Raw genomic sequence first — 57,183 nt, forward strand, 5'->3', positions numbered from 1 at the left:
GGTGAAGCCGCCGCCGACGACGAGGACATCGGCGCGCGTCGAGCCGTCGAGCGCCGGATAGCGCGGGCGCTCGCCGACGGAGTCTTCGTACCAGGACCGGCCCGGCGAGATCGGGGATTGGTAGGGCTCAGACATTCAGGAGCAGGAACTCGCGCTCCCACGGGCTGATGACTTGCATGAAGGTCTCGTGCTCGCCGCGCTTGATGCCGGCATAGGTGCCGACGAATTCTTTCGACAGCACCTCCTGGAACGCCTCCTCGGCCTCGAAGGCGGCGACCGCCTCGAGGAGGCCGCGCGGCAGCGAGATCACGCCGTCCTCGTTGACGGTGCGGTCGGTCGGCTGGTCCGGCTCCACCGCGTTGACCATGCCGAGCCAGCCGCAGGCGAGCGAAGCCGCGAGCGCGAGATAGGGGTTGGCGTCGGACGAGGGCAGGCGGTTCTCGACGCGCCGCGCGGCGGCGTCCGACGCCGGCACGCGGAAGGCCGTGGTGCGGTTGTCGAAGCCCCAGGCGTTGTTGGTCGGCGCCGACATGCCGTAGGTGAGGCGGCGATAGGAGTTGACGTAAGGCGCCATCATCACGAGCGCTGCCGGCACGTAGCGCTGCATGCCCCCGAGGAAGTGGTAGAACAGCGGCGACGGCGAGCCGTCTTCGCCTGAGAAGACGTTGCGCCCGGTCGCGAGATCCACCACCGACTGGTGGATGTGCATGGCCGAGCCGGGCTGGCCCTGGATGGGCTTGGCCATGAAGGTCGCGTAGATGTCGTGCTTCAGCGCCGCCTCGCGGATCGTGCGCTTGAACATGAAGACCTGGTCGGCCAGCTCCACCGGGTTGCCGTGCCGCAGGTTGATCTCGAGCTGCGCCGCGCCGTCCTCGTGGATCAGCGTGTCGATCTCGAGGCCCTGCCCGTCGGAGAAGTGGTAGATGTCGTCGATCAGCTCGTCGAACTCGTTGATGCCGCCGATCGAATAGGCCTGCCCGCCCTGAATCTGGCGCCCCGAGCGGCCGATCGGCGGCGTCAGCGGATAGTCGGGGTCGACGTTCTTGGAGACGAGATAGAACTCGATCTCGGGCGCCACGACCGGGCGCCAGCCGCGGTCCTCGTAGAGCTTCACGACGCGCTTGAGCACGTTGCGCGGGGTGTAACCGACCGCCTCGCCGGCCGTGTCCACGAGATCGCAGATCACCTGCGCCGTCGGGTCGGTTTCCCAGGGCACGGCCGACAGCGTCGAGAGGTCCGGCACGAGCTTCAGGTCGCCGTCGTTCGGCGAGTAACGGAACGAGCCGGTCTCCTCCGGATACTCGCCCGAGATCGTGTGCATGAAGAGCGCGGAAGGCAGCGCCAGCGACGTGTTGCCGGTGAACTTCTTGGCCGGCATCATCTTGCCGCGCGCGACGCCCGCAAGGTCGGGCGTGATGCATTCGAGATCCTCGATCCCGCGCACGCGCAGCCATTCGGCGGCTTCCGCCATGGAGCGCACGCCGCGCCGGGAATCGAGGAAGCCGGAGCGGTCGGCGGCCGCGGCCGGCACCGTCTTGGCGATCCGAGGCCGCTCGGCCGGCGCGGCGGACACCTTGCCGATCGTCCTCCCCTCCGGTGCACCGCGCCGCTTCGGCTTGTCGCGCTTGATCTTCGACAAGGCGCCGGCATCGTGCTTGGGCGGTCGGGTACGGTCCTGCATGCGGTCCTGCTGGCAAGGGGCAGATGAGGGAAGCATAGCCGGTTGCCGAGAAAGCCGAAAGCCTCCGGCGGCAGGGCGCCGGAGGCTCGTCTGGCCGACCGTGCGGCGTCTCAGACGCGACCGGCGAGCACCACCGGGATCATCAGGTCGCCCCAGCTTCCGTCGCCGCCGTGATGGCGGGCCGAGCGGACGAGCTCGATCGAGACGCCGGCCTCGACGGCGCGCATCACGGACTGGTTGAGGCGGTGCAGGTCGTTAGCGAGGATGCGGATGGCGTTCTGCGCGTCCTCCGACAGCGTGCTCGCCTGCGCCTCGGCGCGCTCGCGGACATGGGTGCGGGGACGATCGATCGGGCTGATGTTGCTCATGGTGCTTCTCCTGTTTTCGCGCTGGGACGAGGGGTCATTCGGCGGCGTGACGGAACTGCGCGGCTTCGGTCGAGCCGTGCATGGCGGTGGTCGAGGACGCGCCGCCGCCGATCACCGTGGCGAGCGCGTCGAAGTAGCCGGTGCCGACCTCGCGCTGGTGGCGCGTCGCGGTGTAGCCGTTGGCTTCCGCCGCGAACTCGGCCTCCTGCAGCTCGGAATAGGCGGCCATCTGCCGGTCGCGGTAGCCGCGCGCCAGCTCGAACATGCCGAAGTTCAGCTGGTGGAAGCCGGCGAGCGTGATGAACTGGAACTTGTAGCCCATGGCGCCGAGCTCGCGCTGGAATTTCGCGATCGTCGCCTCGTCGAGGTTCTTGCGCCAGTTGAACGAGGGCGAGCAGTTGTAGGCCAGCATCTGGTCGGGGTGCTCGCGCCGCACGGCTTCGGCAAAGCGCCGCGCCTCCCCGAGATCGGGCTTGGAGGTCTCGCACCAGATGAGGTCGGCGTGCGGCGCATAGGCGATGGCGCGCGCGATGCAGGGCTCCAGCCCGTTCCTCACATGGAAGAAGCCCTCCGGCGTGCGGCCCCGGTCGTGATCGACGAACGGCCGGTCGCGCTCGTCGATGTCGGAGGTGAGAAGCGTCGCGGCTTCGGCGTCGGTGCGCGCGATGACGAGCGTGGGCGTGCCCATCGTGTCGGCGGCGAGCCGCGCGGCGGTGAGATTGCGGATGTGCGCCGCCGTCGGGATCAGCACCTTGCCGCCGAGATGGCCGCACTTCTTCTCGGACGCCAGCTGGTCCTCGAAGTGCACGCCGGCCGCCCCCGCCTCGATGAAGGCCTTTGTGATCTCGAAGGCGTTGAGCGGCCCGCCGAAGCCGGCCTCGGCGTCGGCGACGATCGGCGCGAACCACGTGTCGACCGAATGGCGGCCTTCCGCCGTCTCGATCTGGTCGGCGCGCTGCAGCGTGCGGTTGATGCGGCGGCAGAGCTCGGGCGCGGCGTTGGCGGGATAGAGCGACTGGTCGGGATACATCGCGCCGGCCGTGTTGGCGTCGGCCGCCACCTGCCAGCCCGACAGGTAGATCGCCTTCAGCCCGGCGCGGACCTGTTGCATCGCCTGGTTGCCGGTCATCGCGCCCAGCGCGTTGACGAAGTCCTCCTCGTGGAGAAGCTTCCAGAGCCGGTTGGCGCCGTTCTCGGCCAGCGTGTGGCGGATCGCGACCGAGCCGCGCAGCCGCTCGACATCGGCCACCGTATAGGCGCGTTCCACACCGTCGAAGCGGCCCTCGGGGGCGCTGGGAACGAGCGTGTAAAAATCGGTCATCGCGGTGGCTCCTGTGTCCTGTCCGTCCTGGCCCGCCGACTGGATGCGGCGTCCGTGGAAAGAAATTGACAAGCCTGGTCTTTGAAGGCGACCCTGATCTGCCGGGATGACCTCGCAATTCGTGTCGGGTTGTCGCGATCCCGACAAGCCGGCTGGTCGGTTTGTAAAATTCAGTCAAGGAACCGATATGGCCGACAACAAGGTCTTTGCCGGACCCAAGGTGCGGCGCCTGCGCAACCAGCTTGGCCTGACGCAGACGGCGATGGCCGGCACGCTCGGCATCTCGCCCTCCTATCTCAACCTCATCGAGCGCGATCAGCGGCCGCTCACGGTCCAGCTTCTCCTGAAGATGGCGCAGGCCTTCTCGCTCGATCTCGGGGAATGGCAGGGCGGCGACCGCGAGAAGGTGGTGGCCGACCTCCGGCGCATCTTCGCCGACCCGCTGATCGCGGGCGAACTGCCGGGCGAGGGTGAGCTCGTCGAGCTCGCCGACGCCGCGCCCAACGTCGCGGCGGCCTTCGCCAAGCTTCACCGGGCTTATGGCGAGACGCAAGCGCGGCTGTCCGACCTGTCGGCCGCGATGGGTCGCGGCGAGGGAGCGGGGCTCCGGCTGTCCCGCCTGCCGCTCGACGAGGTGCGCGAGGTGCTGGAAAGCCGCCCGCACCATCATGCCGCGCTGGAGGGCGCGGCCGAGCGCCTTCGCACCGAGGTCGGGCCCGTCAGCGAGGACCTCGGCGGCGCGCTGCGGCGCTGGCTGCGCAAGCGTCACGACATTGCGGTGCGTGTCCTGCCGGTCGAGGTGATGCCGCTCTGGCGGCGGCGCTACGACCGCCATTCGCGGCGCCTGTTCCTGTCGGAGCGCCTCGACGCCGCGGGCCGCCTGCGCGAGACCGCGGCGGAGGCCGTGCGCCTCGCCTTCGGCGACGCCGTGGCGGCCGAGGTCGCGAGCTTCGGCTTCTCCAGCGACGAGGCGCAGCGCATCGCGGTGCGCGAACTGACCCGCTACGCCGCGCTCGCCCTCGTCATGCCCTACGGCGCGTTCCGCGATGCGGCCGTGTCGGTCGGCTACGACGTCGAACGGCTGGCCGCCCGCTTCGGCGCGAGCTTCACCGATGCCGCGGAACGGCTGACCTCTCTCCAGCGCCGCACGGCACCGGGGCCGCCCTTCTTCTTCCTAGAAGCCGACCCGGTGGGCCATGTCCTCAGGCGGGCCGGCGCGCGGGGCTTTCCGGCGGCGCTCTTCGGCGGCGCCTGCGCACGGCTTCCGCATGTGCGGGCCGGCGATGCAGTCTTGGCCGAGCGCGCCGAGTTGCCGGACGGCACGACGTGGCTTCTGGTCGCCAAGGAAGAGGCGGGCCTTGCCGGCGACTTTCCCGATCCCGGCCGGCGCACGCGCGTTCTCCTCGGCTGCGAATGGGAGGCGGCGGCTGAGACGGTCTATGCGCGCGCGCTCGGAACGGCGCGCGCCGTCGGCATCGGCCCGGCCTGCCGGACCTGCGAGCGCGAGGCCTGCGCGTCGCGCGCCGAGCCCCCGCTGACGCGCCCGCTCGCGCTCGACGAATGGGTTTCAGGTCTGACCCCTTACGATTTCCGTTGAAACGCGCGCTGAAAGGGCGCCATGCAAACGGCGAACGGCCGCGCGGCCGTGCCAGTATCGGACACGATCATGACAGACACGTCGTCGAACAAGGCCGGCCCCCAGCAGACCGGCAAGACGCAAGGGCTCGAGGACACGATGAGCCGCCAGGGCGCGGCGGCCCGCGTCGTGCAGGGCCTCGTCGACAAGGCCGAGGCGCTGAACCTGAAATATGCCGCGAACGGCAATCCGCCGGTCTATCCGACCGACGAGTTTCCCTGGGCGCGCGAGGTCGAGGGCGAATGGCGCCTGATCCGCGCCGAGCTCGACAGGATCCTCGTGCGCAAGGGCGACCTGCCGGCCTTCCACGAGATCTCGTCCGAGGTCCGCTCGATCTCGTCGGACCAGAACTGGAAGACGTTCTTCCTGTGCGGCTACGGCATCAAGTCCGAGGAGGCGATCCGCCAGTGCCCCGAGACCTGGCGCATCCTGCAGAAGATCCCGGGCCTCAAGTCGGCGATGTTCTCGATCTTCGAGCCGGGCAAACACCTGCCGCCGCACCGCGGTCCCTATAACGGCGTCCTGCGCTTCCATCTCGGGCTGATCGTGCCCGACCAGCCGGACAAGATCGGCATCCGCATCGCCGACGACACGCGCCACTGGCGCGAAGGCGAGGCGCTGATCTTCGACGACGCCTACGAGCACGAGGCCTGGAACCACTCGGACTCGGTGCGCGTGGTGCTGTTCGTCGACTTCGAGAAGCCGCTGCGGTTTCCGGCCAGCGTCACCAACAAGGCGGTGCTGAACCTTGCCGTCTTCACGCCCTTCATCCGCGAGGGCTACAAGGCCCACAAGGCCTGGGAAAAGATGTTCTACGGCGAGGGGCGCAAGCACCGATGAACGCGGCCCGCCCGCCGGTCGCGGCCGACTGGCGTCGGATGGCGCCGGGCGATACGGCCGCCGTCGTGGCGCTCGCCGACCGGGTGCACCCGACGTTCCACGAGGACGAGGCCGTCTTCCGCGATCGCCTCGTGCTGTTTCCGGACGGCTCGCTGGTGCTGCCGGCGCCGGGCGGCGGGCTCGCGGCCTATGCGATCGCCTATCCCGTGCGCCGCTTCGCCCCGCCGCCGCTCGACACCGTGCTCGGCCGCCTGCCGCAGGACGCCGACGCGCTTTATATCCACGACGTCGCGGTGGCGCCGGAATGGCGCGGGCGAGGGCTTGCCGAGCCCGCGATCGCGCGGCTTCTTGCGCTCTCCGAGCCCTTCGGAGCGGCGGTTCTCGTGTCGGTCTATGGCACCCCGCCCTTCTGGGCGCGGCACGGCTTCCGGCCCGTCGAGGACGCAGCGCTGGCGCCCAAGCTCGCGAGCTACGGCGAGGACGCCGTGTTCATGCAGCGCGAGACTATGAAGGAAACATGAAAGTCGGTCGCCGGCCCTAGGCAAATCACGGCGCTTTCGCAATATTGCCTTGCAATACAGATCGATGCGAAAGGTGCCCGTCCGATGCGATTGACCCCCTTCCTGCTGGCCGGCGTGCTCGCCGGTCTCGGCACTCATGCGGCCTTCGCGCAGGACAAGGTGCTCAACGTCTTCAACTGGTCGGACTACATCGACACCTCGATCATCGACGACTTCACCAAGGAAACCGGGATCCGGGTCGTCTACGACACCTACGATTCCAACGAGATCCTGGAAACGCGCCTCTTGGCCGGCGGCAGCGGCTACGACGTCGTGGTGCCCTCGGCCGAGTACCTGTCGCGCCAGATCGACGCGGGCGTCTTCCAGAAGCTCGACATGGCTAAGTTGCCGAACCTGAAGAACATGTGGCCGGTGGTCACCGAGCGCGTGGCGGCCTACGATCCCGGCAACGCCCACTCGGTCAACTACATGTGGGGCACGACGGGCATCGGCTACAACGCCGCCAAGGTAAAGGAGCTGGCGCCGGACGCGCCGCTCGATTCCTGGGCCCTCGTCTTCGATCCGAAGTTCGCCGAGCCCCTGTCGAAGTGCGGCATCGACATGCTCGACGCGCCGGGCGAGATCCTGCCGGCGGCGCTGCAGTATCTCGGGCTCGACCCGAACGCGACCGACGCGGATTCGCTCGGCAAGGCGCAGGAACTCCTGATGAGCGTGCGCCCCTTCATCCGCAAGTTCCACTCCTCGGAATACATCAACGGCCTCGCCAACGGCGACATCTGCGTGGCGGTCGGCTTCTCCGGCGACGTCTTCCAGGCGCGCGACCGCGCGGCGGAGGCCGGGCGCGGCGTCGAGATCGGCTATTCGATCCCGAAGGAAGGCGCGATGATGTGGTTCGACCAGATGGCGATCCCCGCCGATGCGCCGCATGTCGAGGAAGCGCACGTCTTCATCAACTACATGATGCGCCCCGAGGTGATCGCGAAGGCGACGGACTTCGTGTCCTATGCCAACGGCAATCTCGCCTCGCAACCGCTGATCAAGAAGGAGATCCTCGACGATCCGGCGATCTACCCGGACGAGGCGACGCTCCAGAAGCTCTTCATCAAGCGCCCCTACGACTCGCGCGCCCAGCGCCTGGCGACCCGCGCCTTCACCACGGTGAAGACCGGCCGCTGACGGCTGAAACGGCCGGGCGCTCCCCTAGCGCCCGGTGACCGGCAACCGCGACACGAAGGACGGGCATGGCGGCCGCACAGAAATCCCTCGGCAATATCCGACGCAATTTCGATCCCTGGAACGATCCCGCCGCCAAGCCCCTCATCGAGTTCGACCATGTCACCAAGCGGTTCGCCGACTCGGTGGCGGTCGACGATCTGTCGCTCGGCATCTACACCCGCGAGTTCTTTGCGCTGCTCGGGCCGTCGGGCTGCGGCAAGTCCACGCTCCTGCGCATGCTGGCGGGCTTCGAAGAGCCGACGAGCGGCGACATCCGCTTAGGGGGAACGAGCCTCAAGGGCGTGCCGCCCTATCGCCGCCCCCTGAACATGATGTTCCAGTCCTATGCGCTCTTCCCGCACATGAGCGTCGAGAAGAACATTGCCTTCGGCCTGAAACAGGACGGCATGGCGCGATCGGAGATCGACGCGCGCGTCGACGAGATGCTGAAGCTCGTGAAGCTCGAGCCGTTCCGGCGCCGCAAGCCCAGCCAGTTGTCGGGCGGCCAGCAGCAGCGCGTGGCGCTCGCCCGTTCGCTCGCCAAGCGGCCGAAGGTGCTGCTTCTCGACGAGCCGCTCGGCGCGCTCGACAAGAAGCTGCGCGAGGAGACCCAGTTCGAGCTGATGGACCTCCAGCAGGAGCTCGGCCTCACCTTCGTGATCGTCACCCACGACCAGGAGGAGGCGATGACCATGGCCGACCGCATGGCCGTGATGCGGGCCGGCCGGATCTGCCAGGTCGCTCCGCCCGCCGTCGTCTACGAGGCGCCGACCTCGCGCTATGTCGCCGATTTCGTCGGCAACGTCTCGCTGATCGAGGCGGAGGTGGAGAGCGCCGCCGGCGGGCTGGCGATCCTGCGATCCGCGTCCGGGCGCATCGAGACCGAGACGGCGGTTCCGCTCGCGCCGGGGCAGACGGTCGCCTTCGCGATCCGCCCGGAAAAGGTGCGCCTGTCGCGCCGCGCGCCGGAAGCGGGCAGCGCCAACACGCTGACCGGCACGGTGTGGGACATCGGCTATCTCGGCGACGTGACGCTGTTCAACATCAAGCTCACCGACGGCACGCTGGTGCGCTCCACCGTGATCAACGCGGCGCGCGTCGCGTCCGAGCAGATCGCCTGGGAGGAAGAGGTCACGCTCTCCTTCGCGCGCGACGCCGGCGTCGTGCTGGCGGAGTAGGGCGGATGGCCGAGCGCTCGAAGACCGGCGGCGGATGGTGGCGGGGCGCCGTGATCGGCATCCCCTATCTCTGGCTGCTGGCGCTGTTTCTCGTTCCCTTCGCGATCGTCCTGAAGATCTCGCTGTCGACGACGACGATCGCGATGCCGCCTTACGAGCCGGCCTTCGCACTCGAGAACTGGCCGGACTTTCTGGCCAACCTGAAGCGTCTCACCGTCGACAACTATTTCTGGCTTGCCGACGACCCGCTCTACCTCGACGCCTACCTCTCGTCGCTGCGCATCGCCGCGATCTCGACGGTTCTGGCGCTTCTCGTCGCCTACCCGCTCGCCTATGCCATGTCGCGGGCGTCCTCGACGACGCGCCAGATCCTCGTGATGCTGGTGATCCTGCCGTTCTGGACGAGCTTCCTGATCCGCGTCTACGCCTGGATCGGCATCCTGCGCAGCGAGGGCTACCTCAACCAGGTGCTGCTCTGGAGCGGCCTCGTCTCCTCGCCGCTCGAGATCCTCAACACCGAGACGGCCGTCTTCATCGGCATCGTCTATTCCTACCTGCCCTTCATGGTGCTGCCGATCTACGCCAGCCTCGAGCGACTGGACGGGCGGCTGCTCGAGGCCGCGAGCGATCTCGGCTGCACGCCGCTGCGCGCCTTCTGGCAGGTGACGTTCCCGCTCTCGCTGCCGGGCGTCCTTGCCGGGGCTTTCCTCGTCTTCATCCCGGCGGTCGGCGAGTTCGTGATCCCCGATCTTCTCGGCGGCTCGCGGACGCTGATGATCGGCAAGACGCTCTGGGACGAGTTCTTCACCAACCGCGACTGGCCGGTGGCCTCGGCGGTGGCGGTGCTGCTGCTTCTCGTCCTCGTGATCCCGATCATGCTGTTCCAGCGCGTGCAGGCGAGGGTGAACTGATGGGCCGCGGCCTCTCGCTCTTCAACGTCGTGTCGCTGGTCGTGGGCTTCGCCTTCCTCTACCTGCCGATCCTGCTTCTCGTCGTCTACTCGTTCAACGCCTCGCAGCTTGTCACCGTTTGGGGCGGGTTCTCGACGCGCTGGTACACGGCACTGGCCGGAAACCGCCTGTTCCTCGACGCCGCCTTCGTGACGCTCCGGGTCGGCATCGTGTCGGCGACGCTGGCGACGATCCTCGGCACGCTTGCCGCGCTCGCGCTCGTGCGCCACAAGCGCTTTCGCGGGCGGCTCCTGTTCTCCGGCATGGTGTTCGCGCCGCTCGTGATGCCCGAGGTGATCACCGGCCTGTCGCTCCTCCTCCTCTTCGTCGCCATTGACTTCGACCGCGGCTTCTGGACGGTGACGATCGCCCATACGACGCTGACGATGTGCTTCGTGGCGGTGGTGGTGCAGTCGCGGCTGGTTTCGTTCGACCTGTCGCTGGAGGAGGCGGCGCAGGACCTCGGCTGCCCGCCGTGGAAGGCGTTCTTCCTCATCACCCTGCCGGTGATCTGGCCGGCGGTCGCCGCCGGCTGGATGCTGGCCTTCACCCTGTCGCTCGACGACCTCGTGATCGCGAGCTTCACCTCGGGGCCGGGAGCGACGACGCTGCCGATGCGCATCTACAGCCAGGTGCGCCTCGGCGTGACGCCCGAGATCAACGCGATCTCGACGATCCTGATCGCGGTGGTGGCGGTCGGCGTCGTGATCGCCTCGCTGCTGACGAAGCGCCAGGAGGTCCGGCGGCTGCGCGACGAGCGCTTGGCCGCCGGCGCCTGATCAGCCCTTGCAGCCGCAGCTGTCCGCGTGCGCCTTCTCGATCGCCGAGAAGGTGGCTTCCAGCGCGGCCGGCAGAGGGTGGGAGGGCGCCGCGGCCGCCGCCATCAGATAGTCGAGCGCCTCGAGGTCGGAGAGGGCGCGCACGACGTCGGCGCGCTGCAGCGGATCGGCAGCGGGCTGCGCGAGACGCTGGCGAAGCGCTGCGAGAAGCGCGAGCGAGGGCCGGGCGTCGGACGCGCTCGGCCCCGGCGCCGGGATCGCCCCGGTCTGCATCGGGTCGGTGCCGGCGACCGCCGGGCCGCCGAGGACGCCCGCCGTCTCGGCGCGGCTCGACAGGTCGCGGATCACCCGCGCGATGTCGCTTTCGCTGGCCAGCGCTTCGCTCGCCTTCAGCGGCGGCAGGTCGGGATCGGAACTGCCCTCCGACACGCCGACGTCCTGACGCGTCGCCACGCGCATCACGGGGCCGTAGACCTCGCTCGCCTGGAAGCCGACGCTGGAGCGCAGGTTGCTGGCGACGAGAGCCTCGCCCGGCCGGTCGCTCGGCGCGAACCGGGGCAGGGGCGCCGGGCGGAGCGCCGTCCGCGCGGCGTCGAGGCTGACGCGAGCCGCCTCGCGCTGGATCTCCACGAGGGCGGCGAGCCGGTCGGGCGACTGGCCGATGCGCGCGGCCTGCGCCCGCAGCGTCGTGAGATAGGCGTCGATGCCGCTGCACAGGAACGGCGTTTCCTTCTGCGACAGGAAATCGCCGAGATCCTCGCGGATGCGCGTGGCGATCCAGCGCGCATTGGCGTCGAGCGGGCCGACGGTCCGGCCCCTGGCCTTGGCAAGATCGGCCGCCGTGCGCAGCGCCGCGGCGTTGCCGCCCGGCTGGGCCCGGCCGGCAGGCGGGAAGATCAGGAGGCCCGGAAGCGTCGCGTCGGACGCGCCGGGCTCGGCGCCGAGGGCGCCCTTGAGGGCGGCAAACTCGTTCTCGCGAATGGCGGCGAAGCGGGCGTGGAAGGCGTCGGCGCAGGCGGCGGGCGACGCGCGACGCGTTGTATGAGAGGGCGTCCCGGTGACGCTCCCGGTCTCCTTCGCGTCCCCGACGACGAGAACCGACGAGGCGGCGGCAGGGCCTCCCGGGAGGGCCGCGGTCGCGACGAGGGCGAGGAACAGCGAGCGGACCGCAGCGGTGCGGCGGTGGGTCGTCGTGGCCATGGGCGTCCGGCTCCCGGGCAAGGGTGGCACCCCGCCCGCCGGATTCAGATCGGCGCCTCGGGCGCGTCCACGGTCATGACCGGGCGGGGCCATTCTCCCTGGATCGTAAACGGAATGGGTTGAGAGGAGGTGAACGCGCCGCCGGCGCCCGACGCCTCGACCACCGACGATTGCGTCGTGCCGAAGAGGTTCAGGCGTCGCGTGTAGGCGTCGAGGACGCCGCGCGCCTCGCTCTTGCCCGCGGTCGTCGTCATCGACAGGGCGTCGAGGCGCATGCGCGTGCCGAAACCTTCGAGCGAGGCGGTGAGGGTCTGGAACCCTTGCGCCGCGGATGTGGCGCCCGCCTCGATCTCGTGTCGGCCGGGCGCCCGCATCAACTCGTTCGCCAAGCCGCGCATCCGCCCGTCCGAAACGCTCAAGGTGAGGGTCGAGCGACCGTTGGCCAGAAGGTCGCCCCAACTGGCGGCCGGACCGCGGAACGAGACGGCGAGATCGCCCGAACCGGCCGAGACGGGCAGGGGGACGCCGGACAGGGCGTCGAGCTCGGCCATGCTGACGGCCGAGAGGCGAAGACTGGCGTCGACGCTCGGATGGCCGTTCGTCGAGGCAAACCGAAGGCGCAGCCCGCCGCGCCCGCCGAGCGCCGCCATGTCGCCGATGTCGAGCGTGCCGGACCCGCCGACCACCTTGATGGCGGCCGCAAGCTCGCTCGCCGCCACGGGACCGAGCTGGGCGCGTTCGGCCGACAGGCGCAGATCGATGTCGAGGTCGCGCCCGAGCGCGAAGCGCATCGGTCGCTGTAGATCGAGAACGTTGCGCGGGATCGGGGCGATCGCCTGGAAGGCGCGCCCGAGATCGAGGTCGGAAAACGCGAGGGTTCCCGACAGCGAGCGCCGTCCCGCCGTGCCCGACAGATCGGCCTCCAGCGCGCCGCGCGCCTGGTTGCCGCCGAGGTCGAGCTGGACCGCGCCGAAGTTCAGCCGCTCGCCCGACAGCTCGACCCGCGTTTCCAGCGCGAGCGCGCCGAGATCGGGCACCGACGGCTCGCCGAGCCAGCGCGCCGCCCGCGACAGGGAGGGGGTGGCCAGGCGCACGAGACCGGACAGCTGCAGCGGCGTCCGGCCGGAACCCTCGCCCGAGAAGCTGACCTCGCCGGAGGGGCCGGACAGGACGAGCCGAAGCGGGCTCGTCTCGCCGTCGAAGAAGGGAACGGGACGGTCGAGCTGCCCCTGGACCTTGGCCGGCTGGCCGTTCCACACGAAGGAGCCGGACAGGTTCGCGGGCGCGCCGTCGCCGTTCCAGCGGAAGTCGATGTCGGCGCTGGACACGGGACTGTCCATCCCCGGCAGGCGGACCAGCCCGTCGCGCAGCCGCAGTTCGTTGACGCCCTGGAAGCGCGCGAGGAGAGCCCGCATCGCCTCGCGCCCGTTCCCGGGCGCCGTCGGCGGGGTCACGGTGCCGCCCGACGGAGCACCGGCGGGCGCCGGAGCGGGAACCGCCAGCATCGCCGGATCGACGGGGCCGAGTTCCGGCCGCACCATCGTCACGCGTCGGATCTCGGCGCGCCCGGCAAGGGCGTCGAGGAGGTTGAAGTCGGCTTCCAGTCGGTCGACGTCGAGCTGCAGCGCTGCGCCGTCCGCCGTGGTGACGGCGCGCACGTCGGACAGGATCACGCTCGGACGCGGCAGGAGCGAGAATTCCGCCGAGCCCGCCACCGAGACGGGCGCACCGACCAGCTGGCCGAGACGGGCCTCGATTTCGGCCTGCGCGGCGGGCAGGGTGAGGGGAAAGGTCGAAAAGGCCGCGACGAGGCCGCCACCCAGCACCAGCGCCGCCACGCCGCCGATCGCCAGCGAGCGCCGGACCCCGCGTCGGCGCGGGCTCGCATCCGTCGGGACACGAGGTGACGGATCGCGCGCTGGGGTCAAGAACGGCCTTTCGGATGGCGGAATCGGGCGATCGGCCGGGAAGGAAGGCCGACGGATCGAGCCTTGTGTCGCACCGAATTGTGCCGGAGCCAAGGCGTTGGCGCGTCCGGCTTGCCCGAACCTTGTCAGTCGGCGCGCGTCCGGCCGTCTCGCGCAAGGCTCCGGGTGAGAACGACGACGGGCAGGATGCCGGTCGCGACGATGAGGAGGCTGGCGATCGCCCCGTCCTCGAAGGCGGCGCGCGAGGCCTGCGCGTAGACGAAGGTGGCGAGCGTGTCGAAGTCGAAGGGCCGCAGGAGGATCGTCGCCGAAAGCTCCTTGGCGGCTTCCACGAAGACGAGGAGCATGGCGGTGAGGAGCGCCGGCCGCATCAAGGGGAGGAGAACGCGCCGCAGCGTGCCGCCCGGTCCGTGCCCGAGCGCGCGCGAGGCCATGTCGAGATGCGGCGACAGGCGCGCGAAGCCGTTGTCGAGCGAGCCGTGCCCCATCGCCATGAAACGTGCCGTGCAGGCGAAGACGATGGCAAAGCCGGAGCCGGAGAGGAGAAGTCCGGTCGAGACGCCGAACGCGGCGCGAAGGGCGGCGTCCAGCGCATTGTCGAAGGCGGCGAAGGGGACGAGGATGCCCATGGCGAGGATCGTACCGGGCACCGCGTAGCCGAAGGCGGCCAGGCGCGACAGGACGCGCAGCGGGCGGGCGTTGGTGAGGCGGATGCCGTAGGCGACGAGAAAGCCGATCGCGACCGTCAGGAGCGCGGTCGAACCGGCGACGACGATCGTGTTCTGCAAGGCCCGCCAGAGCTGGGGATCGGCGAAATCCTCTGGGCGCCGGAAGGCGTAGCCGCCGAGGATGGCGAGCGGCACGCCGAAACCCGAGGCGATCGGCAGGAGGCAGGCCGCGGCGGCCGCCCAGCCCTTCCAGCCGGCGAGGCGCTCGGCGCCGGCGCGCACGGTGTCGGATCGCCCGGCGGTGAAGCGCTGACGCCGCCGCGCGAAGCGCTCGACCCACAGGAGAAGGAGGATGAAGGCGAGCATCAGAAGCGCGATCTGCGTCGCCCCGGCGAGATCCCCCCGGTTCAGCCAGGTCGCGTAGACCGCGAAGGTCAGCGTCTGGACGCCGAGGAATTCGACTGCGCCGATGTCGTTGACGGTCTCCATGAGGACCAGCGCGACGCCGACCGCGATCGCCGGGCGTGCCATCGGCAGGAGCACGGTGGCGAGGATGCGCAGGCGACCGGCGCCGAGCGTGCGCGCGACGTCGGCCGCCTTTCGCCCCTGCATCAGGAAGACGAGCCGCACCGTCAGGAAGACATAGGGGTAAAGGACGCTGGACAGGACGAGGACGGCCCCGCCGGCCGAGCGGATGTCGGGGAACCAGTAGTCGGAGCGCGCCGTCCAGCCGAACAGCGCCCGGAGGCCGGACTGGACCGGCCCGACATAATGCAGGAGCTCGTTGAAGCAGTAGGCCGCGATATAGGTCGGCACGGCGAGCGGCAGCACCAGCGCCCAGGCGAAGACGCGCTGGCCGGGGAAGCGGAAGCTCGTGACCAGCCAGGCGGTGAGCGTGCCGACGACCGCGGTCGCGACGCCGACGCCCGCCATCAGCGCCAGCGTCGTGCCGGTGGCGCGCGGCAGGACGGTGCGGGCGAGGTGCGACCAGTTCGCGGTGCCGCCGGTGAGCGCGATCGCCGCGAGCGACAGGACGGGAAGCGCGACCAGGAGCCCGACCGCGAGCGCCGCGGCCAGGAACAGGCGTTCCGAGCCGACGCTCGCCCGCCGCGCCGGCACGACGCCCGCGCTGCCCAACCGCAATTCGCTCAAAGCCGACCCTCGTGCGTCCCCTCGTGCGTCCATGCGTCGGCGCGGGCGGCCCTTCCAGCCGCCCGCGCCGCGATCCTTGCGGGAGGAGGGGTCAGGACTTCGGGCCGTTGTCGAAGCCGACCTCGTCGACGAGCTCCGAGGCCTTGGCGCGGTTGGCCGCGATGTCGCTGAGCGACAGCGTGTCGGGCTTCAGTTCGCCGAAGCTCTTCACCGTTTCCGACAGGGCGACGCCCGGCTTCAGCGGGTACTCGTAGTTCACCTCGGCGTAGATGCGCTGGGCTTCGTCGGTGGCGAGGAATTCCATGAACTTCACCGCGTTGTCACGGTTCGGCGCGTTCTTGGCGAGGCCCATGCCGGAGATGTTGACGTGGGTGCCGCCGTTCTCGAAGGTCGGCAGGACGACCTTGATGGCGTTCGCCCACTCCTTCTGCTCCGGCTCCTTCTCGTTGTTCCGCATCAGGCCGACGTAATAGGTGTTGCCGATGGCGATGTCGCACTGGCCGGCCGCGATGTTGCGCGCCTGGTCGCGGTCGCCGCCCTCGGGCGCGGAAGCGAGGTTGTCGCGCAGGCCCGTCAGCCAGGTCCGCGTCGCCGCCTCGCCGTGATGAGCGAGATAGGCCGCGATCAGCGCGACGTTATACTGGTGCTGGCCCGAGCGGATGCAGATCTTGCCCTTCCACTTCGGGTCGGCGAGGCTCTCGTAGGTGATCGCCTCGTCGCCGACGCGCTCCTTCGAGGCGTAGACGACACGGGCGCGCGACGTGACGCCCGACCATTCCTTGCCCGCGTCGCGGAAGGCGGCGGGAATGTCTTTCTCGATCACCGCGTCCTCGAGCGGCTGCAGCACGCCGGCCTGCTTGGTGGCGTCGAGGCGGCCGATGTCGACCGTCAGCACGACGTCGGCCGGCGAATTCGCGCCCTCGGCCTTGATGCGCTCCTCGAGCCCCTTCTCGATGAAGATCGTCGCCGTGGTGAGGCCGGTCTCCTTGGTGAAGGCGTCGAGCAGCGGCTGGATCAGAGCCGGCTGGCGCGAGGAATAGATGTTGACGTCGGCCGCCTGCGCCGCGGCCGGCGCGGACAGGGCGAGGGCGCAGACGCCCAGTCCGAAAGCGGCTCGGCTCGGAAGAAGCTTGGTCATATCGGGTCCTCGGGGCATCGCCGACGCCAAGTGTCGGCCGCAGATGGGGAAGGCAGCGCCGGAACGGCCCCGCCGGGCGGTCCGCGAAACTTGCGTCTCGCAGTCCGGTTTCGGATGCCCCACTCGAAGGATGGAATCAAGTAGAAAGGGCAGTAACGTTCCGTTCAACTGCAAGATTGGAATCGTTCCAATAGCAAATCGGCGACGCTAATGCTTGCGAAGCATTATGCGTCAGTCGGCCAGCACGCGCTGCGCGGGAAAGACGATCTCGACCAGCGTTCCCTCGCCGGGCGTCGAGGCGATGGAGAACTGCGCGCGGTTCGCCTCGGCCATCGCCTTGGTCAGCGGCAGGCCGAGGCCCGTGCCTTCGCCCCGCTCGTCGCGGCCGGCATTCACCTGCTGGAACGGGGTCAGCGCGATCTCGATCTCTCGCTCGGTCATGCCGATCCCCGAGTCGCGGAAGCGCAGCGCCACCTCGCCGGTCGATCCGTAATGGGTCGAGGCGACGATCTGGCCGCCCGCCGGCGTGAAGCGCACGGCGTTGGCGATGAGGTTGAGCGCGATCTGGCGGACCGAGCGTCGGTCGGCGACGACGCTCGGCACGCTCGCGGGCAGCACCGAGCGGACGATCACGCGCTCGCGGTTGGCCTGCGGCTGCATCAGCGACACGACCTCTGCGACCACCTCGTTGAGCGACACCGCCTCGAAGGCGAGGTCGACCTTGCCGGCCTCGATCTTGGAGATGTCGAGGAGGTCGTTGACGAGATCGAGCACGTGGTGGCCCGAGCGCTTGATGTCGCCGAGATACTCGAGATAGCGCTCGTGGCCGATCGGGCCGAAGCATTCCGAGGCCATGACGTCGGCAAAGCCGATGATGGCGTTCAGCGGCGTCCGCAACTCGTGGCTGATATTGGCGAGGAAGCGGCTCTTGTGGAGGCTGGCGTCCTCGGCGAGGCGACGCGCCTCGATGAGATCCGATTCGGCGCTCTTCCACTGCGCGATGTCGCGGATCACCACGCACCAGCCGCGGCCCTGGCTGAGACGGCCGAGCGTCATGAAGAGCGGGATCGTGCGGTCGCCGCCCGCCACCCGCGCCTCGACCTCGCGCCCGTCGTTGAGAATCGCGGCCAGCCCGTTGTCGCGCAAGGTGCCGATGTAGTCGGTGAGGACGCGGCGGCTGTCGGGCGCCAGCAACTCCTGCAGCGGCAGGCCGACATAGGCCTCGGGCCGCAGGCCGAACAGCGCTTCGGCGGCACCGTTCATCTTGCGCAGCCGCTCGCCCTCGTCGAGGAGGAGAATGCCGTCGGTGGCCGTGTCGAGGACCGCCTGAAGCTCCTCCACCTCGCCCTGAAGGTCGAGAAGGATCGGCGTCATGTCCTCCTCCGGCTCGGCCTCGGCCGGCGGGAACGACATGAGAAGGCAGGACCGCCCGGCGACGCTGATGCGCTGAAGATGAAGGCGCGCACGCTCGAACGAGCCGTCGGCGCACTGGATCAGCGCCGTCTCGTCCTCGAAGCCGGAGCCCGACGTCTGCACGAGATGGTCGAGGCCGCCGGCGGCTTCCAGCGCGTCGAGATCCTCGTAGCGGGTCAGCGTGAAGAAGCGCCGGTTTGCAAAGATCAGCCGCTCTTGCATCTGCACGAGCACCGCCAGCGGCAGTGCGTCGAGCATGTCCTCGAGTTCCTGGACCGGCAGGAGCAGCGTCGAGCCGTCGTCCGGCGCAGCCTCGGAGGACGCGATCTCGACCGGCGCGGGGAGGGGCGCCTGCGCGTCGGCGAGGGCCTCCTGCGCGCGATGGCCGAGCTTCGCCCCAATCGCCTTGAAGGCCGCGACCTCGGCATTCGAGAGATTCGCCTCGCGGCGGCGTCGCTCGGCAACCGTCTCGATGGCGGGGGGCGGAGGCGCCGTGCGGCGCCCGAAGGCCGTCGCGGCTTGCGCCTCCGCCGTGTCGTCATCGGCAGGCGGGGCCGCCGAGGAGACGTCGATGCGGGCGCTGCGTTCGGGGAGAGCGAGCGCGAGGCCGATCGCCGCCGGATCGCTCTCATGCTCGGACGGCCGCACCACGCCGAAGCCGCGAAAACCCAGGAACTCGCGATCGCGGCTGTAGAGCGGCAGCCCCGCGAGATCGATCGGCGCGCGGCGGTCGGTGCCCTCCAGCGGCCACAGGATCGTGCGGCCCGACCACGTGTCGCGCCGCTGCAGGAGGCGCTCGATCTCGCCGGTCTCGTCGAAGCCGAAGACGCGCGCGACATCGGCGAACGGCCGGCCGATCACGTCCGCGGCGCGGGGCCCGACGATCGCCGCGAACTCCGGCGAGAGTTGCGAGAAGCAGGTCTCCGCATCGGTCTGCCAGACGAAGCGGACGGGTTCGGCGTCGAGGACGGCGCGGAAGGGCTCGGCGCTGGGGACGGCCGGGGCAAGCTCGGGCCTCTCGTCGGGAAGATCGGGAAGGTCGGGAAGGTCGGGCATGTCGCCCGGAGCGCTCGCCTCGGCCTCGGCGAGCGGCGGCACGACGGCTTCGCGCGCATCGTCATCCGCGTCGAGGACCGGCTCTGCGGGGGCGGCCTCCTCGGCTTCCGCCTCGGCCGGCGCTTCGACCTCGGCCGGCGTGGCGACTGTCTCCGTATCCTCCGCGGCGTCGGGTGCCCGGGCGGCGACGCCGGTCTCGCCCGGCATGTCGATATGGATCAGCACCAGCCCGTCGCCGACGCGGGTGAAGGACAGGGCGCCGGCCTCGTCTTCGACCACGAGGCGGTCCTCGTCGGCCTGCAGGAACTCCCGGCCCTGGACGGCGAGCAGCGAATGTTCGTCCTCCGGCAGGCGATCGGTCGCTGCCAGGATGCCGTTCGGCCCGACCACGCAGGCCAGCGCATTCGTCAGCCCGGCGTCGACGAGGATTTCGCGTGCGTGTTCGCCCGGCGACGCGACGACGTCGTGGCCGAGCTTGACCGACAGCAGCGCCAGATGCGCGCCGCCGGCGGAGATCGCCTCGAGCCGCGCCAGCAGCGCCTTGCCGAGACCGCTGCCCTCCGGCGGGCGCAGGAGAAGCTGGGTGCGGCCCTTGCCCGCGAAGGCCTCGCGCGCCGAGCGGACTTGGCGCATCACGTCGGCGCTCGGTGCTTCCATCCCACCCAACAGCCGGCGGCCGGCGGCGTTCATCCACAGGACCTGACCCAGCCCGGCATCCAGGACGGCCACGGCCGAGCCGGCGAGTGTCGCGGCGCGGACGGACTTCAGGGACATGATGTCGAGGACGGACGGAATGGCCTTGCGCTCCTGCGGGCGGTCGATCGGTTACCGCTTCGTTAATAAGGCCACGGGAAGATCAAATCCAGAACCGCGCGCCTTCGCGACGGCTGAAAGGCCGGGCAGGGTTAACATGGCTGTGTGAATGCCGTGCCGGCCCTGTTCCAACCCCGCGCACGCCCCTAGTTTGTCGTTTGCGGGCTTTGGATCCGCCATCATCCGGTCGAGGAGAATGCCGTCATGTCCGATACCGAGAACTTCAACTCCGGCGATCCGGCGCGCGACGCCTTCGACAACGCCAAGCGCGCCCAGGCCGCCATGGGCATCGACCCGTCGAAGATGGGCGAGGCCTTCCGCACGATGACGCAGACGTCGATCGAGCAGTCGAAGGAAGCCTATGCGCGGATGAAGTCCGCCGCCGACCAAGCGACGCAGACGCTGGAAGCGACCGTCGAGAACGCCCATTCGGGCTCGCTGAACCTGACGAAGCGCGCGATCGAGGGCATGCGGGCGCAGGCCGAGATGAACTTCCAGCATTTCGAGAAGCTCGCCTCCGCCAAGTCGATGGCCGAGTTCGTCGAACTGCAGACGAGCTTCATGCGCCGCCAGATGGAACTCTTCGCCGATCAGGCCAAGGAGATGCAGTCGCTGTCGCAGAACGTCGCGCAGGACGTGATCCGCCCGGGCCGCGAGGCGGCGCAGAAGGCCACCGGCCAGGACAATTTCTGACATGAGATCGCCTCGGGCGCCGATCGCGCGCCCGAGGCTTGCCTTTGCCGCAAAAGTTTTCTATTGCGGGCGCATCGGTATGCGGTTGTAGCTCAGTTGGTTAGAGCGTCGGATTGTGGCTCCGAAGGTCGGTGGTTCGAACCCACTCAACCGTACCACCGTTTCTCCCTTCAGTTGATGGTCGTCCCGCGCCGCGCCGTCGTGCGCTGCCTCTGACCCTCATGCGGTCGCGCTTAGGGCTTGTCCAAATCGCAAGGCGCCCGAATTGTGCGTGCGATCGGCGCCCACGCGCCGGACGGAGGCCCCATGCCCAATTCCTTGTCCGCGACCGAGGCCGGCGTGCCGCCGGGTGCGGCGCGCGAGCCTATTCTCTCGGTGCGCCATCTCTCGAAGTCCTATCGCTCGGGCGCCAAGGTGCTCGACGACATCAACCTGTCGATCGAGCCCGGCGAGATCTTCGCGCTGCTCGGGCCCAACGGCGCCGGAAAGACGACGCTGATCAGCATCATCTGCGGCATCGTGAACCCTGGCGAGGGCGAGGTCCGGGTCGGCGGCCACGACATCGTGCGCGACTATCGGCGCACGCGCTCGCTGATCGGCCTCGTGCCGCAGGAGCTGACCACCGACGCGTTCGAGACCGTGTGGGCGACGGTGAGCTTCAGCCGCGGCCTCTTCGGCCTCGCGCCCGATCCCGCCCATATCGAGAAGGTGCTGCGCCAGCTGTCGCTCTGGGACAAGCGCGATGCCAAGATCATGACCCTGTCCGGCGGCATGAAGCGGCGCGTGCTGATCGCCAAGGCGTTGAGCCACGAGCCGCGCGTCCTCTTCCTCGACGAGCCGACGGCGGGCGTCGACGTGCGCCTGCGCCAGGACATGTGGCAGGTGGTGCGGGGCCTGCGCGACGGCGGCGTCACCGTGATCCTGACGACGCACTACATCGAGGAGGCCGAGGAGATGGCCGACCGGATCGGCGTGATCCGGGGCGGGCGCATCGTCCTCGTCGAGGAGAAGGCCGCGCTGATGCGAAAGCTCGGCCGCAAGGAGATGGTGCTGACGCTGCAGGCGCCGCTCGCCGCCGTTCCCCCGGCGCTGGCCGCCTACGATCTCTCGCTTTCGGGCGAGGGGACGGAACTCACCTATGTCTACGACAGCCAGTCGGAGCGGCCGGGCATCAGCCGGCTTCTGGAGGACCTGTCGACGGCGGGCGTGCGCCTGCGCGACGTGACGACCCGCCAGAGCACGCTGGAAGACATCTTCGTCAGCCTGGTCGAGGCCCGCCCATGAACCTCCATGCGATCCGCTCGATCTATCTCTTCGAGATGGCGCGCGCCTGGCGCACGCTCCTCCAGAGCATCGTCGCGCCGGTGATCTCGACCTCGCTCTACTTCGTGGTGTTCGGCTCGGCGATCGGCTCGCGCATGGACGCGATCGAGGGCGTCTCCTACGGCGCCTTCATCGTGCCCGGCCTTATCATGCTCTCGCTTTTGACGCAGAGCATCTCCAACGCCTCGTTCGGCATCTACTTCCCGAAGTTCACCGGTACGATCTACGAGATCCTGTCGGCGCCTGTCTCGGCGATCGAGATCACCATTGCCTATGTCGGGGCGGCGGCGACGAAGTCGGTGATTCTCGGGCTCATCATCCTCGCCACGGCCGCGCTCTTCGTGCCGCTCAAGATCGAGCATCCCGGCTTCATGCTGGCCTTCCTGGTGCTGACGGCCGTGACCTTCAGCCTCCTCGGCTTCATCATCGGCATCTGGGCGGAAGGGTTCGAGAAGCTGCAGATCGTGCCGCTCCTGATCGTCACGCCGCTGACCTTCCTCGGCGGCAGCTTCTACTCGATCTCGATGCTGCCGCCGGTCTGGCAGACGGTGACGCTGTTCAACCCGGTGGTCTATCTGGTCAGCGGCTTCCGCTGGAGCTTCTACGGCACGTCCGACGTCGGCGTCGGCTGGAGCCTCGCGGCGACGCTCGGCTTCATGGTCCTGTGCGTCGCCGGGATCTGGTGGATCTTCCGCACGGGGTGGCGCATCCGCGCCTGACCCCGGCGGGTGGCGTCGCCGTCAGATCGACGAGACGCCGAGCTGCTTGAGGAGCCCGAGATTGTCGAGCAGCGCCCAGTGCTCGACGAGCTTGTCGCCCTGGAAGCGGAAGAGGTCCATCACGCCGATGTCGATCGGCTTGCCGGTCGGCTCCAGCCCCATCAGCTCGCCGCCGTGCGTGCCCTGCACGCGCAGATGGATCAGCACGAGGTCGCCCTCGGCGACGGCGTGGCTAATGGGCAGCTTCATGTCGGGAATGCCGGGGTTCAGGACATCGGCGAGCTTGCGCACCCCCTCGATCCCGCGCACCTCGAAGGGCAGGCCGGGATCGTGGCGCACGAAATCGTCGGCGATGTGGGCCACCCACCAGGCATCGTCATGCGCCAGGAACGCCTTGAAGTAGTCCCTGGCCAGCTGCTTGTTCTCTTCCGGCGTCGCCATGTGTCGTCCTCCCGAGACGGCTCTGTGATGTCAAAGGCTGGGTGCGGTCGCCGCGAAGGCGGGGCGATCGGCGACCTTGGCGCGCAGGTCTTCGAGCCGCGGATAGGCCTCGACCCAGGGCTCGCCGGGAAAGCGCAGGGCGAGGTAGTCGAGGGCGACCACGCTCGCGATCACCGCGATCGACGGCGTGCCGCCGTCGTAGTCCGGCGGATCGCTCTCCAGCTGGCGCATCCCCTCGACGATCGCGCGCCGGCGCTTGAGGCCGACGCGGTGCTCGCCGAAATTCGGGTCGACCTGCATCCGGTTGGTGACGATGTTGGCCATGGCGTCGACGACGCCCATCGCGCGGCCTGCCAGACTGATCGTCCGATCCAGGGTGCCGGGCAGCAGCGAGGGCTCCGGCACCTTGCGCTCCAGCCAGAGGACCACGAGCAGGCTTTCGGTGATCGGCAGGCCTTCGTCGGTCTCGAGCGTCGGCACGCGCGCCGCGCTGTTCAGGGCGAGAAGGCCCGGATCGTCGCTCCACGGATTGACGATCTCGGTGCCCGAGAGGTCGAACCCCTTTTCGCCGAGCGCGATGCGGGCGATCCGGGCATAGGGCGACGTCGTATTGGTGAGGATGCGCATCAGGCGGCCTCGGCGGCCAGCGAGTCGGCAGCCTCGTGGGGAATCGCGCTGTAGCCGAAGCGCGGGAAGTGGACGTGGACGAGCCCGACCAGCTCGTTCTCATGGCGGATCACGATCTCGTCCCGGTCGGCGGTGACGAGGATGCCGTGGATCGGATCATTGGCATCGTCGGACCGGATCGCAACCGCGTCGCCCGCCTTCAGGCCGCTCGGGTCGTCAAGATCGACGCCTTCGAGCGCGACGGGTTCGGCGGCGCGGGCGATCGCCAGCGCCTCGTCGGCGCCGAGCGGGCTGCGCGTGCCGTGGCCGAGCGCTGCGACGCGCTCCATCCAGGCGAGGGTCGCGGGATCGAAGGGCAGGAGACGATCCGCCTCCTCGCCCGCATGTGTGCGCACGAACCAAAGCGGGTGATAGGCGGAGAGGTCGGCGGCCGATACCGCGTCGCCGATCAGGAAGGGACGGCCGTCGCGCAGCATGTCGGCCAGATGCGTCATCTGGGCGGCGACACGCTGGCGGTTGAGGCCGAGGTCGCGCAGCGAGGCGGCTTTCGAGAAGTCATGCCGCATGAAGGCGATGCGGTCCTCGATGAACTCGGGCGGCACGCCGTCGCCGATGATCGAGGTCGCGATCGAAGCGGCGGGGATGAAGGTCGTCGTGTCGGCCCACCAGGACAGGACGGCGGCCAGGCCCGTCTGCCCACCGGGATAGAGCGTCGGTTCGGGGTAGCGGCGTTCGAGCTCGCGGAAGATGAGGAGCGTGTCGCAGTAGACGTCGGCGCCGATCTGCAGCACCGGCGAGCGGCGATAGCCCGCCGTCAGCGGCACGGTGTCGGGCCGCGGCGGCCAGATCGGCGTCTCCACCGAGCGCCAGGCCAGCCCCTTGTGCCCGAAGGCGAGACGGACCTTCTCGCCGAACGGGGACAGGTCGTAGTGATGCAGGATCGGCTGGTCCATGGCGACGTTCCTCCCGAGAACGCGTTTCGAAGATGACGGGGCCTCAGACGAGGCAGCGCCGGAAGATGGCCTCGGCCTGCCCGACCGTCATCTTGCGGGCCGAGGGGCAGGCGATCACGGTGTGGTCGTTGGCGGTGGCCGGGTCGAAGTCGCGAGCGGCGATGCCGGCATAGAGGCCCGGCACCGCGCGCTGCGCCATCTCGCGCACACGCTCCTCGGGCAACTGCTCGCGCGTGAAATGCTCGGGGAAGCCGATGTCGCGGTAGAGCGAGCGGATCGCCTCCGCGCAGGCTTCGATCATCTCGGGCCGCGACAGGCCGGCGGTCTCGACCTCCAAGGCTTCCGCGAGCGGCTTCACCTTGTGGGGCAGGACGGCGAGGTTGAAGGCCGTCACATGCGGCAGGAGAACGCCGACGCCATAGGGATGGGGCAGGTCGAGATGGCCCTCGAGCGGCAGCGACAGGGCGTGGCCGTGGCCGAGCCGGGCGTTGCCGCAGGCGATGTTGGCCATGCAGGAGGCCACGAGATTGTCCTCGCGAGCGCGCTCGTCGTCGGAATTGATCGAGGCGCGCAGCGACCCGTACTGGAGGCGCACGGCCGCGATCGCCAGCGCATCGGTGATCGGCGAGCCGATGGCGCTGAAATAGGCCTCGACGGCATGGGTCAGCGCGTCGACCGCCGGCAGCGCCGCCACGCGCATCGGCAGCGAGCGCAGCGTCACGGGATCGAGGATCGCCGCATCCGGGAAGCTGAGCGGTCCGCCGCCGAGAAGCTTCAGGTGGCGCTCCTCGTCCTTGACGATGGTCCACTGCGAGACCTCGGAGCCCGAGCCGGCCGTGGTCGGCACCATGATCATCGGAAGCGCGCGCTTGTCGAAGCGGCCGACGCCGGTGCACTCGGCCATCGGCTTGTCGTTGGTCGCCACGATCGCGATGCCCTTGCCAGTGCACATCACCGAGCCGCCGCCGATGCACACGACCCCGTCGATGCCCTCGCGCCGGACGCGCGCGCCCTCCGTGTCGATATGCGAGCAGCGCGCATCGATGCCGCAGTCGTCGAAGCGGGCGGTGGTGATGCCGGCCGCTTCCAGCGCTGCGATCGCCTCCGCGTGGAACGGCTGCTGCGAGATCACCGGGTCCGACACGACGAGGACGCGGCTCATCGTCAGCTCGCGCGCGAGCGCCCCGATCGTGGCGAGCGAGCCCTGGCCGGCGACGACGCGCGTCGGCATGTAGAAATGGCTGATCAACGACGTTTCCTCCCGAAGCGCCGAGGCGGGTCTGGCCGCCGGTCGGATCGAAGATGGCGCGGCGGCCGAGGGCCGCGCCAATAGGGCTTTTGTGGAGCCGCTATCGCCGCACCCTATGGCGCGCGATCAGCCGTGCTTGATGATCGTGGTGCGGATCGTCGAGATGTCGTGGAGGGCCGCAAAGCCCTTCTCGCGCCCGTGGCCGGACTTCTTCATACCGCCGAAGGGCAGCTCGATGCCGCCGCCCGCGCCGAAAGCGTTGATGTAGACCTGCCCCGCCTTGATGCCGCGCGAGACGCGAACGGCGCGGTTGCCGTCGTGCGACCAGACGGCGGCCATCAGGCCGTAGTCCGTGCCGTTGGCAAGGCGCACGGCGTCCGCCTCGTCCTCGAAGGGGAGAACGGACAGCACCGGGCCGAAGACCTCCTTGTTCGCCAGCTCGTTGCCGCGCGGCACCGGGCCGTAGATGCGCGGCGCCACGAAGAAGCCGCCGTCCGGCACGCCGGCGGCGATCGTGCCGCTGGCGAGCACCGGGACCGAACCCTCCTCGGCACGAGCGAAGAAGCCCTCGATGCGCTTCTTCTGGGTGGCGTTGATCACCGGACCGAGGTCGCGGTCCATCTCGGGCGTGCCGGCGACGAGCTTGCCGAACCGATCGGCGAGCGCGGTGACGACCCGCTCGTAGGCGGCCTTCTCGACGAGGACGCGCGAGCCGGCCGAGCAGGTCTGCCCGGCGTTCTGCACCATGGTGTTGGCGATCACGCTTGCGGCCGTGTCGAGGTCGGCGTCGCCGAACACGACATGCGGGCTCTTGCCGCCGAGCTCGAGCGTGCAGCCGATGTGGTTGCGCGCGGCCGCCGTCTGGATCAGCGTACCGACCTCGGGCGAGCCGGTGAAGGAGATGAAGTCGATGTCGGGATGGCCGGAGAGCGCCGCGCCGGCCTCCTCGCCGAGCCCCGGCACCACGGCGATGGCCCCTTCGGGAAAGCCCACCTCGGCCATGAGTTCGGCAAGGCGCAGCGGAGTGAGGCAGGCGTCCTCGGCCGGTTTGACGACGCAGGCATTGCCCATCGCGAGCGCCGGGCCGACCGTGCGCCCGAACATCTGCGCAGGGTAGTTCCAGGGAATGACGTGGGCGGTGACGCCGAAGGGGACGCGCTCGGTGGTGACGAAATAGCCCGGCAGGAAGGGGATCGTCTCGCCGTGAACCTTGTCGGCCGCGCCGCCGTAGAACTCGAAATAGCGGGCCGTGGCGACCATGTCCGCCCGCGCCTGCTTCATCGGCTTGCCGGTGTCGCGCGCCTCGAGGCGGGCGAGGTCTTCGGCGTTGGCCTCGATCGCGAGGGCGAGCTTCGTTAGGAGCCGGCCGCGCTCGGTCGCCGACATCCGGCCCCAGGCTCCGCCTTCGGCCGCCTTGCGCGCCGCCTTAACCGCGCGGTCGACATCCTCCGCGCCGCCGGCGGCGATCTCGGCGAAGACGACGCCTTCGGCCGGCGCGACCACGGGGAGGGTGCGCCCGTTCGCAGGCTTATGCCAGCGGTTGTCGATGAAGACGCCCTTGGCGGCCTCGGGGGCTTTGGTGTGAGCGTTCATGAAGGTCTCCTCGCCACGGCGCGACAGGGGAGGCGGATGCATCCGGCAGCGAGCGCTCTCGCTCCAGCCACCCTCCTCGAACGCGTCCGCCCGTTCGGTGTCGCAGGAGGATATCGGCCGCGGCGGGCACGCTGCCCAACACAGTTTTGCGCGACCTCGCATAGGCTTCCCCTATGCCCGGCCCGGTGTGGCGGCTAGCTGCTGACCCGCATCTGCGCGCCGCTCCATTCGCCCGAGCGGACGAGGTCGCGCAGCGTCTGCCGGCACAGCTTCTCCACAGCCTGCACGGCGTGCGACAGCGGTCGGTCGATCGGCTCGACGAGGTGGACCGTGCGCAGGAAGGCCGGCTCGAACGGCCAAGCCCGGATCGCCCCGCCCTCGGTCTCGCGACGGATCGCGTGGGCGGGAAGCACGGAATAGCCGAGACCCTTCTCGACCAGCGACTTGATCGCGCCGTAGGCGTCGATCTCGATGGCGGCGGCGAGACGCGTTCCCTCGGTGGCCGCCCGTTCGTCGAGAAGGTCCCGAAGCCCGTGGCCGGGGCTCGGCAGGATCAGCGGCAGGCCTGCCAGCAGCGAGTCCGGAACAGGCGACCCCGAGGGGGGAAGCGCCGCCGTGTCGGGGTCGGCTGCCGGGCCGAAGAGGTGGAGCGCCTCCGACAGGAGGCCGATGGAGCGCAGGCCTCGATCCTCGACGAAGGCGTAGAGAAGGCCGAGATCGACGCGGCCGAGCCGCAGCCAGTCGAGGACGTATCCGCTCATCGCCTCGGCGATGCGCAGCTTGACCTTCGGCAGGCGTTCCTGCGCGGCCAGAACGAGCGGAACGCCGAGCACCTGCGCGATCGAGGAGGGAAGACCCAGCCGCACCTCGCCCGCCGGCTCGGCGCCGCTGCCGCGGATCTCGCGCTCGGCCTCCTCGAACTGCGCGACGATGGCGCGCGCATTGCGCAGGAGGATCTCGCCCGCTTCCGTCGGCTGCACGCCCTGTGCGGTGCGGAAGAGGAGCGGCACGCCGAGATCGGCTTCCATGTTGCGCACATGAAGGCTCAGCGAGGGCTGCGCGATGTTGAGACGCCCCGAGGCGCGCGAGATCGAGCCGCTTTCCACGATGGCGACGAAGTATCGAAGCTGCCTGACGTCCACGCGCGAATCCTCCTGAATTGAGGATAGCCGCTCGCCCGATCGCCGTCACCGCAGGGGAATGCCGCACGCAAAAAAGGGCCGCCGCACCAAGGTGCGGCGGCCTTTACGTTCGGACGAAGACTTAGTTCGCGGGGGCGACGGAGTCGTCACCTGCGCTGGTGCCCGGGACAGGAACCGACGAGTCACGCGGAACTGGCGTTGCATCCCGCGGGACGACGACCGTGCTGGCGGCCTCGGCGTCGATCGCCGAGCCGATGCCCGACGTGTTGCCCGGGACCGGGATCGAGCTGGTGGCGGCGTCGGTCGAGGCCGGCGGCGCATCGCGCGTCGTCGTCACCTTCGAAGCCTGGTCGGCCGGAATGACGCTGTCGAGGCCAGCGCTGGTGCCCGGCACCGGGACCGACGAAGAATTCTGCGGGGTGTCGACCGACGGAGCGGACTGCGCGAGCGCAGCCCCGCTCGTCAGGGCGAGGGCGGACACGGCGGCGAGGATGGTGAGTTTCATGGAGCGATCCTTTCGTTTGCCGAATAAGCAAATGGGAGGGCTCCGCGTTCCCATCGCGTGCGAGATTATTTCAAAAATATGGCGCGCGGCGCTCTCCGAGGTTCCGCAGCGTCAGATTTCCTCGTCGTCATAGCGATCCGAGAGCGGGCCGCGGCCACTTCCAAGCCAAGCGAATGCGACCGTCAGGTACGCGCGAGACGGGTGGGATGCCCGGCCGAATCGTGCCATCGTGCGCCCGCGCCGGCCGGGAGGAGACAGGCCGCGCGCGTGTCCGTCAGCGCCGCCGCACCGCCCGTTCGCGGTGGCGGCAGCCGGCGGCCGCCGCTTCGCAGGGGAGGACGACACGCTATGAAGACCATCAAGGGACCAGGCATCTTTCTGGCGCAGTTCGCCGGGGACGAGGCGCCCTTCAATTCCTTCGACGCGATCTGCGGCTGGGCCGCCGGGCACGGCTACAAGGGCGTGCAGATCCCGACCTGGGACGCCCGCCTCTTCGATCTCGAGCGCGCGTCGCAATCCAAGGACTACTGCGACGAGATCGCCGGTGTCGCCGCCCGCCATGGTCTCGCGATCACCGAGCTGTCCACCCACCTCCAGGGCCAGCTCGTCGCCGTCCACCCGGCCTACGACGAGGCCTTCGACGGCTTCGCAGCGCCCCATGTGCGCGGCAATCCGAAGGCCCGGCAGGAATGGGCGACCGACCAGGTGAAGCGGGCGCTGACCGCCTCGCGCCATCTCGGCCTCCGGGCGCACGCGACCTTTTCCGGCGCGCTCGCCTGGCCCTTCGTCTACCCCTGGCCGCAGCGGCCGGCCGGCCTCGTCGAGACCGCGTTCGACGAACTGGCGCGCCGCTGGACGCCGATCCTCGACCATGCGGAGACCGAGGGCGTCGACATCGCCTACGAGATCCATCCCGGCGAGGACCTCCACGACGGCGCGTCCTACGAGATGTTCCTGGAGCGCACGGGCAACCACGCCCGCGCCAACCTTCTCTACGATCCCTCGCATTTCGTCCTGCAGGGGCTCGACTACCTCGCCTATATCGACATCTACCACGAGCGCATCCGCGCTTTTCACGCCAAGGACGCCGAGTTTAACCCGACCGGGCGCCAGGGCGTCTACGGCGGCTTCCAGTCCTGGACCGACCGGGCCGGCCGCTTCCGCTCGCTCGGCGACGGGCAGGTCGACTTCTCCGGCGTCTTCTCCAAGCTTACGCAATACGGCTTCGACGGCTGGGCGGTGCTGGAATGGGAATGCGCGCTGAAGCATCCCGAGCAGGGCGCGGCCGAGGGGGCGCCCTTCATCGCCGCCCATATCATCCGCGTGACCGAGCGCGCCTTCGACGATTTTGCCGCCGGCGGCACCGACGACGCCGCGAACCGTCGCATGCTCGGCCTCGACGCTTAAGGAGACGCAACATGGCCATCGAGGCAGGCAAGGGAACCGAAGGCGGCGCGCGGCGCATCCGGCTCGGCATGGTGGGCGGCGGGCAGGGGGCCTTCATCGGCGCCGTCCACCGCATCGCGGCGCGGCTCGACGACCGCTACGAACTCGTCGCAGGGGCCCTGTCGTCGGACCCGGAACGCGCCCGCGCGTCGGGGGCCGACCTCGGGCTCGCCCCGGACCGCTCCTACGCAAGCTTTTCCGAGATGGCGAGCGCCGAGGCCGCACGCGACGACGGCATCGAGGCGGTCTCGATCGTCACGCCCAACCACATGCACGCGCCGGCGGCCAAGGCCTTCCTCGAAGCTGGCATCCACGTCATCTGCGACAAGCCGCTGTCGGTCTCGGTCGCGGAGGCCGAGGCGCTCGTGGCGCTCCAGGCGACGAGCGGGCGCATCTTCGCGCTCACCCACAACTACACCGGCTACCCGCTGATCCGGCAGGCGCGGGCGATGGTCGAGGCGGGCGAACTCGGAGAGATCCGGCTCGTGCAGATGGAGTACGCGCAGGACTGGCTGTCCGAGCGCGCCGAGGCGACGGGCTCCAAGCAGGCCGAGTGGCGCACCGATCCGGCGCGCTCGGGCGCCGGCGGCTGCATCGGCGACATCGGCACGCATGCCTACAATCTCGGGGCCTTCGTATCGGGCCTGAAGACGCGCGAACTTCTGGCGGAGCTCACGACCTTCGTCGAGGGCCGGGCGCTCGACGACGACGTGCGCGTGCTCCTGCGCTACGAGGGCGGCGCCAAAGGCGTCCTCTGGGCGAGCCAGGTCGCGGTCGGCAACGAGAACGCACTGCGGCTGCAGGTCTACGGCACCAGGGGCGGGCTGGAATGGTGCCAGGAGAACCCGAACCAGCTGTGGTTCTCGCGCCTCGGGCAGCCGAAGCAGCTCCTCACCCGCAACGGCGCGGGCTCGCTGCCCGCCGCCGCGCGCATGACGCGCGTGCCGCCGGGCCATCCCGAAGGCTATCTCGAGGGCTTCGCCAACATCTATTCCGAGGTGGCCGAGGCGATCCTCGCCGCGCGCGCCGGCGGCGCGCCGGACACCGCCGTCATCTTTCCCACCGTCGCGGACGGGCTCGCCGGCATGCGCTTCATCGAAGCGGCCGTGGCCTCCTCGCGCGGCGGCAACGTCTGGACGCGGGTCGGCTGAGCCGGAGCGTTGACGGTTGTGTGAACACGCGCGAGGCGATTGATTTCGTCCGACAAATCGACAAGCTAGACTGACAATCGAGGAGACGACGGAATCGGGCCCGGGAGAGGCCTCCGTCGGTTCGGGGAGGGAACAGCGATGGTCGGTCCCAGCGCGGGAGCCGATCGCGGCGCGCGCGTCGCGATCGCGGCCGAGGGCATTTCGAAGTCCTTCGGGCCGGTGGAGGTGCTGAGCGACATCCGCTTCGACCTGCGGGCCGGCGAAGTGCACGCCATCATCGGCGAGAACGGCGCCGGCAAGTCCACCCTGATGAAGATCCTCGCCGGGCATCTCCAGCCGACCGGGGGGCAACTCGTCCTGAAGGGCGAGCCCGTGCGCCTGTCCGGGCCGGTGGAGGCCGAGCGGCGCGGCGTCGTTCTGGTCCATCAGGAAATCCTGCTCGCGCCCGACCTGACGGTCGCCCAGAATATCCATCTCGGCCGCGAGGTGCGCCGCGGGCTGACGCTCGACGACCGCGCGATGAACGCCTCGGCCAGGGCCGCGCTGGAAGGCCTCGGCGCGGTGATCGACCCGCGCGTGCGCGTCGGCTCGCTGTCGATCGCGCAACGCCAGCTCGTCCAGATCGCCCGCGCCCTTCTCGTGCCGCACGAGGTGGTGATCTTCGACGAACCGACCGCCTCGCTCACCCCGCACGAGACGGAGGCGCTTCTCGAGGTGATCGCGGACATTCGCGCCCGCGGCGTCGGCGTCCTCTACATCTCGCACCGCCTGCCGGAGGTGAAGCGTCTCGCCGACCGCGTCACGGTCCTGCGCGACGGGCGGCGGGTCGGCACCTTCGATGCCGCGGACCTCGAGCCGGCCGACATGGCGCGCCTGATGGTCGGGCGCGACGTCTCGAAGCTCTATCCCGACCGCGCGGCGCACCGCAGCGGCGCGCCGGTGCTGGCCGCCGAGAACATGCGCGTGCCGGGTTACGTCCGCTCGGGTGGGTTCGAGGTCGCGAAGGGCGAGATCCTCGGCTTTGCCGGGCTGGTCGGCGCCGGGCGCACCGAGCTTCTGGAGGGCGTCCTAGGCCTCAGGCCCGCCGAGGGCACGGTGCGCCTCGACGGCAAGCCGGTGCGCTTTCGCGACGCGCGCGAGAGCATGGAAGCGGGGATCGTCTACCTCAGCGAGGACCGCAAGGGTAAAGGGCTGCTGCTCGGTCAGTCCCTTCGCACCAACCTGACGCTGGCCGCGCTCGACCGCTTCGCCAGCGGCCCGCTGCTCCAGCCGGCGCGCGAGGACGAGGCGCTGACCACGGCGATCCGCGACTTCGACATCCGAACGCGCCGACGCGACCTTCTCGCCGGGCAACTGTCCGGCGGCAACCAGCAGAAGCTGCTGCTCGCCAAGATGATGCTGCTCGACCCGCGCGTCGTCGTTGTCGACGAGCCGACCCGCGGCATCGACATCGGCACCAAGGAACAGATCTACCGCTTCCTTGCGGGGCTGGCGGCCGAGGGCCGCGCGGTGATCGTGATCTCGTCGGAAATGCCGGAGCTCATCGGCCTGTGCGACCGCATCGTCGTGATGCGCGAGGGGGCGGTCGCGGGCGAGGTCGCTGGCGAGGGGATGACCGAGCGCAACATCGTGATGCTGGCGACGGGCGCCGGCGAGAAACAGGCCGCGCTGGCGGTCGAGGGAGCCGAACCCGCATGACCGACGCCACTTCGCCAGCCCAGGCGCCGGGCCCCCGCCGCGAGATCGACCTGCGGGCGGTCGCGCCCTTCGTCGCCTTGGCCGCGCTCCTCGTCTTCGGCGCGCTGATCAATCCGAACTTCCTCGGGATCGACAACCTCTCCAACGTCGTGACCCGCTCGGCCTTCATCGCCATCATCGCGGTGGGCGCGACCTTCGTGATCTCGGCCGGCGGGCTCGACCTGTCGGTCGGCTCCATGGCCGCCTTCGTCGCCGGGACGATGATCCTGTTCCTGAACGCGGCGCCGGTCGAGGGCGCCGTGCCGACGATCGCGCTCGGCATGGCGATGGCGCTCGGCGTCGGGGCGCTCTGCGGCCTCGCCAACGGCCTGATGACGACGCTCGGCCGCATCGAGCCGTTCATCGTCACGCTCGGCACGATGGGCATCTTCCGCGCCCTCACCATCTGGCTCGCCGAGGGCGGATCGATCGCCATGCGCTCGCAGGAGCTGCGCGCCGCCTACCGGCCGGTCTATTTCGGCAATGTCATCGGCGTGCCTGTGCCGGTGATCGCGTTTCTCGTGGTCGCCGCGCTCGGCGCCTTCGTCCTCTACCGCACGCGCTTCGGCCGACACGTCATGGCGGTCGGCTCCAGCGAGGACGTCGCGCGCTATTCCGGCATCCGCGTCAACCGCGTGCGCACGGTCACCTACGTCATCCAGGGCCTGTGCGTGGCGGTCGCCGTCCTCGTCTACGTTCCGCGCCTCGGCGCCGCGACGGCGACGACGGGCCTCCTGTGGGAGCTGCAGGCGATTACCGCCGTCGTTATCGGCGGCACGGCGCTGCGCGGCGGCGTCGGGCGGGTCTGGGGCACGATCTGCGGGGCGCTGATCCTCGAGCTCGTCGGCAACATCATGGTCCTGTCGGACCTCGTCAGCGAATACCTCATCGGCGCGGTTCAGGGGGCGATCATCATCCTCGCGATGCTGATCCAGCGCTCCCTGTCGCGCCGATGAACGAGGCGGGCGGCGCCCTGTCCGGGGCGCGCCGCCCTCCGGCAGTAAAAAGCTCCGGCATTCGGGAGGAACCCACATGAAACGCATCGTCGCCGGCCTCGCGGCCCTCGCCGTCCTGTCCACCGCCGGTCTCGCGCTCGCGCAGGACAAGAAGCTCACCATGGCCGTGTCGATCCCGGCTGCCGACCACGGCTGGACGGGCGGCGTCGTCTACCACGCCGAGCGCGAGGCGAAGCTCCTCGAGGAGCGCTATCCCGGTCTCGACGTCGTAGTGAAGACCTCGCCCGACGGCGCCGCGCAGGCGAACGCTCTGGAGGACCTGACCGCGCAGGGCATCAACGCGCTTGTCACCCTGCCGCACAATTCCGACGAGCTGACCGACCCGATCCGGCAGGTGAAGGAGAAGGGCGTCTTCGTCACGGTGGTCGACCGGGCACTCTCGGATCCCTCGATCCAGGACCTCTATGTCGCCGGCGACAACCACGGCCTCGGCCGCGTGGCGGGCGAGTACATGAAGGAGCGCATGGCGGACGGCGGCGACATCGTCATCATCCGCGGTCTGCCGATCGTCATCGACGAGGAACGCCAGAAGGGCTTCGACGAAGGGATCGCGGGCTCCAAGATCAACGTCCTCGACCGTCAGTTCGGCAACTGGTCGCGCGACGACGCCTTCAAGGTGATGCAGGACTACCTCGCCAAGTACCCCAAGATCGACGCGGTCTGGGCGCAGGACGACGACATGGTCGTCGGCATCCTCGAGGCGATCGCCCAGAGCAACCGCTCCGACATCCAGTTCGTGGTCGGCGGCGCCGGCATGAAGGACATGATCAAGAAGGTGCAGGACGGCGACAAGATGGTGCCCGTCGACGTGCTCTATCCGCCCGCGATGATCGCGACCGCGATGGACCTGACGGCCGCCGGCCTCTTCGACCAGAACCCCGTGCGCGGCAACTACGTGCTCGACGCGACGCTCGTCACCAAGGACAACGCGCAGGAGTTCTACTACCCCGACTCGCCGTTCTGATCCGGCTCTAGGGGCGGCGGGAACTCCGCCCCGTCTCCTCTTGCGCGGCGCGCTGGAAATCCGGCGCGCCGCGGTCTACCTGTCGGGACGTGCCCCTGTTCCGCCTCCCGCCAACGAAGTCCTCGCCATGCTGACGATGAAGGGCAAGTACGGCCTGAAGGCCATGCTGCATCTTGCCGAACTGCCCGAAGGCCAGCGCGCGCTTTCCGAGGAGATCGCAAGGGCGCACAACATCTCCAAGAAGTTCCTCGACACCATCCTCGGCGAGCTGCGCGTGGCCGGCATGATCCATGCCCGCAAGGGCCGGGGCGGCGGCTACATTCTCGCCCGACCGCCGTCCGAGATTCGGGTCGGCCATGTCCTGCGCGTCCTCGACGGGCCGCTCGCGCCCATCCCCTGCGCCAGCCGCACCGCCTATCGCCGCTGCGACGACTGCCGGGACGAGCGCTCCTGCGCCGTCCGGCGGATCATGCTGGAGGTCCGCAACGCCATTTCCGCCGTGCTCGACGAGCGCACGCTGGCGGAAGCGGCGGGCGCACCGGAGAGCCTCGAGGCCGAGTTCCGCGAGCTGGCGCTCGGCGCCTGAAGCAACGAACGGCGGATCGGCTTTCCGCCTCAGTCGATAAAAAGAGTATGTTGTGCGTGTCGGGCGGCGAAGCCGGGCCTTACCTTCCCCGTCGACTTCGATGCGGCAGAAAAGGCTCGCGACCCATGACCGAGACGCTGATCGTCCCCGGCCTCAACGGCTCGCCCGCCGGCCACTGGCAGCGCCACTGGCTGGAGATCGACCCGCAGGCGGTGCTGGTGGAGCAGGAGGACTGGGCACGGCCGGTGCTGGTGGACTGGCTGCACCAACTGGAGGCGGCGCTGATGGCGAGCCGTCCCGGCGTCATCCTCGTCGCCCATAGTCTGGGCTGCGCGCTGGTCGCCGCGCTGGCCGGCCGTCCGGCCGCCTCCCATGTCGGCGGCGCGCTTCTCGTCGCACCGGCCGATGTCGCCAGCCTGTCGCAGACCGTGCCGACGGCGGCTTCCTTCGCGCAGAGCGCGCAGGCGCGCCTGCCCTTTGCCTCGATCCTCGTCGCCAGCCGCAACGATCCCTACATGCGCTTCGAGGGCGCCGAGCGTTGCGCCGCCACCTGGGGCTCCGCGCTCTACGATCTCGGCGCGGCGGGACACGTCAACATCGCAAGCGGCTTCGGTCCCTGGCCCGATGCGCTGACGCTGGCCGACGGGCTGCGCGGACGGCCGGCGCGGCAGACGAGGCTCGCTCGCGGCGGCGCCTCGCACACGTTCGGCGTGCGATTGGGTGCCCCACGGTTGCACGATTCCGGCCTCGGGCTCGGTTGAACGTTCGTTCAGGGGTTTCCTTCCGCTGCCGGCGCACCATCTAGAGTTTCGAAGAGCGCCTCCGGCGATGTCAGAGCCGGAATGAAACCACCTCATGAGACCGCGGGGCCAGCCTTTCGAGGTTTCCGGTCGGACGGACAGGCATCGGAATGCACGGTGATTTGCAGGCTGGGTCGCGGAAGGTCGTGCTCGTCGTCGACGACGAGCCGCTGGTGCGGCTGAATGCGGTCGACATGTTCGAGGAGATGGGATTCGAGGTGCTGGAAGCCTCCGACGGGGCTTCGGCTCTTCGGGTTCTGGAACGTCGGCCGGAGGTAGCCCTCCTGTTCAGCGACTGCCGCATGCCCGGCATGTCCGGTCCCGAACTCGCACAGGCCGTGGCCGAGCGCTATCCGCACGTGCGCATCGTGCTCGTCTCGGGCTACGTCAACGTCCAGAAGCTCGACTGGCCGCTGCTGCCCAAGCCCTACGATGCCAACTCCCTTCGCAAGGTGGCAGGCGACATCGCACCCGCGAACTGATCGCACGCGCGAACCGGCGGCAGGCGGCGCTTCCGCGGTTCTGCCTCCCGGCGTTCGCGCACAGGCCCGGAGCGGCTTCGGCCGCCGCCGGGCTTTTTGTTGTCCGGCGCCCGTCGAGCGCCACGAAAACCCCGGCGCCCGACGAAACACGCATCAGGTCTCGTCGAGGGCGTCGCGCAGCTTCATCGCTAGGTCCTCCAGCGAGAATGGCTTGGTGAGGAGCCGGACACCCGCGTCGAGCACCCCGTGGTGCACGATGGCGTTGCGGGTGTAGCCGGTGGTGAAGACGACCTTGAGGTCCGGACGCCCGCGCCGGGCCTCTTCGGCCAGCATGCGCCCGTCGATGTCGGGCATCACGACGTCGGTGAACAGGAGGTCGATATCGGACCGCTGCGCCAGAAGGCGCAGGGCCTCCGCCGCGCCGTCGGCCTCCAGCGTGCGGTAGCCGAGTTCCTGCACCGCTTCGATCGTCACGCGGCGCACGCTCTCGTCGTCCTCGACAACCAGGATCAGTTCGGCGGACGGGTCGGTGAGTTCCGGCAGCACCGCCGCGACCTGATCGGTCACGTCGTGCTCGCCGACGAGCCGCGGCAGATAGATCTTCACGCTCGTGCCCCGGCCGGGCTCCGAATAGATCTTCACGTGCCCGTCGGACTGCTTCACGAAGCCGTAGACCTGGCTGAGGCCGAGACCCGTGCCCTTGCCGATCTCCTTGGTGGTGAAGAAGGGATCGAAGGCCTTGGCCATCACCTCCGGACCCATGCCGGTGCCAGTGTCGGTCACCGCGACGAGCACGTACTGGCCCGGCACGATGCCGATTTCGGCCGCCGCATAGCGGTCGTCGAGATGGGCGTTCTGCGTCTCGATCGTCAGGCGCCCGCCCTCCGGCATCGCGTCGCGGGCGTTGACGGCGAGGTTGACGATGACGTTCTCGAGCTGGTTGGCGTCGACCGAGCAGGACCAGAGGCCGCCGCCGAGCACGGTTTCTAGGCGAATGTTGCCGCTGAGCGTCCGGCGCATGAGCTCCGACATGCCCGAGACGAGCTTGTTGAGGTCGACCGCCTGCGGATTGAGCGGCTGCTGGCGCGAGAAGGCGAGGAGCCGATGCGTCAGCGTCGCGGCGCGTCGTGCGCCCTCCATCGCGTTCTCGGCGTAACGGCGCAGCCGAGCCTCGCCTTCGGGCAAGCGGCGGCCGAGAAGGTCGAGCGAGCCGATGATCACCGACAGCATGTTGTTGAAGTCGTGCGCGATGCCGCCCGTCAGTTGGCCGACCGCTTCCATCTTCTGCGCCTGACGCAGCACCTCGGACGTGCGCTCGAGTTCGGCGGTGCGCTCGCGCACGCGCTCTTCCAGCGAGGCGTTGAGCTCGATCAGCGCGGCTTCGGCGCGCGCGCGCTCCAGCGCTTCGCGGGTGCGTGCGGCGACCTCCTCGCAGAGACGGATCTCGGCCGGCGTCCAGCGTCGGGCCGAGGGCTCATGCAGGTAGAGGAGCGAGCGCAAGGTGCCGTCGCGAAGCATGGGCACGACGATCAAGGATCGGCATCCGATCCCGTCCCAGGTCTCGAAGGCGCTCTCGTCGATGCGCGGGTCGCGGCGCACGTCCTCTACCGTCAGGGTTCGGCCCGCGCGCAGTTCCTCGATCGCCGCCGGACCGAACTTGTTGAGGATGCGGTTCTCGCCGGCAAGGCTCATGACCTCGGGCGAGCGCGTCCAGTCGCGCGCGACCTGGACGATCTCGCCGCTGGGATCGAGGTCGCCGTAGCCGCAGCGCGCAACGCCGAGCCGCTGACCGAGAAGCCGGGTCGTCGTGGCTTCGACGCCGGCCGGGTCGGGATGGCCGAGCAACGTGTCGCTGAGGTCGAGCAGGAAGGCACGGCGCTCCTCCTCCAGCTTGAAGTCGTGGATGTCGGTGCAGGTGCCGAACCAGCGAATGATGCGGCCCGCCGCGTCGCGCATCGCCTGCGCGCGCCCCAGCACCCAGCGGTATTCGCCCGAGCGATGCCGGAGCCGGTATTCGATATGGTAGGGCTCGCCGGTCTCGAGGCACTGGCGCCAGACCCCCCAGGCCCGCTCCTGGTCGTCCGGGTGGAACATGCCGTTCCAGCCCTCGCCATCGGTCGAGCCGTACGGCATGCCGGTGAACTCGTACCAGCGATCGTTGTAGTAGTCGTGGAAACCGTCGGGCAGCGTCGTCCAGACCATCTGGTCGATCGTGTTGGCGATCGCCTGGAACCCGGCTTCGCTGGCGCGAAGGCGATCCTCCCCGGCCCGCCGCTCGTCGATGTCGATCACCGAGCCGACGAAGCCGAGAAAGGCGCCGGTCTCGTCGAACCGGGGCGAGGCGGCGTCGATCGCCCAGCGGTAATGGCCGTCGCGGTGGCGCAGGCGGTATTCGAGCCGGAACGCCTCGTGCGCGGCGTTGGCGGCCTGAAAGATGCGCGTCGCCTCGGCGGCGTCGTCGGGATGCGTGGCGTCGAGCCAGCCGAAGCCTTCGGCGGCTTCCGGCGTCTGTCCGGTCGTCTCGTACCAGGATCGGTTGAGATAGGTGCAGCGCCCATCCGGGTCGGTCACCCAGAGCATGACCGGTGCATTGTCGGCCATGTTGCGGAAGCGGGTCTCGCTCTCGGTGAGCCGGCGTTCGCCGATGACGCGGCCGGTTGTCTCCGACACGATGCACAGGACGCCCGCGACCCCGCCGCTCTCGTCGTGCACGGGCGAATAGCTGATGTCGAAGAACACCTCTTCACGAAAGCCGTGCCGCTCGATCTGGAACGGGCGGTCCCTGGCCGACAGGGTTTCGCCACGGCCAACGACGCCATCCAGCAGCGGCCCGAGATCGTCCCAGAGTTCGGACCAGCTTTCCCGCGCGGGTCGCCCGAACGCGCGCGGATGCTTCGTCCCGATCGTCGGCGCATAGGCCTCGTTGTAGAAGGCGAGATAGTCGGGTCCCCAGAACAGGACGATCTGGGCATGCGACGACAGAAGGAGATCGACCGATGTCCTGAGCGCCGGCGGCCAGGCGGCCGGGGGGCCGAGCGGGCAATCGCTCCAGTTGCGCGAGCCGATCAGCGCGCCGATCGCGCCGCGTTCCTCGAGAGGGAGCACCATGCGAGGTCGTGTCTCCATAGTCACTGCGGGGGAGGGAGCGTGTTCCGCTCCCACCCGTCGGTCCGAACGCGCGACCGGCGGATTTGGTTCGCCGGCGGATGGCGCGGGGGGTAACCCTCAGTCCTTGGCGCGCTCGACGTAGGAGCCGTCCGCGGTCATCACCACGATGCGCGTGCCGGTCGCGATGTGCGGGGGGACCAGCGTGCGAACGCCGTTCGACAGGACAGCCGGCTTGTAGGACGAGGACGCCGTCTGGCCCTTGGTGGTCGGCTCGGTCTCGGTGACCTCGTAGACTGCGCGCTGCGGCAGCTCGATCGAGATCGCAAGGCCGTTGTAGACGGCGACCTGAACCGCCATGCCTTCCTGCAGGTAGGGCGCATAGTCGCCGACGACGCTCTCGGGAACCGCGACCTGGTCGAAGGTCTCCGGGTTCATGAAGTGGAAGCCCTCGTCGTCCGAATACAGGAACGTGTGCTCGCGCTCCTCCACGAAGGCGCGCTCCACCTGCTCGGTGGTGCGGTAGCGGTCCGACACCTTCACGCCGTCGGAAATGCGGCGCATGTCGAGCTGGGTGACGGGCGTGCCCTTGCCGGGGTGGATGTTCTCCGCGGACAGGATCACATAGAGCTTGCCGTCGTCGCGTTCGACGACGTTGCCTTTGCGGAGCGAACTGGCGATCACCTTCACGGGCTTTGTTCCTGATTTCGGTCTGATGTTGTAAGGGAGCTCGTCCGAGCCTCGATCCCCGGGCCCTAGCGCATCTGACGGTCCGCCGCCAGTCGGGCGGGTCCGTTTCGATCGGCCGCTCCCGCCAACGCGCCTCCTTGTCCAAGGCCGCCATGACCGATGCCTCGCCCTGGTGGGCGCCCCATGTCCACGCCGACCGCCGCCCGCGGCTGATGCTGCGCAATGCCCTGTCGGGCGCGCTGCGCGGATGGTTCGGCGCGCGCGATTTCGTCGAGGTCGAGGCCGGGGCGCTGCAGGTCTCGCCCGGCAACGAGGCGCATCTGGCGGCCTTCGCCACGGTCGAGGCGCGGTCCGACGGAACGCGCCAGCCGCTCTATCTCCATACCTCGCCCGAGTTCGCCTGCAAGAAGCTGCTGGCGGCTGGCGAACAGCGATTGTTCTCGCTGGCGCCCGTCTATCGCAACGGCGAGCGCAGCGCGCTGCATCATCCGGCCTTCACGATGCTGGAATGGTATCGCGCGGGCGAGACCTACGAGGCGCTGATGGCGGACTGCGCGGCGCTTCTGGCGCTCGCCGCCGACACGGCCGGCGTCCGGCGCTTCGCCTTCCGCGACCGCCGGGCCGATCCCTATTTCGAGCCCGCGCGCATCAGCGTCGCCGAGGCGTTCCAACTCTTCGCGGGCATCGACATCCTGGCGAGCGTCGAGCCGGGCGGCGCGACGGATCGCGACCAGCTGGCGGCGGCCGTGCGGGCGCTGGAACTCCGCACTGCGTCCGACGACACCTGGGCCGATCTCTTCAGCCGCGTCCTCACCGAACGGATCGAGCCGCGCCTCGGGCAGGGCCGGGCGACCATCCTCTACGACTATCCCGTGCCGGAGGCGGCGCTGGCGCGCGTCAGCGCCGGCGATCCGCGCGTGGCCGAGCGGTTCGAGCTCTACTGCTGCGGCGTGGAGCTCGCCAACGGCTTCGGCGAGCTCACCGACGCCGCCGAGCAGCGTCGGCGGTTCACGGCCGAAATGGACGAGCGCGAGCGCGTCTACGGCGAGCGCTATCCGCTCGACGAGGACTTCCTGGCCGCGCTCGGCGAGATGCCGGAGGCCAGCGGCATCGCGCTCGGCTTCGACCGTCTGGTGATGCTGTCGACCGGCGCCTCGCACATCGAGGACGTCGTCTGGACGCCGGTCGCGGATCTCCGGTCGTGACGCGCCCCTTGCGCAGCGCCGCCGCGCTGGTCGAGGCCGGCCTCGCGCCGGCGGAGCGTCTTGTCGAGCTGGAAGAGGTGGCCGCGCGCTACGCCGTCTCGGTGACGCCCGACATGGCAGACCTCATCGAGCATCCCGACGATCCGATCGGCCTGCAATTCGTGCCGAGCGCGGCCGAGCTTCAGGCGACGCCCGAGGAGAATGCCGACCCGATCGGCGACGCGGCGCATTCGCCGATGACGGGCATCGTCCACCGCTATCCCGACCGGGTGCTCCTCAAGCCGCTGCACGTCTGTCCGGTCTACTGCCGCTTCTGCTTCCGGCGCGAGATGGTGGGGCCGGACGGCAACGGCAGCCTTTCGGAGGCGGAACTCGACGCCGCGATCGCCTATGTCGCCGCCCGGCCCGAGATCTGGGAGGTCGTGGTCACCGGGGGGGATCCGTTCCTCCTGTCGCCGCGCCGGGTGGAAGCGCTCGGGCGCGCGCTCGGGACGATCGGGCACGTCAAGGTCATGCGGTTCCACACGCGCGTCCCCGTGGTCGAGCCGGCGCGGGTCGATGCGGCACTGGTCGCCGCGCTGCGCGCCTTTCCCGGTGCCACCTTCGTCGCGCTCCACGCCAACCATCCCGGCGAGTTCACCCCGGCCGCGCAGGCCGCGGTCGCTCAGCTCGTCGATGCCGGCGTCCCCCTCGTCAGCCAGTCGGTGCTCCTGCGTGGCGTCAACGACGACGCGGACACGTTGTCGCGTCTGATGCGCTGCTTCGTCGAGAACCGGATCAAGCCCTACTACCTCCACCAGGGCGATCTGGCCCCCGGCACCAGCCACCTGCGCACCACGGTGGCGGAGGGTCAGGCGTTGATGAAGGGCCTGCGCGGCCGGATTTCCGGCCTTTGCCAACCGACCTACGTGCTCGACATTCCCGGCGGCCACGGCAAGGTACCGATCGGGCCGGGCTTCATCGAGGACGCCGGCGAGGCCTACGAGGTGACGGATCCCACGGGACGGGCGCACCGCTATCCGCCCCTTCCCCACACGCCTGAGTAAAAAGCGCAAGACGTGCGGCCCGATCGGGCGTATAGATTGAACGCTCGTTCAACGCGCGTGCCCGGCTGGTCCGATGGCGCCGTCGATCGATGGGACGGCAACACGAAAAACTTTTGAAACGGCCATTCAACGACGCAAACGTGTGCCTCCCGCGCTAGGGTTGTGAGCGACGTGCCCAGGCTTTGGAAGGCGATGATGCAGACGGCGATGCAGATGTTCGATCCCGAACCGGCCGGCGGGCCGCGCGATCAGATCGCCGCCCTCCCGGTCCGGCTTCGCGAGGACGGCGAACTGGAGGTGCTGCTGGTCACCTCGCGCGAGACGCGCCGCTGGATCATTCCCAAGGGCTGGCCGATGAACGGGCTCGACGACCACGATGCGGCCGGCGTCGAGGCGCGCGAGGAGGCGGGGGTCAGGGGCAAGCTTCTGGCTACGCCCGTCGGGCGTTACGCCTATTGGCAGCGCGGCCGGGTCGAAACGCGCTTCCTGCAGGTCGACGTCTTCCTTCTGCGCGTCGAGAAGGTGCTGAAGAGCTGGAAGGAAAAGGACCAGCGCGAGCGGCGCTGGTTCTCGGTCGTCGATGCCGCGGACCATGTGCAGGAGGCCGATCTCGGCCAGGTCTTCCTGCGGCTCGCCGGACAGGCGCCCGCTCGGCGCTTCCTGGGCCTCGAGGGGAAAAAGCGCGGCAAGAAGGCGGCGCGCGAGGGGCAGCCGTCGGCGGGTGGGTCGGGTCCCGGTTGATCCCGCCCCGCGAGAGGGTTAAGAGCGGGGGATAGGTCCACGCAAGGTCCGGTTCGGGGCGCCCGGTCCGCGACCGGACCATGAGGCGCCCTCGCGCCCGCCCCGTTCAACCAGCTCCCGGATCGGAATGCCGCTCTTCGACGTCCTGCCGCCGGATCTCTTCAAGCCGCTGGCGGCTCCCGCGAAGCGGCTCTATTCCGACCTCCTCCTCCACATCTTCCACGAGACCTTCGAGCCTTCTGCCGAAGCGCCGCGACGGGTCGACGTCCTGCGCGCGATCGAGACGTTTCTCGCCGCGCGCGAGGACGACGAGACGGACATGCCCGCCGGCCGACCCGAGGAGCGGGCGCGGGCGGTCTACGACCGGCTGGTCGAGACCGGCTGGATGGTGGAGCATCGCGACCGCTACCTGCGCCTCGTCGACCTCGATCCGGAGGCGGCCGGGCTGCTCCATCTTCTCTCGCGCATCGAGCGCGGCGAGACGCGCTCCTACGGCGGCGCGGTCCTGGAAGTGCTGAGCGGCCTCGAGGGGGCCGCCGCCCATCCCGACGAGCGCTCCGAAGCCCTGCGCAACGCGCTGCGCGGCGCCGAGGATTTCATGGGCCACATGCGAACCGTCGCCGTCTCGCTGCGGCAGGCGGAGGAGCGCATTCTGCGCCAGCCCTCCTTGCGCGCGATCTTCCACCAATTCTTCGGTGACTTCGTCGAGCGGCACCTGATCCGCGACTTCAAGACCTTGCAGACCAAGGACAACCCGTTCCGCTTCCGCACTGCGATCATCCGGCAGGCGACCGAGATGTTCGAGAACCGGGCGCTGCTCTCGACGCTCGGCGATGCCTACGGGCGTGAGGGGCGGCTCGATGACGGCGCGGACGGCGAGGCGGAGATCCGCGAGGAGCTTTCGCGCATCGTCCACGTCTTCGAGGCGGCCGAGCGGCACCTCGATGCGATCAACGCGACGGTCGCGCGCATCGAGCGCCGCATGGTCAACGCCGCACGCCAGATGGACCGGATCGCCGGAGGCTCGACCGCCGAATTGGCCGAAGCGCTGCGCCTCGTCGCCGCGAAGCGCGAGGATGGCGACGTGCCGGTCGCTCCGATGCTGATCCCGCGCATCCTGCCGCTCGGACCGCCGCATGTGCCGGCGCCGCGCCGCGACAAGGCGCCGGTGGCCGTCGTCGCCCTGCGCGACCTGACGCCCGACCCGGCGGCCGTGCTCTATGCTCGCGCCAAGGAAGAGTACGTCCGGCGCACCCGCGTCACGGCGCCGATCCTCTCGGCCTATGTCGAGCGGGTTCTCGGGCCCCGCAAAGAGGTGCGCGCGCGCGACGTGACGCTCGCCTCGGTCGACGACTTCATCGCCTTCCAGCGCCTGCGCGAGCTGCCTTCGATCTTCGGCGGCCTGCTCGCCAAGCGCTACGAGATCGAGTTCCTCGAGGACCGCTGCGCCAACCGCTGGATCACCTGCCAGGACTTCGTGATCCGCCGCCGGCCGGGAGCCCAAGTCGATGCCGCCTGAGACCGACGAATTCCGCGACATCGTGGACGGCGACTGGGCTGGCGGCCACATCGCCGGCAAGCGCCCGACCTCCGAGGAGATGACGCGCGCGCTGCAGGTGATGATGACACGCCAGTGCGTCTATTCGCATACGCCCAATGTCGGGCGCACCTACGATCTCGTGCGCGCCTATTCGACCTTCTTCGAGCGCTATTTCGGCTCGCTCGGCTACCGGCTCATGGTGTCGCCGCGCGACCAGATGGTGGCGCTCGCCGTGCCCGCCGACGCGCCGCGCTACGACGGCCTGTTCGAGCGGCTGCGCAAGGACGAGACGATCGTGCTCCTCGCTCTACGCCTCCTGTGGGAGGAGGCGCTGCGTGCCCACGAGGCCGGCGACGGGAGCGTCGTCAGCGCCACGACCGACGATCTCGTCGATCGCATCGCGGCGCTGACGCAGGCCCCGCCACCGGAGGAAGTCCGGCTTCTCGAGATCCTACGCACCTTCGCCCGCCACGGGGCCCTGCGGCTCGGCGAGCGCGACCGCGTGCGCCGCGTGTCGCCGCTGACGGTTCTTCCCGGCGTCGGCATTCTCGTGCCCGATGCCTATGTGAAGGAGCTGATCCTGTGGGCGAGCGCCTCGGTGGCCCTTCCCTCCGGGCCGAGAACCGCCGACAACGATCGCGACGCGTCGCCCGGGGACGAGCCGAATGTATAGCCTCAGGCGGATCTCGCTTTCGAACTGGTACCTGATCGACGCCAAGGACATCGACATCCGCGGCGAGGCGGCGCTGATCGGCCCGACGGGCGCCGGCAAGACCTCGATCCAGGACGCGATCCAGACCGTCATCACCGGCGCCAGCCAGAACCGGCTGAACCTCAACGCCAGCGCGTCCGGGCGCTCCTCGCGCTCCGTGCTGGAATACTGCCTCGGCATGACGGGCGATCCGGCCGAGAACGGCCGGCCGCTGCGCCAGTCCTGCGAGACGCTCCTCGTCCTCACCTTTGCCAACGACCAGACCGGCGAGCCGATTGCCGTCGGCATCGCCATGGCCGCGCGCCAGGGCGACACGCGCGAGGAGATCCTCTCGCGCTTCATCGCGCCCGGCCACGCCTTCTCGCTGGAAGCCGTCCGGCGCCGCGAGAACGGCGTCGAGACGGTGATGCCCTGGAGCGAGATCGCCGCAGACCTGCGGGCGAACTGCCCGGCCTTTGCCGAGTTCAAGGCGTCGGCCGAGAAGTTCACCGCCGAGATGCTGGTCGCCATGCGCGGGCCGGCCGCGGCACCCAACGCGCGCCATTTCCTGCGCGCCTTCTCCAACGCGCTCGCCTTCCGCCCGATCTTCGATCCGACCGTCTTCGTGCGCGATTTCGTGCTGGAGCCCGATCCGCTGGACGTCGAGCGCGTGCGCGCCTCGATCGCGACATGGCGCGAGCTGGAAGGCCTGATCGAGGAGGCCGAGGCGAAGCACGGCCAGGTTTCGCGCATCGCGGCCAAGTTCCAGGCCTGGGGGCGCGAACGCCTTGCGGCCGATCTCGGGCGCTGGCGCGCGGCCGCCTTCCAGGCGCGGCGCACGGGGCAGGAATGGCTCGGCATCCGGCGCGCGCTGGCCGAGCGGCAGGGCGAACTGTCGATCGAGCAGGGCGTGCTGACGACGCGGCGCGAGTGGATCCGCTCGTGGGACGAGGAGATCCGCGACAAGACCGCCCGTCTGGCCGCGGGCGGCGGCGAGGGACGGCTGCGCGAGATCGCGGCCGAAACGCGCCTCAACGAGCGCGACATCCGCGAGATCGAGCAGGGCTGGGGGCGGATCGCGACGGCGCTCGGCACGCTCGCCCGCCTCGTGCTGCGCCATGCCGGCGACCTGCCGCCGGGCGCGGTCGAGGCCGGCCGTGCGGCGGCCGAGGCGCTGACCTTGGTGCGCGACGGCGACAGCTTCCTCGACCATGCGCGCGGCAAGGGCGACCGGCTGGAGGACCTCGTGGCGGCGGCGCGCCGCGCGGACGGGTTCGAGGCGGCGCTCGACAAGGCGACCGAGCGCCTCGGGAGCCGCGCCCACGCGCTGGAAGCCGAGCTCGAGCGGTTGCGTGGGGCTCTGTCACGGCCGAAGGGCGCTGGCGGCAGCCTGTCGCGCGAGGCCCTGCGGCTTCTCTCGCAGCTGCAGGCCGCCGGCATTCCGGCCGTGCCGCTCTGCGACGTCGTCGATGTCGCCGATCCCAGCTGGCAGTATGCCGCCGAGGCCCTGCTTGGTCGGGGCCGCGAGGCGCTGATCGTCGAGCCGGCGCTGCTCTCGCAGGCCTTCGACCTGATGTGGCGCGACCGGAACGCCTTTGCCGGGTGCACGCTGGTCAAGACCTCGGCGACGCGCTCGACCAACGCCCGCGCCCCGGCCGGCAGCATCCTCGAGGCGCTGACGACCGACGATCCGCATGCGCGCGCTTTCCTCAACGTGCGCATCGGTGCCTTCCGCAAGGCCGAGACCGACGCCGAACTCGACCGGCTGGAGCGCGGCGTCATGCGCAACGGCAAGACCTCGTCGGGCATGGGACTGTCCGTCCAGCGCGATCTCGGCGATCTCCTGTTCGGGCGCGGCAACGCGTTGAGCGACGGTGCCGGGCTCGAGGCGGAGCGGGGACGGCTGGAAGTCGAGCTTGCCGAGGTGCGCGCGCGGCTTCGCGAGGCGCGCGAGGGCGCCCGGGCGCTCGGACCCGTGCTCGCGGCCCTGTCGCCGGAGGCGGGGCCGGCCGAACTCGCGCGCCGCGCGCTCACCGTGCGCCAGCGCGCCGACGAGCTCGTCCGCGACCGCCAGGCGCTGGACGACGGCGAGGCGGCGACGCTGAAGGCCGAGATCGAGGAGATCCGAGCCGAGCGCGATGCCTATGCGGCGGAGCTCGCGGAGGAGGTCGAGCCCAAGGTCGAGACGCTGCGCCAGACGGTGGCGACGCTGACCGCGCGCGCCGACATGGCAGCCGAGCGGCACCGGGCGGCGCTTGCGCGCCGGCGCCGGAGCTGGGCGGTGCTCGAGACCGATGCGACCGCCGAACTTCTCGCCCTCGTGCCCGCTGGCGACGGTGCGCCGCGCACGCTGGCCGGCATGGCTGCGGCGCTACGCACGGAGATCGCCACCGGCGAGGCCGAGCGGCGCGATGGGCCGGCGTGGCTGGCGACCCGGCGCAACGAGGCGGAGGCCGCGGCCGAAAGTGCGGAGGGCACGGCGCGGCGCGAACAGCTGTCGGCGCTGCGCGAGCTCACCGAATATGCCGGGCGCTGGAGCGCGCCGGTGCCGGCCTTCGACGGCGAGACGATGGTGGCGGCACTCGCCTGGGTGCTCGAGGAAACGGCGCGGCTGGAGACGCACGAATTGCGCGGCCACCGCGACGCCTGCGTGAAGGCGGCGGCCGAGATGCGCTGGATGATGCGCGAGGACCTCCTGGCGCGCCTGTCGGAAAAGCTGGCGCGGGTGGGCTATCGCCTTGCCGGCATCAACCGGCTTCTCAAGCGCCACCGCTTCACCGGCCAGACCTACGCGTTCTCCTACGCCGTCAACGGACGCTTCGAGGGCATGCACGACCTCGCGCAGCGCGCGGCCGACGGCCAGCTGTCCGACGAGACGTTCGAAAGCTCGATGGGCGAGGTCGAGGCGATGATCGAGGGGGCGGAGGATGCGGCGCTGCTCGCCGACTACCGCCAGTACTACACGTTCGAGATCGTCATGAGCGACGCCGACGGCAATCGCACCACGCTGTCGTCGCGCGCCATGAAGGGCTCGGGCGGCGAGGCGCAGGTGCCGTTCTACGTCGCGATCGCCGCCTCGCTGGCGCTCGCCTACTTCCCCGGCCACATCGCCGGGCGTCCGGTCGGCATGGGCCTCGCGCTCTTCGACGAGGCCTTCAACAAGCTCGACGTGCCGAACACGCAGGCGCTTCTGCGCTTCTTCCGCGACATGGGGCTTCAGCTCCTGATCGCCGGCCCCGAGGACAAGCGCGCGACCTTCACCGAGGTGCTCGACACGATCATCCTCGTCAACAAGTCGCTCGACGGGCGCGCCGTCTATATCGACACCGAATATCCCGGCGAGACCGCCAAGGACGCACTCGCGCGCCTCAACCCCGACCATCGCGGCGTGGAAGGATTCCGTTCCGCCGCCGAATAGCGGGACCCCAACGCAAAACCTCCCGCGCGCCGATCGGGCGCGCGGGAGGCATCAGACATGGTCAGTCCGCTCGATCAGTCGCGGTCGCGGGCCAGAAGGCCGAGCACGAAGCCGATCGCGCCGGCTGCCAGCAGCGACGAGAGCGGGTGCTCGTGGATGGTGCGGCGCACCACGCGGGTGCCTTCCTCGGCATAGGCGCCGGCGTTCTCGTAGAGGTCGGTCGCATACTTCTGCGCGTCGTGGGTCGCCTCGCGCACGGCATCCTTGCCCTGGCCGAGAATGTTCTGCGCGGCACCTTCGGCCTGGCGGCGACGGCCCTCGGCCGAGTCCTTCTCGGAACCGAACGCGTCACCCAGAGCGCCCTGCACCTTGCCGCCAAGCTCCTTGGCGGCGCCCTCGAGACGGTTGTTGTCCATGAGTTCGAAACTCCTTGATAGGCGAGCGGTTGATCCGCTGTCGGAGCCTATAAGTCGTTAGGCGGCGATTGGTTCGATCTGTCGCACCTTAAATTCTCGTTAGCGGACCACCGTCATCGCGGCGCTGCGGCAGGGATGGCGGAGAAGATCGAGAAGTTCGTCGTCGCAGTGGAGGAGGGACAGCGAGACGCCGGCCATGTCGAGCGAGGTGTAGTAGGGACCGACCCAGGCCCCCACGACCTCGACGCGACGCGCCGCCAGCCGCTGCGCCACGCGGCGGTGGACGACGTAGAGTTCCATGGCGGGCGTTCCGCCGAGCGAGTTGACGAGGACGGCGACCCGGGCCCCGGCCTCGAGGCGCATCTCGGCGAAGAGGCGGTCGACGAGAAGGTCCGCCACCGCGTCGGCGCTGGCCAGCGGCTCGCGCGCGACGCCGGGCTCGCCGTGGACGCCGACGCCGATCTCCATGTCGGCCGGCCCCAGCGCAAAGCTCGGCCGGCGCGTTTCGGGCATGGTTCCGGGTTCGAGCGCGACGCCCATCGAGAAGGTGCGCGCCGCGGCCCGGCGCGTCACGGCCTCGCAGGCATCGAGCGGCATCAGCCGGTCGGCCGCCGCGCCCGCGATCTTGAAGACGAAGACGTTGCCGGCGACCCCCCGCCGCGAGCCGACCGCCTCCGCCGGCGCCGAGGCGATGTCGTCGATCGTCACGACCGAGCGCGTCTCGATGCCGTCCGCGGCCAGTTCCTCGGCGGCCATCTCGAAGTTCATCACGTCGCCGGAGAAGTTGCCGAAGACGTAGAGGACGCCGGCGCCTCCGTCGATCGCGCGGGTGCCTGCCAGGATGGGGCCGGGCGGCGGGGCGGCGAAGAGGTTGCCGACGACCGCCACGTCCGCGAGTCCCGGCCCGACATAGCCCCAGAAGGCCGGCTCGTGGCCCGAGCCGCCGCCGATCACGACGCCGACCTTGCCGGGCCGTGGGCCCTGAACGGCGCGGACGGCGCGCGGCGTGCCCGGCACCGGCGCGATCGTGTCGCCGTGGGCGGCGAGAGCCCCCTCCAGCGCCTCGTCGACGGCCGCGCGGGGATCGTTGAGAAGCTTCTTGGTGTGGGTTCGGCCGATCGGCGCCGAGGCCGGCGGCGACGGCGCGGCGCGGCGCAGCGGCTCGCTCCAGCCGTCCGCCGTCAGGATGCCCCAGCCGGTCTGCGTGTCGGTCACGAGGACGCTGACGAAGCCGCCGCGCAGCGCGCCGAGAATGGCCGGCACCTTGTCGGACCCGCCGGCCACCGCGATGCGCTGCGGCAGGGCGCGCAGGGCCGCAAGGTCGATCCCGATGGTGCGTCCGTCGAGCGGCCCCGGCACGCGTTCGCCGGAAGCCGAGATGAAGCGCCCGGCGATCGAGCCGATCGCCACCTGCTCGTAGTCGTGGCGCTCCGGCCCGTCGAGGAAGCCGCTCGTGTGGATCGTGCTCTCCGGCCGCAACGAGGAGATGCCGAAGAGGATGCGGTTCGCCTCGGACAGGACCGCCATCTGCTCGGCGAGGACGGGCTCGGCGAACAGCATGTCGCGCATCGCCGCGCTGGAGACGATCGCGGGCGCCGACAGCGGGATGCAGCGGCCGCCGAGCGCTTCGGCGAGGCGCGAGGCACAGGCTTCCGGCGTCCAGGGAATCTTGGCCGTGGTGCCGCCCGTGGCCTGCACGACGCGGACGTCGCCGAGCGGGGCGACCCGCAGCGCCTCGACCAGCGCGAGGATGGTGCGACCCCAGGTCACCGCGAGCGTGTCGCCGGGCCGCGCGAAACGGGCGAGGGCCTGCGCGCCCGCCGCGCCGAGCCGCGCGTTCAGCGAGCGTTCGCCGCCGTTCGTCGGCACGACGAGGCAATCCTCGAGGTCGAAGCGCTTGCGCAGCGCCTCGGCGAGCGACAGCGCCCGGAACTGGCGCGGCTCGATCTCGATCGTCACGAGGCCGCGCGCGCGGGCCTCCGCGAGATAGGTGTTCACCGAGGCCCGCGAGACCCCCATCTCGGCGGCGATGTCGCCCTGCGTCATGCCCTCCTCGTGGTAGAGCCAGGACGCCCAGAGCAGCGCATCGTCACCGAAGCGGAGCGGGATCGCCGTCTCGCCGGCCGCGCGAGGGGAAGGGCGGGCCATCAGCCGCGCCCGCCGCGTGCGGCGCGGATCGCCTCGAAGCCCTCGCGCAGCGCATCGACCACGATCGCGGCCGAGGCGGCGCCGGGATCGACATGCCCGAGGCTGCGGGTCCCGAGCCGCGCCGCGCGGCCCTTCGAGGCGACCATGGTCCGGGTCGCGTCGCGGCCCTCGGCGGCGGCCCGGGCCGCCATGCCGAGCGCGGCCCCGACATCCGCGCCGGACGCTTCGGCGGCCGTGATCGCCCGCAGCGCGGGGCCGAACGCGTCCATCATCGTCTTGTCGCCCGGCACCGCCTTGCCGCGCCGCGCGATCCCCTCGCCGAGGCCCGCAACGAGCGTCAGGAGGTCGCCGTCCGACAGCTCGGCTCGTCCCGCGAGCCGCCGTCCGGCTTCCTGGAAGCCGCTGGCATAGAGGGGCCCGGCCGTCGCGCCGACGGCATCGAGGAAGGAGCGGGCGGCGATCGGCAGGAGGTCGGCCGCGCCGGCGCCGGCATGGGCCGCGTCCTGCGCATCGCGCACCACGGCCGCAAACCCTTCCGACATGGTGCGGCCGTGATCGGCATCGCCGATCGCGCCGTCGAGCTCGGCCAGATGCTCGCGCGCCTCGTCGATCCGGCGCGCCACCGTGCGCAGGATCTCGACGAGCTGGTCGGCGGTGATTCGTGTCATGGGCTAAGTGTCGGAGCGCGCGGGCGATCGTGCAAGCGCCGGCCGGCCGACGACGGTCCGGCAGCGCTTCCGGATGCGGCGTTGACATTTGTCGGAAACAATCTGACTAATGTCGAAACGAGGCGTCGAAGGGAGAATCGGCGCCGGGAACGCCGTAAAGGTGTTCCGGGAGGATGTCGGAATGTCGGAACCGCTTCTCAAGGTGGAAGGGCTGCGCAAGTCCTTCGGCGGCGTCGCCGCGCTGCGCGACGGCCGCTTCGAGCTCGAGGCTGGCTCCGTGCATGCCCTGTGCGGTGGCAACGGGGCCGGCAAGTCCACGTTTCTGACCATCGTCATGGGCATCCAGAAGCGCGACGGCGGCACGATCTGGCGCAACGGCCAGCCTGTGGACTTCTCCAGCCCCGCCGATGCGCTGAAGGCCGGCATCGCCATCATCGAGCAGGAGCTGAGCCCGGTTCCGCACATGAGCGTCGCCGAGAACATCTTTCTCGGACGCGAGCCGTCCGGCCGCTTCGGCGGCATCGACTTCCGCACCATGAACGCCCGCGCGCAGGCGCTGCTCGACGATCTCGGCTTCGCGATCGATGCGCGTCAGGCGATGGCGACGCTCTCGGTCGCGCAGATGCAGCTCGTTGAGATCGCGAAGGCCCTCAGCCACGACGCCGAAGTCATCTTCATGGACGAGCCGACCTCGGCCATCGGCGAGCGCGAGGCGCAGCACCTCTTTGCCGCGATCGAGCGCCTGAAGGCTCAAGGGCGCGGCATCGTCTACGTCTCGCATCGCCTGTCGGAAATCTTCCAGATCGCCGACAGCTACACCGTCTTCCGCGACGGCGCCTATGTCGCGAGCGGCAAGCTCGCCGAGATCGACCGCCCCGGCCTGATCGGCATGATCGTCGGGCGTGAGCTCGGCGAGGAATACATCAAGACCAACACGCCGTCCGAGACGGTCGGCCTGTCGGTCGAGGGGCTGGCGAGCCCCGGCCGCATCGAGGACATCTCGTTTGACGTGCGCAAGGGCGAGATCTTCGGCATCTACGGGCTGATGGGCTCGGGCCGCACCGAAATCTTCGACGCGCTGTTCGGCCTCGACCCGAAGGCAGAGGGGCGCGTCGCCGTGGACGGCCGGACGATCGCGGTCCGCAAGCCGGCCGATGCGATGGCCGAGGGGCTGGCGCTCGTCACCGAGGACCGCAAGCAGACCGGCCTCAACCTCCACGATTCCGTGCGCGGCAACATCGCGCTGGCGAGCCTGCCCGAGATGAGCCCGGCCTTCGCCATGCGCGGCCGGGACGAGGCGGCCGCCGCCCACGAGATGATCGCGCGCTTCGGCATCAAGGCGGCGCGCGACACGATGCCGGTCTCCGGCCTGTCGGGCGGCAACCAGCAGAAGGTCGTGCTCGGCAAGTGGTTCCTGCGAAACCCAAGGGTGCTGCTCCTCGACGAGCCGACGCGCGGCGTCGATGTCGGCGCCAAGCGCGAGATCTATCGCATCATCTGCGAATTCGCCGCTGCGGGGGGCACGGTCGCGATGATCTCGTCGGAGATCGATGAGGTGCTGGGCCTGTCAGACCGCGTGATGGTGATGCGGGGCGGGCGCTCGGCCGGCATCCTCGACCGCAGCGAAGCCAGCGCGCAGTCGCTCGTCCATCTTTCGACCTGAACCGGGCTCCTCGCAGCCCGCGCCCGCGCATGACCTCTTGGGGAGACGATCCCGTGACCGACATCAACGCAAAAGCCGCCGATCCCAATGCGGGCGCCGAGCGCCGCCGGCTCCTGATCCAGGAATACGGCATCTTCATCGCCTTCCTGATCCTGGTCGGCGTGCTAGCCGTCTCCAGCCCCTACTTCCTGACCGCCGGCAACATCTCGAACGTTCTCCTGCAGACGTCGATCAACGGCATCCTCGCCATCGGCATGACCTTCGTCATCCTGACGCGTGGCATCGACCTGTCGGTCGGCTCCGTCGTGGCGCTGGCCGGCATCGTCAGCGCCAGCTTCGTGACGACGACAGCGAACGCCAGCGTCGCGGGCGGGCCCTATCCGATGATACTGGCGCTCGCGATCGGCATCGGCGTCGGCGTTCTCTCCGGCGCTATCGTCGGCCTCATCGTCTCGCGCTTCAACGTGCCGGCCTTCGTGGCGACGCTCGGCATGCTGTCGGCCGCACGCGGCATGACGCTGATCTACGGCGGCGGCCGTCCCGTGCCGGGCCTCATTCCCGAGTTCCGCTGGATCGGCACCGGCAACGTCTTCGGCGTGCCGCTGCCCGTCGTGATCCTCGCCCTCGTCTTCGCCGTCTCGTGGTGGCTTCTCTCCTCGACCCGCTTCGGCCGCTACATCTACGCCGTCGGCGGCAACCCGCACGCAGCCAAGACGTCGGGCATCAACGTCGCCCGCATCCGCTTCATGGTCTACGTCATCTCGGGCGCGCTGGCGGGTCTGGCCGGCATGATCCTGTCGGCCCGCACCGGCTCGGCCCTGCCGCAGGCGGGCGTCGCCTACGAGCTCGACGCGATCGCGGCGGTCGTCATCGGCGGCACCTCGCTGTCGGGCGGCGTCGGCCGCGTCACCGGCACGCTCATCGGCGCGCTGATCATCGGCGTGATGAACAACGGCCTCGATCTCATGGGCATCCAGTCCTACTACCAGCAGATCCTCAAGGGCGCCCTGATCGTGGGCGCGGTGATGCTGGACCAGAAGCGCAGCCACGCCAGCTGAGCGCTCGACGCATTCCGTCCGGCGGCATTGCCGGACCGAAGGGAGTGCCGTCATTCCGGCGGCCCGACCACCAGTTCCACTCGGGAGGAGACTTGACGATGAAGACCCTACTGCTCGCCCTCGGCCTCGCCACCGCGCTCACCGGTCCGGTGCTCGCCCAGGAGAAGCTGAAGATCGGCGCGACCGTCTACGGCCTCAACGCCGAGTTCATGCAGATCTGGACCGCCGCGCTGCAGAAGCACCCGGCCGTGCAGAAGGGCGAGGTCGAGGTGACCGTGTTCGACGGCCGCTACGACGCGCTCGTCCAGCAGGAACAGTTCAACACGATGATCACGCAGAAGTACGATGCGATCATCTTCGTGCCGATGGACATCGAGGCGGGCGCGGCGCCCGTGCAGGCCGCGGTCGACGCCGGCATCCCGGTCGTCGGCTCCAACGCCCGCGTCAACTCCGACCTCCTGACCTCCTATGTCGGCTCCAACGACGTCGAGGCCGGCGAGCTCGAGGGCAAGGCCGTTCTCGACAAGATGGGCTGCAAGGGCAACCTCGTGATCATCGAGGGCCCGATCGGCCAGAGCGGCCAGATCCAGCGCCTCGAGGGCAACGAGAAGGCGCTCGCCGCCTGCCCCGACGTGAAGGTCCTGGAGAAGCAGACCGGCAACTGGTCGCGCGCCGAGGCCCAGACGCTGATGGAGAACTGGCTGACCTCGCACCCCGGCCAGATCCAGGGCGTGATCGGCCAGAACGACGAGATGGCACTCGGCGCGATCGAGGCGATCAAGGCCGCCGGCCTCAACGTCAGCGACTTCGCCATCGCCGGCATCGACGGCGTGACCGACGCGATCAACGCGGTGAAGGCCGGCGAGATGGCCTCGATCCTGCAGGACGCGAACGCGCAGGCCCAGGGCGCGCTCGACGTCGCGATCAAGGCGGTGAAGGCGGACTACCAGCCGCAGTCGCCCATCTGGAACCAGTATCCGTCGATGAAGTGGGAAGACGGCAAGGCCAAGACCTACCTCGTCCCCTGGACGCCGGTGACGACCGCCAACGCCGACGAACTCCTGAAGTCGCGCCAGTAGTCGCATGACGGACGGCGGCCGGCATCCCGGCCGCCGTCCCTATCCTGCCCTTCCCCACAGCTTGGAGCCCGTCCCGTGAGCGACGCCCCTTCCATCGATCTCGACTTCTCGCTGGCCGCCAAGGTCGCGCTCGTCACGGGCGGCGGCTCGGGCATCGGCCAGGCGATCGCGCGCGCCCTGAGCCAGAAGGGCGCGCGGGTCGCGCTGCTCGACAACAACCTCCAGGCCGCCGAGGCGACCGCCGGCGAACTGCCAGACGCGCGCGCCTTCCGTTGCGACGTCGCCGATCCCGCCTCGGTCGAGGAAGCCGTCGCGGCGGCGGAGAGCGCGTTCGGCGCGATCGACATCGTGGTCAACAGCGCGGGCATCGTCGCGCTCGCCCCGGCCGAAAGCCTGACGCTCGACCAGTGGGACCGCACGATCGCGATCAA

49 protein-coding genes and 1 tRNA gene (2 of these 50 cut by a window edge) are annotated in these 57,183 nt (G+C 69.8%); 29 read left to right on the forward strand and 21 right to left on the reverse strand.

Annotation, left to right across the window (positions count from 1 at the left end; genetic code table 11):
* The 4 genes from ASF65_RS19740 to aceA all read right to left on the reverse strand — a co-directional run.
* On the reverse strand, positions 1-135 hold the start of the coding sequence (locus ASF65_RS19740) for an FAD-binding oxidoreductase (RefSeq protein WP_055893276.1). 1,158 nt of this gene lie to the left of the window's left edge; the window shows 135 of its 1,293 coding nt (coding positions 1-135); its start codon is at positions 133-135; its stop codon lies beyond the left edge, outside the window.
* Positions 128-1,681 carry a glutamine synthetase family protein gene (locus ASF65_RS19745; RefSeq protein ID WP_244486852.1) on the reverse strand — a complete coding sequence of 518 codons (1,554 nt, stop codon included), beginning with the start codon at positions 1,679-1,681 and terminating at the stop codon, positions 128-130. Before ASF65_RS19745 ends, ASF65_RS19740 begins: the two co-directional genes overlap by 8 nt.
* Before the next feature lie 110 nt (positions 1,682-1,791).
* Positions 1,792-2,049, reverse strand: coding sequence for a hypothetical protein (locus tag ASF65_RS19750; protein ID WP_055893278.1), 258 nt, complete (start codon positions 2,047-2,049; stop codon positions 1,792-1,794).
* Positions 2,050-2,083: 34 nt separating this feature from the next.
* Positions 2,084-3,370: an isocitrate lyase gene (gene aceA, locus ASF65_RS19755; protein WP_055893280.1), complete on the reverse strand. Its 1,287-nt coding sequence runs from the start codon at positions 3,368-3,370 to the stop codon at positions 2,084-2,086.
* A gap of 187 nt (positions 3,371-3,557) precedes the next feature.
* On the opposite strand from aceA, the gene ASF65_RS19760 reads away from it, so the two are divergent.
* From ASF65_RS19760 to ASF65_RS19790, 7 genes are all read left to right on the forward strand, one after another.
* Positions 3,558-4,967, forward strand: a complete 1,410-nt coding sequence (locus tag ASF65_RS19760) for an XRE family transcriptional regulator (protein WP_055893284.1) — start codon at positions 3,558-3,560, stop codon at positions 4,965-4,967.
* A gap of 69 nt (positions 4,968-5,036) precedes the next feature.
* The gene (locus tag ASF65_RS19765) at positions 5,037-5,846 is read left to right on the forward strand and encodes an aspartyl/asparaginyl beta-hydroxylase domain-containing protein (RefSeq protein WP_082505899.1); all 810 of its coding nucleotides are present in this window, start codon (positions 5,037-5,039) and stop codon (positions 5,844-5,846) included.
* Positions 5,843-6,367, forward strand: coding sequence for a GNAT family N-acetyltransferase (locus ASF65_RS19770; protein WP_244486866.1), 525 nt, complete (start codon positions 5,843-5,845; stop codon positions 6,365-6,367). The genes ASF65_RS19765 and ASF65_RS19770 overlap by 4 nt, the downstream gene beginning before the upstream one ends.
* 84 nt (positions 6,368-6,451) lie before the next feature.
* Entirely contained in the window at positions 6,452-7,543 is a 1,092-nt protein-coding gene (locus ASF65_RS19775) for a polyamine ABC transporter substrate-binding protein (RefSeq protein WP_055893289.1), read from the forward strand.
* A 65-nt stretch (positions 7,544-7,608) separates the two neighbouring features.
* A complete protein-coding gene (locus ASF65_RS19780; RefSeq protein WP_055893293.1) occupies positions 7,609-8,760 on the forward strand; it encodes an ABC transporter ATP-binding protein in 1,152 nt (383 codons plus the stop codon).
* A 5-nt stretch (positions 8,761-8,765) separates the two neighbouring features.
* On the forward strand, positions 8,766-9,671 hold the full coding sequence (locus ASF65_RS19785; protein WP_055893296.1) for an ABC transporter permease subunit: 906 nt from the start codon (positions 8,766-8,768) through the stop codon (positions 9,669-9,671).
* On the forward strand, positions 9,671-10,489 hold the full coding sequence (locus tag ASF65_RS19790; protein WP_055893299.1) for an ABC transporter permease subunit: 819 nt from the start codon (positions 9,671-9,673) through the stop codon (positions 10,487-10,489). The genes ASF65_RS19785 and ASF65_RS19790 overlap by 1 nt, the downstream gene beginning before the upstream one ends.
* Here the strand turns inward: ASF65_RS19790 and ASF65_RS19795 are convergent, their stop codons facing one another.
* The 5 genes from ASF65_RS19795 to ASF65_RS19815 form a co-directional block, all read right to left on the reverse strand.
* Positions 10,490-11,689: a hypothetical protein gene (locus ASF65_RS19795; RefSeq protein WP_055893302.1), complete on the reverse strand. Its 1,200-nt coding sequence runs from the start codon at positions 11,687-11,689 to the stop codon at positions 10,490-10,492.
* Between the two features lie 44 nt (positions 11,690-11,733).
* Positions 11,734-13,617, reverse strand: coding sequence for an AsmA-like C-terminal region-containing protein (locus ASF65_RS19800; protein ID WP_156369401.1), 1,884 nt, complete (start codon positions 13,615-13,617; stop codon positions 11,734-11,736).
* A gap of 125 nt (positions 13,618-13,742) precedes the next feature.
* Positions 13,743-15,437 carry an iron ABC transporter permease gene (locus ASF65_RS19805; RefSeq protein ID WP_055893309.1) on the reverse strand — a complete coding sequence of 565 codons (1,695 nt, stop codon included), beginning with the start codon at positions 15,435-15,437 and terminating at the stop codon, positions 13,743-13,745.
* Between the two features lie 91 nt (positions 15,438-15,528).
* Positions 15,529-16,575: a Fe(3+) ABC transporter substrate-binding protein gene (locus ASF65_RS19810; protein ID WP_055893312.1), complete on the reverse strand. Its 1,047-nt coding sequence runs from the start codon at positions 16,573-16,575 to the stop codon at positions 15,529-15,531.
* 231 nt (positions 16,576-16,806) lie between these two features.
* On the reverse strand, positions 16,807-19,818 hold the full coding sequence (locus ASF65_RS19815; protein WP_055893314.1) for an ATP-binding protein: 3,012 nt from the start codon (positions 19,816-19,818) through the stop codon (positions 16,807-16,809).
* Between the two features lie 243 nt (positions 19,819-20,061).
* On the opposite strand from ASF65_RS19815, the gene ASF65_RS19820 reads away from it, so the two are divergent.
* From ASF65_RS19820 to ASF65_RS19835, 4 genes are all read left to right on the forward strand, one after another.
* Positions 20,062-20,550 carry a phasin family protein gene (locus ASF65_RS19820; protein ID WP_055893316.1) on the forward strand — a complete coding sequence of 163 codons (489 nt, stop codon included), beginning with the start codon at positions 20,062-20,064 and terminating at the stop codon, positions 20,548-20,550.
* An 81-nt stretch (positions 20,551-20,631) separates the two neighbouring features.
* A tRNA-His gene (locus ASF65_RS19825) sits at positions 20,632-20,708 on the forward strand.
* Between the two features lie 148 nt (positions 20,709-20,856).
* Complete coding sequence (locus tag ASF65_RS19830; RefSeq protein ID WP_055893319.1) at positions 20,857-21,834, forward strand: ABC transporter ATP-binding protein; 978 nt, start codon at positions 20,857-20,859, stop codon at positions 21,832-21,834.
* The gene (locus tag ASF65_RS19835; protein ID WP_055893321.1) at positions 21,831-22,592 is read left to right on the forward strand and encodes an ABC transporter permease; all 762 of its coding nucleotides are present in this window, start codon (positions 21,831-21,833) and stop codon (positions 22,590-22,592) included. Before ASF65_RS19830 ends, ASF65_RS19835 begins: the two co-directional genes overlap by 4 nt.
* 21 nt (positions 22,593-22,613) lie before the next feature.
* Here the strand turns inward: ASF65_RS19835 and ASF65_RS19840 are convergent, their stop codons facing one another.
* From ASF65_RS19840 to ASF65_RS19870, 7 genes are all read right to left on the reverse strand, one after another.
* On the reverse strand, positions 22,614-23,033 hold the full coding sequence (locus ASF65_RS19840; RefSeq protein ID WP_055893323.1) for an ester cyclase: 420 nt from the start codon (positions 23,031-23,033) through the stop codon (positions 22,614-22,616).
* 30 nt (positions 23,034-23,063) lie between these two features.
* Complete coding sequence (locus ASF65_RS19845; RefSeq protein WP_055893326.1) at positions 23,064-23,660, reverse strand: glutathione S-transferase family protein; 597 nt, start codon at positions 23,658-23,660, stop codon at positions 23,064-23,066.
* Entirely contained in the window at positions 23,660-24,613 is a 954-nt protein-coding gene (locus ASF65_RS19850) for a glutathione S-transferase family protein (RefSeq protein ID WP_055893329.1), read from the reverse strand. The genes ASF65_RS19845 and ASF65_RS19850 overlap by 1 nt, the downstream gene beginning before the upstream one ends.
* A gap of 43 nt (positions 24,614-24,656) precedes the next feature.
* The gene (locus ASF65_RS19855) at positions 24,657-25,862 is read right to left on the reverse strand and encodes an iron-containing alcohol dehydrogenase (RefSeq protein WP_055893332.1); all 1,206 of its coding nucleotides are present in this window, start codon (positions 25,860-25,862) and stop codon (positions 24,657-24,659) included.
* 126 nt (positions 25,863-25,988) lie between these two features.
* Positions 25,989-27,455: an aldehyde dehydrogenase family protein gene (locus ASF65_RS19860; protein WP_055893422.1), complete on the reverse strand. Its 1,467-nt coding sequence runs from the start codon at positions 27,453-27,455 to the stop codon at positions 25,989-25,991.
* A gap of 194 nt (positions 27,456-27,649) precedes the next feature.
* Positions 27,650-28,597, reverse strand: a complete 948-nt coding sequence (locus ASF65_RS19865) for a LysR family transcriptional regulator (RefSeq protein ID WP_055893334.1) — start codon at positions 28,595-28,597, stop codon at positions 27,650-27,652.
* A gap of 121 nt (positions 28,598-28,718) precedes the next feature.
* Positions 28,719-29,102: a hypothetical protein gene (locus ASF65_RS19870; RefSeq protein ID WP_055893336.1), complete on the reverse strand. Its 384-nt coding sequence runs from the start codon at positions 29,100-29,102 to the stop codon at positions 28,719-28,721.
* Positions 29,103-29,450: 348 nt separating this feature from the next.
* Here ASF65_RS19870 and ASF65_RS19875 point away from each other — a divergent pair, with 348 nt between their 5' ends.
* From ASF65_RS19875 to ASF65_RS19910, 8 genes are all read left to right on the forward strand, one after another.
* Positions 29,451-30,509, forward strand: a complete 1,059-nt coding sequence (locus ASF65_RS19875) for a sugar phosphate isomerase/epimerase (protein WP_055893346.1) — start codon at positions 29,451-29,453, stop codon at positions 30,507-30,509.
* An 11-nt stretch (positions 30,510-30,520) separates the two neighbouring features.
* Entirely contained in the window at positions 30,521-31,699 is a 1,179-nt protein-coding gene (locus ASF65_RS19880; RefSeq protein WP_055893348.1) for a Gfo/Idh/MocA family oxidoreductase, read from the forward strand.
* Positions 31,700-31,837: 138 nt separating this feature from the next.
* Positions 31,838-33,397 carry a sugar ABC transporter ATP-binding protein gene (locus ASF65_RS19885; RefSeq protein WP_055893351.1) on the forward strand — a complete coding sequence of 520 codons (1,560 nt, stop codon included), beginning with the start codon at positions 31,838-31,840 and terminating at the stop codon, positions 33,395-33,397.
* A complete protein-coding gene (locus tag ASF65_RS19890; RefSeq protein WP_055893355.1) occupies positions 33,394-34,392 on the forward strand; it encodes an ABC transporter permease in 999 nt (332 codons plus the stop codon). The genes ASF65_RS19885 and ASF65_RS19890 overlap by 4 nt, the downstream gene beginning before the upstream one ends.
* A gap of 76 nt (positions 34,393-34,468) precedes the next feature.
* Complete coding sequence (locus ASF65_RS19895) at positions 34,469-35,416, forward strand: substrate-binding domain-containing protein (protein ID WP_055893357.1); 948 nt, start codon at positions 34,469-34,471, stop codon at positions 35,414-35,416.
* A 127-nt stretch (positions 35,417-35,543) separates the two neighbouring features.
* A complete protein-coding gene (locus ASF65_RS19900) occupies positions 35,544-36,002 on the forward strand; it encodes an Rrf2 family transcriptional regulator (protein ID WP_055893361.1) in 459 nt (152 codons plus the stop codon).
* Between the two features lie 125 nt (positions 36,003-36,127).
* Positions 36,128-36,763, forward strand: a complete 636-nt coding sequence (locus ASF65_RS19905) for an alpha/beta hydrolase (RefSeq protein WP_082505871.1) — start codon at positions 36,128-36,130, stop codon at positions 36,761-36,763.
* Between the two features lie 185 nt (positions 36,764-36,948).
* Entirely contained in the window at positions 36,949-37,284 is a 336-nt protein-coding gene (locus ASF65_RS19910; RefSeq protein ID WP_162239511.1) for a response regulator, read from the forward strand.
* A 153-nt stretch (positions 37,285-37,437) separates the two neighbouring features.
* Here ASF65_RS19910 and ASF65_RS19915 read toward each other — a convergent pair whose 3' ends face one another.
* Together ASF65_RS19915 and efp are read right to left on the reverse strand one after the other, a co-directional pair.
* Positions 37,438-40,392: a PAS domain S-box protein gene (locus ASF65_RS19915; RefSeq protein ID WP_055893367.1), complete on the reverse strand. Its 2,955-nt coding sequence runs from the start codon at positions 40,390-40,392 to the stop codon at positions 37,438-37,440.
* 117 nt (positions 40,393-40,509) lie between these two features.
* Entirely contained in the window at positions 40,510-41,079 is a 570-nt protein-coding gene (efp, locus tag ASF65_RS19920) for an elongation factor P (RefSeq protein ID WP_055893369.1), read from the reverse strand.
* Between the two features lie 152 nt (positions 41,080-41,231).
* Here efp and epmA point away from each other — a divergent pair, with 152 nt between their 5' ends.
* The 6 genes from epmA to ASF65_RS19950 all read left to right on the forward strand — a co-directional run bounded on the left by epmA (position 41,232) and on the right by ASF65_RS19950 (position 49,720).
* Entirely contained in the window at positions 41,232-42,284 is a 1,053-nt protein-coding gene (gene epmA, locus ASF65_RS19925; RefSeq protein ID WP_055893425.1) for an EF-P lysine aminoacylase EpmA, read from the forward strand.
* The gene (locus ASF65_RS19930; RefSeq protein WP_055893372.1) at positions 42,281-43,330 is read left to right on the forward strand and encodes a lysine-2,3-aminomutase-like protein; all 1,050 of its coding nucleotides are present in this window, start codon (positions 42,281-42,283) and stop codon (positions 43,328-43,330) included. Before epmA ends, ASF65_RS19930 begins: the two co-directional genes overlap by 4 nt.
* A 171-nt stretch (positions 43,331-43,501) precedes the next feature.
* On the forward strand, positions 43,502-44,071 hold the full coding sequence (locus ASF65_RS19935; protein WP_244486868.1) for an NUDIX hydrolase: 570 nt from the start codon (positions 43,502-43,504) through the stop codon (positions 44,069-44,071).
* A 127-nt stretch (positions 44,072-44,198) separates the two neighbouring features.
* Entirely contained in the window at positions 44,199-45,590 is a 1,392-nt protein-coding gene (locus ASF65_RS19940) for a Wadjet anti-phage system protein JetA family protein (RefSeq protein WP_055893374.1), read from the forward strand.
* Entirely contained in the window at positions 45,580-46,284 is a 705-nt protein-coding gene (locus tag ASF65_RS19945; protein ID WP_082505873.1) for a DUF4194 domain-containing protein, read from the forward strand. Before ASF65_RS19940 ends, ASF65_RS19945 begins: the two co-directional genes overlap by 11 nt.
* Entirely contained in the window at positions 46,277-49,720 is a 3,444-nt protein-coding gene (locus ASF65_RS19950; RefSeq protein WP_055893377.1) for an SbcC/MukB-like Walker B domain-containing protein, read from the forward strand. Before ASF65_RS19945 ends, ASF65_RS19950 begins: the two co-directional genes overlap by 8 nt.
* Before the next feature lie 74 nt (positions 49,721-49,794).
* Here ASF65_RS19950 and ASF65_RS19955 read toward each other — a convergent pair whose 3' ends face one another.
* The 3 genes from ASF65_RS19955 to dhaL all read right to left on the reverse strand — a co-directional run bounded on the left by ASF65_RS19955 (position 49,795) and on the right by dhaL (position 52,952).
* A complete protein-coding gene (locus ASF65_RS19955) occupies positions 49,795-50,136 on the reverse strand; it encodes a CsbD family protein (protein ID WP_055893381.1) in 342 nt (113 codons plus the stop codon).
* Between the two features lie 99 nt (positions 50,137-50,235).
* The gene (locus ASF65_RS21130) at positions 50,236-52,284 is read right to left on the reverse strand and encodes a bifunctional sugar-binding transcriptional regulator/dihydroxyacetone kinase subunit DhaK (RefSeq protein WP_082505875.1); all 2,049 of its coding nucleotides are present in this window, start codon (positions 52,282-52,284) and stop codon (positions 50,236-50,238) included.
* A complete protein-coding gene (dhaL, locus tag ASF65_RS19965; protein ID WP_055893384.1) occupies positions 52,284-52,952 on the reverse strand; it encodes a dihydroxyacetone kinase subunit DhaL in 669 nt (222 codons plus the stop codon). Before dhaL ends, ASF65_RS21130 begins: the two co-directional genes overlap by 1 nt.
* 181 nt (positions 52,953-53,133) lie before the next feature.
* Between dhaL and ASF65_RS19970 the strand changes: the two genes are divergently transcribed.
* From ASF65_RS19970 to ASF65_RS19985, 4 genes are all read left to right on the forward strand, one after another.
* Positions 53,134-54,615: a sugar ABC transporter ATP-binding protein gene (locus tag ASF65_RS19970; RefSeq protein ID WP_055893387.1), complete on the forward strand. Its 1,482-nt coding sequence runs from the start codon at positions 53,134-53,136 to the stop codon at positions 54,613-54,615.
* 53 nt (positions 54,616-54,668) lie between these two features.
* A complete protein-coding gene (locus tag ASF65_RS19975) occupies positions 54,669-55,673 on the forward strand; it encodes a sugar ABC transporter permease (RefSeq protein ID WP_055893390.1) in 1,005 nt (334 codons plus the stop codon).
* Between the two features lie 98 nt (positions 55,674-55,771).
* On the forward strand, positions 55,772-56,752 hold the full coding sequence (locus tag ASF65_RS19980; protein WP_055893392.1) for a substrate-binding domain-containing protein: 981 nt from the start codon (positions 55,772-55,774) through the stop codon (positions 56,750-56,752).
* Positions 56,753-56,827: 75 nt separating this feature from the next.
* Positions 56,828-57,183, forward strand: the start of a protein-coding gene (locus tag ASF65_RS19985) for a GolD/DthD family dehydrogenase (RefSeq protein WP_055893395.1). Its footprint extends 412 nt past the window's final position; 356 of the gene's 768 nt are visible here — the first part of the coding sequence; its start codon is at positions 56,828-56,830; its stop codon lies beyond the right edge, outside the window.

The sequence above is a fragment of the Aureimonas sp. Leaf324 genome (genome assembly GCF_001423245.1).
Lineage (GTDB): Bacteria > Pseudomonadota > Alphaproteobacteria > Rhizobiales > Rhizobiaceae > Aureimonas.

What these genes read in the sequence shown, in the direction of transcription:
- ASF65_RS19845 (WP_055893326.1), bottom strand. Translation starts at nt 23,660, where the DNA reads ATGCGCATCCTCACCAATACGACGTCGCCCTATGCCCGGATCGCCCGC.
- ASF65_RS19880 (WP_055893348.1), top strand. Translation starts at nt 30,521, where the DNA reads ATGGCCATCGAGGCAGGCAAGGGAACCGAAGGCGGCGCGCGGCGCATC.
- ASF65_RS19945 (WP_082505873.1), top strand. Translation starts at nt 45,580, where the DNA reads ATGCCGCCTGAGACCGACGAATTCCGCGACATCGTGGACGGCGACTGG.
- ASF65_RS19860 (WP_055893422.1), bottom strand. Translation starts at nt 27,455, where the DNA reads ATGAACGCTCACACCAAAGCCCCCGAGGCCGCCAAGGGCGTCTTCATC.
- ASF65_RS19780 (WP_055893293.1), top strand. Translation starts at nt 7,609, where the DNA reads ATGGCGGCCGCACAGAAATCCCTCGGCAATATCCGACGCAATTTCGAT.
- ASF65_RS19750 (WP_055893278.1), bottom strand. Translation starts at nt 2,049, where the DNA reads ATGAGCAACATCAGCCCGATCGATCGTCCCCGCACCCATGTCCGCGAG.
- epmA (WP_055893425.1), top strand. Translation starts at nt 41,232, where the DNA reads ATGACCGATGCCTCGCCCTGGTGGGCGCCCCATGTCCACGCCGACCGC.
- ASF65_RS19915 (WP_055893367.1), bottom strand. Translation starts at nt 40,392, where the DNA reads ATGGTGCTCCCTCTCGAGGAACGCGGCGCGATCGGCGCGCTGATCGGC.
- ASF65_RS19955 (WP_055893381.1), bottom strand. Translation starts at nt 50,136, where the DNA reads ATGGACAACAACCGTCTCGAGGGCGCCGCCAAGGAGCTTGGCGGCAAG.
- ASF65_RS19815 (WP_055893314.1), bottom strand. Translation starts at nt 19,818, where the DNA reads ATGTCCCTGAAGTCCGTCCGCGCCGCGACACTCGCCGGCTCGGCCGTG.
- dhaL (WP_055893384.1), bottom strand. Translation starts at nt 52,952, where the DNA reads ATGACACGAATCACCGCCGACCAGCTCGTCGAGATCCTGCGCACGGTG.
- ASF65_RS19770 (WP_244486866.1), top strand. Translation starts at nt 5,843, where the DNA reads ATGAACGCGGCCCGCCCGCCGGTCGCGGCCGACTGGCGTCGGATGGCG.
- ASF65_RS19785 (WP_055893296.1), top strand. Translation starts at nt 8,766, where the DNA reads ATGGCCGAGCGCTCGAAGACCGGCGGCGGATGGTGGCGGGGCGCCGTG.
- ASF65_RS19775 (WP_055893289.1), top strand. Translation starts at nt 6,452, where the DNA reads ATGCGATTGACCCCCTTCCTGCTGGCCGGCGTGCTCGCCGGTCTCGGC.
- ASF65_RS21130 (WP_082505875.1), bottom strand. Translation starts at nt 52,284, where the DNA reads ATGGCCCGCCCTTCCCCTCGCGCGGCCGGCGAGACGGCGATCCCGCTC.
- ASF65_RS19875 (WP_055893346.1), top strand. Translation starts at nt 29,451, where the DNA reads ATGAAGACCATCAAGGGACCAGGCATCTTTCTGGCGCAGTTCGCCGGG.
- ASF65_RS19850 (WP_055893329.1), bottom strand. Translation starts at nt 24,613, where the DNA reads ATGGACCAGCCGATCCTGCATCACTACGACCTGTCCCCGTTCGGCGAG.
- ASF65_RS19840 (WP_055893323.1), bottom strand. Translation starts at nt 23,033, where the DNA reads ATGGCGACGCCGGAAGAGAACAAGCAGCTGGCCAGGGACTACTTCAAG.
- aceA (WP_055893280.1), bottom strand. Translation starts at nt 3,370, where the DNA reads ATGACCGATTTTTACACGCTCGTTCCCAGCGCCCCCGAGGGCCGCTTC.
- ASF65_RS19905 (WP_082505871.1), top strand. Translation starts at nt 36,128, where the DNA reads ATGACCGAGACGCTGATCGTCCCCGGCCTCAACGGCTCGCCCGCCGGC.
- ASF65_RS19970 (WP_055893387.1), top strand. Translation starts at nt 53,134, where the DNA reads ATGTCGGAACCGCTTCTCAAGGTGGAAGGGCTGCGCAAGTCCTTCGGC.
- ASF65_RS19765 (WP_082505899.1), top strand. Translation starts at nt 5,037, where the DNA reads ATGACAGACACGTCGTCGAACAAGGCCGGCCCCCAGCAGACCGGCAAG.
- ASF65_RS19900 (WP_055893361.1), top strand. Translation starts at nt 35,544, where the DNA reads ATGCTGACGATGAAGGGCAAGTACGGCCTGAAGGCCATGCTGCATCTT.
- ASF65_RS19895 (WP_055893357.1), top strand. Translation starts at nt 34,469, where the DNA reads ATGAAACGCATCGTCGCCGGCCTCGCGGCCCTCGCCGTCCTGTCCACC.
- ASF65_RS19830 (WP_055893319.1), top strand. Translation starts at nt 20,857, where the DNA reads ATGCCCAATTCCTTGTCCGCGACCGAGGCCGGCGTGCCGCCGGGTGCG.
- ASF65_RS19980 (WP_055893392.1), top strand. Translation starts at nt 55,772, where the DNA reads ATGAAGACCCTACTGCTCGCCCTCGGCCTCGCCACCGCGCTCACCGGT.
- ASF65_RS19795 (WP_055893302.1), bottom strand. Translation starts at nt 11,689, where the DNA reads ATGGCCACGACGACCCACCGCCGCACCGCTGCGGTCCGCTCGCTGTTC.
- ASF65_RS19820 (WP_055893316.1), top strand. Translation starts at nt 20,062, where the DNA reads ATGTCCGATACCGAGAACTTCAACTCCGGCGATCCGGCGCGCGACGCC.
- ASF65_RS19790 (WP_055893299.1), top strand. Translation starts at nt 9,671, where the DNA reads ATGGGCCGCGGCCTCTCGCTCTTCAACGTCGTGTCGCTGGTCGTGGGC.
- ASF65_RS19890 (WP_055893355.1), top strand. Translation starts at nt 33,394, where the DNA reads ATGACCGACGCCACTTCGCCAGCCCAGGCGCCGGGCCCCCGCCGCGAG.
- ASF65_RS19870 (WP_055893336.1), bottom strand. Translation starts at nt 29,102, where the DNA reads ATGAAACTCACCATCCTCGCCGCCGTGTCCGCCCTCGCCCTGACGAGC.
- ASF65_RS19940 (WP_055893374.1), top strand. Translation starts at nt 44,199, where the DNA reads ATGCCGCTCTTCGACGTCCTGCCGCCGGATCTCTTCAAGCCGCTGGCG.
- ASF65_RS19885 (WP_055893351.1), top strand. Translation starts at nt 31,838, where the DNA reads ATGGTCGGTCCCAGCGCGGGAGCCGATCGCGGCGCGCGCGTCGCGATC.
- ASF65_RS19745 (WP_244486852.1), bottom strand. Translation starts at nt 1,681, where the DNA reads ATGCAGGACCGTACCCGACCGCCCAAGCACGATGCCGGCGCCTTGTCG.
- ASF65_RS19950 (WP_055893377.1), top strand. Translation starts at nt 46,277, where the DNA reads ATGTATAGCCTCAGGCGGATCTCGCTTTCGAACTGGTACCTGATCGAC.
- ASF65_RS19835 (WP_055893321.1), top strand. Translation starts at nt 21,831, where the DNA reads ATGAACCTCCATGCGATCCGCTCGATCTATCTCTTCGAGATGGCGCGC.
- ASF65_RS19810 (WP_055893312.1), bottom strand. Translation starts at nt 16,575, where the DNA reads ATGACCAAGCTTCTTCCGAGCCGAGCCGCTTTCGGACTGGGCGTCTGC.
- ASF65_RS19760 (WP_055893284.1), top strand. Translation starts at nt 3,558, where the DNA reads ATGGCCGACAACAAGGTCTTTGCCGGACCCAAGGTGCGGCGCCTGCGC.